The sequence below is a fragment of the Streptosporangium sp. NPDC048886 genome (assembly GCF_055586905.1).
On record NZ_JBVJHH010000002.1, the window covers coordinates 115,344 to 171,996 of the forward strand.

General features: G+C 71.2%; 50 protein-coding genes and 1 pseudogene (2 of these 51 only partly in view). 28 read left to right on the top strand and 23 right to left on the bottom strand.

Features of this window, described 5'->3' with window-relative positions:
* The 3 genes in view from ACZ6R6_RS02805 to ACZ6R6_RS02815 are tightly spaced (at most 25 nt apart) and all read left to right on the top strand, a layout consistent with a single transcriptional unit that may run on beyond the window.
* Window positions 1-1,742: the 3' portion of a substrate-binding domain-containing protein gene (locus ACZ6R6_RS02805; RefSeq protein WP_470089646.1), read on the top strand. Its footprint begins 76 nt before the window's first position; 1,742 of the gene's 1,818 nt are visible here — the last part of the coding sequence; its start codon lies beyond the left edge, outside the window; the stop codon is at window positions 1,740-1,742.
* The gene (locus ACZ6R6_RS02810) at window positions 1,742-2,473 is read left to right on the top strand and encodes a hypothetical protein (protein WP_470089647.1); all 732 of its coding nucleotides are present in this window, start codon (window positions 1,742-1,744) and stop codon (window positions 2,471-2,473) included. The genes ACZ6R6_RS02805 and ACZ6R6_RS02810 overlap by 1 nt, the downstream gene beginning before the upstream one ends.
* 25 nt (window positions 2,474-2,498) lie before the next feature.
* Window positions 2,499-3,245: a PspA/IM30 family protein gene (locus ACZ6R6_RS02815; RefSeq protein ID WP_470089649.1), complete on the top strand. Its 747-nt coding sequence runs from the start codon at window positions 2,499-2,501 to the stop codon at window positions 3,243-3,245.
* 190 nt (window positions 3,246-3,435) lie between these two features.
* On the opposite strand, the gene ACZ6R6_RS02820 is transcribed toward ACZ6R6_RS02815, so the two are convergent.
* The 3 genes from ACZ6R6_RS02820 to ACZ6R6_RS02830 form a co-directional block, all read right to left on the bottom strand.
* A complete protein-coding gene (locus ACZ6R6_RS02820) occupies window positions 3,436-4,347 on the bottom strand; it encodes a tetratricopeptide repeat protein (protein ID WP_470089651.1) in 912 nt (303 codons plus the stop codon).
* Window positions 4,348-4,375: 28 nt separating this feature from the next.
* A complete protein-coding gene (locus tag ACZ6R6_RS02825; RefSeq protein ID WP_470089652.1) occupies window positions 4,376-4,507 on the bottom strand; it encodes a hypothetical protein in 132 nt (43 codons plus the stop codon).
* Between the two features lie 134 nt (window positions 4,508-4,641).
* Window positions 4,642-5,166, bottom strand: a complete 525-nt coding sequence (locus ACZ6R6_RS02830; RefSeq protein WP_470089654.1) for a cysteine dioxygenase family protein — start codon at window positions 5,164-5,166, stop codon at window positions 4,642-4,644.
* 74 nt (window positions 5,167-5,240) lie between these two features.
* On the opposite strand from ACZ6R6_RS02830, the gene ACZ6R6_RS02835 reads away from it, so the two are divergent.
* From ACZ6R6_RS02835 to ACZ6R6_RS02860, 6 genes are all read left to right on the top strand, one after another.
* Window positions 5,241-6,107 (top strand): LysR family transcriptional regulator, encoded by an 867-nt coding sequence (locus ACZ6R6_RS02835; RefSeq protein ID WP_470089656.1) that lies wholly within the window; start codon window positions 5,241-5,243, stop codon window positions 6,105-6,107.
* Window positions 6,108-6,303: 196 nt separating this feature from the next.
* The gene (locus tag ACZ6R6_RS02840) at window positions 6,304-6,975 is read left to right on the top strand and encodes an ABC transporter ATP-binding protein (protein ID WP_470089657.1); all 672 of its coding nucleotides are present in this window, start codon (window positions 6,304-6,306) and stop codon (window positions 6,973-6,975) included.
* Entirely contained in the window at window positions 6,972-8,462 is a 1,491-nt protein-coding gene (locus ACZ6R6_RS02845) for a DUF6297 family protein (protein WP_470089659.1), read from the top strand. The genes ACZ6R6_RS02840 and ACZ6R6_RS02845 overlap by 4 nt, the downstream gene beginning before the upstream one ends.
* Before the next feature lie 57 nt (window positions 8,463-8,519).
* Window positions 8,520-9,164 carry a LysE family translocator gene (locus ACZ6R6_RS02850; RefSeq protein WP_470089660.1) on the top strand — a complete coding sequence of 215 codons (645 nt, stop codon included), beginning with the start codon at window positions 8,520-8,522 and terminating at the stop codon, window positions 9,162-9,164.
* Window positions 9,165-9,618: 454 nt separating this feature from the next.
* Window positions 9,619-10,863 carry a LuxE/PaaK family acyltransferase gene (locus ACZ6R6_RS02855; RefSeq protein ID WP_470089662.1) on the top strand — a complete coding sequence of 415 codons (1,245 nt, stop codon included), beginning with the start codon at window positions 9,619-9,621 and terminating at the stop codon, window positions 10,861-10,863.
* Window positions 10,833-12,410: an acyl-CoA reductase gene (locus ACZ6R6_RS02860; protein WP_470089663.1), complete on the top strand. Its 1,578-nt coding sequence runs from the start codon at window positions 10,833-10,835 to the stop codon at window positions 12,408-12,410. Before ACZ6R6_RS02855 ends, ACZ6R6_RS02860 begins: the two co-directional genes overlap by 31 nt.
* Here the strand turns inward: ACZ6R6_RS02860 and ACZ6R6_RS02865 are convergent.
* Together ACZ6R6_RS02865 and ACZ6R6_RS02870 are read right to left on the bottom strand one after the other, a co-directional pair.
* Window positions 12,400-13,380: an alpha/beta fold hydrolase gene (locus ACZ6R6_RS02865; RefSeq protein ID WP_470089665.1), complete on the bottom strand. Its 981-nt coding sequence runs from the start codon at window positions 13,378-13,380 to the stop codon at window positions 12,400-12,402. The two genes, ACZ6R6_RS02860 and ACZ6R6_RS02865, sit on opposite strands and share 11 nt — an antisense overlap.
* A complete protein-coding gene (locus ACZ6R6_RS02870) occupies window positions 13,377-14,297 on the bottom strand; it encodes a Rieske 2Fe-2S domain-containing protein (RefSeq protein WP_470089666.1) in 921 nt (306 codons plus the stop codon). Before ACZ6R6_RS02870 ends, ACZ6R6_RS02865 begins: the two co-directional genes overlap by 4 nt.
* A gap of 134 nt (window positions 14,298-14,431) precedes the next feature.
* On the opposite strand from ACZ6R6_RS02870, the gene ACZ6R6_RS02875 reads away from it, so the two are divergent.
* Genes ACZ6R6_RS02875 through ACZ6R6_RS02905 form a run of 7 tightly spaced genes read left to right on the top strand, consistent with a single transcriptional unit; the run spans window position 14,432 to window position 21,218 of the window.
* Window positions 14,432-14,845 (top strand): hypothetical protein, encoded by a 414-nt coding sequence (locus tag ACZ6R6_RS02875; RefSeq protein WP_470089667.1) that lies wholly within the window; start codon window positions 14,432-14,434, stop codon window positions 14,843-14,845.
* A gap of 22 nt (window positions 14,846-14,867) precedes the next feature.
* Window positions 14,868-15,779, top strand: coding sequence for a TOMM precursor leader peptide-binding protein (locus ACZ6R6_RS02880; protein ID WP_470089669.1), 912 nt, complete (start codon window positions 14,868-14,870; stop codon window positions 15,777-15,779).
* Between the two features lie 22 nt (window positions 15,780-15,801).
* On the top strand, window positions 15,802-17,070 hold the full coding sequence (locus tag ACZ6R6_RS02885) for a YcaO-like family protein (protein WP_470089670.1): 1,269 nt from the start codon (window positions 15,802-15,804) through the stop codon (window positions 17,068-17,070).
* Between the two features lie 32 nt (window positions 17,071-17,102).
* Window positions 17,103-17,897 carry a SagB/ThcOx family dehydrogenase gene (locus ACZ6R6_RS02890; protein ID WP_470089671.1) on the top strand — a complete coding sequence of 265 codons (795 nt, stop codon included), beginning with the start codon at window positions 17,103-17,105 and terminating at the stop codon, window positions 17,895-17,897.
* Window positions 17,894-19,270, top strand: a complete 1,377-nt coding sequence (locus tag ACZ6R6_RS02895; RefSeq protein ID WP_470089673.1) for a JmjC domain-containing protein — start codon at window positions 17,894-17,896, stop codon at window positions 19,268-19,270. The genes ACZ6R6_RS02890 and ACZ6R6_RS02895 overlap by 4 nt, the downstream gene beginning before the upstream one ends.
* On the top strand, window positions 19,270-20,034 hold the full coding sequence (locus ACZ6R6_RS02900; RefSeq protein WP_470089674.1) for an SDR family NAD(P)-dependent oxidoreductase: 765 nt from the start codon (window positions 19,270-19,272) through the stop codon (window positions 20,032-20,034). The genes ACZ6R6_RS02895 and ACZ6R6_RS02900 overlap by 1 nt, the downstream gene beginning before the upstream one ends.
* A gap of 5 nt (window positions 20,035-20,039) precedes the next feature.
* Window positions 20,040-21,218, top strand: a complete 1,179-nt coding sequence (locus ACZ6R6_RS02905) for a cytochrome P450 (protein WP_470089676.1) — start codon at window positions 20,040-20,042, stop codon at window positions 21,216-21,218.
* On the opposite strand, the gene ACZ6R6_RS02910 is transcribed toward ACZ6R6_RS02905, so the two are convergent.
* The gene (locus ACZ6R6_RS02910) at window positions 21,188-22,441 is read right to left on the bottom strand and encodes a flavin monoamine oxidase family protein (protein WP_470089678.1); all 1,254 of its coding nucleotides are present in this window, start codon (window positions 22,439-22,441) and stop codon (window positions 21,188-21,190) included. The genes ACZ6R6_RS02905 and ACZ6R6_RS02910 overlap by 31 nt on opposite strands.
* A 31-nt stretch (window positions 22,442-22,472) precedes the next feature.
* Here ACZ6R6_RS02910 and ACZ6R6_RS02915 point away from each other — a divergent pair, with 31 nt between their 5' ends.
* Entirely contained in the window at window positions 22,473-23,462 is a 990-nt protein-coding gene (locus tag ACZ6R6_RS02915) for a hypothetical protein (RefSeq protein ID WP_470089679.1), read from the top strand.
* A 117-nt stretch (window positions 23,463-23,579) separates the two neighbouring features.
* On the opposite strand, the gene ACZ6R6_RS02920 is transcribed toward ACZ6R6_RS02915, so the two are convergent.
* From ACZ6R6_RS02920 to ACZ6R6_RS02930, 3 genes are all read right to left on the bottom strand, one after another.
* Entirely contained in the window at window positions 23,580-24,191 is a 612-nt protein-coding gene (locus ACZ6R6_RS02920; protein ID WP_470089681.1) for a TetR/AcrR family transcriptional regulator, read from the bottom strand.
* Window positions 24,192-24,507: 316 nt separating this feature from the next.
* Window positions 24,508-24,750, bottom strand: coding sequence for a hypothetical protein (locus ACZ6R6_RS02925; RefSeq protein ID WP_470089682.1), 243 nt, complete (start codon window positions 24,748-24,750; stop codon window positions 24,508-24,510).
* Entirely contained in the window at window positions 24,743-25,135 is a 393-nt protein-coding gene (locus ACZ6R6_RS02930) for a DUF1622 domain-containing protein (RefSeq protein WP_470089684.1), read from the bottom strand. Before ACZ6R6_RS02930 ends, ACZ6R6_RS02925 begins: the two co-directional genes overlap by 8 nt.
* A gap of 193 nt (window positions 25,136-25,328) precedes the next feature.
* Between ACZ6R6_RS02930 and ACZ6R6_RS02935 the strand changes: the two are divergent.
* A pseudogene (locus ACZ6R6_RS02935) lies at window positions 25,329-26,130 on the top strand (IS5 family transposase).
* Between the two features lie 32 nt (window positions 26,131-26,162).
* On the opposite strand, the gene ACZ6R6_RS02940 reads toward ACZ6R6_RS02935, so the two are convergent.
* Complete coding sequence (locus tag ACZ6R6_RS02940) at window positions 26,163-27,992, bottom strand: serine/threonine-protein kinase (protein WP_470089685.1); 1,830 nt, start codon at window positions 27,990-27,992, stop codon at window positions 26,163-26,165.
* A 222-nt stretch (window positions 27,993-28,214) separates the two neighbouring features.
* Window positions 28,215-28,481 (bottom strand): hypothetical protein, encoded by a 267-nt coding sequence (locus tag ACZ6R6_RS02945; protein ID WP_470089687.1) that lies wholly within the window; start codon window positions 28,479-28,481, stop codon window positions 28,215-28,217.
* A 37-nt stretch (window positions 28,482-28,518) separates the two neighbouring features.
* Here ACZ6R6_RS02945 and ACZ6R6_RS02950 point away from each other — a divergent pair, with 37 nt between their 5' ends.
* A complete protein-coding gene (locus ACZ6R6_RS02950; RefSeq protein ID WP_470089688.1) occupies window positions 28,519-28,683 on the top strand; it encodes a hypothetical protein in 165 nt (54 codons plus the stop codon).
* A gap of 783 nt (window positions 28,684-29,466) precedes the next feature.
* Window positions 29,467-29,724 carry a hypothetical protein gene (locus ACZ6R6_RS02955; RefSeq protein ID WP_470089690.1) on the top strand — a complete coding sequence of 86 codons (258 nt, stop codon included), beginning with the start codon at window positions 29,467-29,469 and terminating at the stop codon, window positions 29,722-29,724.
* 53 nt (window positions 29,725-29,777) lie between these two features.
* On the opposite strand, the gene ACZ6R6_RS02960 is transcribed toward ACZ6R6_RS02955, so the two are convergent.
* The 7 genes from ACZ6R6_RS02960 to ACZ6R6_RS02990 form a co-directional block, all read right to left on the bottom strand.
* Window positions 29,778-30,074 (bottom strand): hypothetical protein, encoded by a 297-nt coding sequence (locus tag ACZ6R6_RS02960; RefSeq protein WP_470089692.1) that lies wholly within the window; start codon window positions 30,072-30,074, stop codon window positions 29,778-29,780.
* An 848-nt stretch (window positions 30,075-30,922) separates the two neighbouring features.
* Window positions 30,923-39,292, bottom strand: a complete 8,370-nt coding sequence (locus tag ACZ6R6_RS02965; RefSeq protein ID WP_470089694.1) for a DNRLRE domain-containing protein — start codon at window positions 39,290-39,292, stop codon at window positions 30,923-30,925.
* Between the two features lie 628 nt (window positions 39,293-39,920).
* A complete protein-coding gene (locus ACZ6R6_RS02970) occupies window positions 39,921-41,525 on the bottom strand; it encodes an acyl-CoA synthetase (RefSeq protein WP_470089695.1) in 1,605 nt (534 codons plus the stop codon).
* Window positions 41,526-41,546: 21 nt separating this feature from the next.
* Entirely contained in the window at window positions 41,547-42,698 is a 1,152-nt protein-coding gene (locus tag ACZ6R6_RS02975; protein WP_470089697.1) for a thiolase domain-containing protein, read from the bottom strand.
* Between the two features lie 2 nt (window positions 42,699-42,700).
* A complete protein-coding gene (locus ACZ6R6_RS02980) occupies window positions 42,701-43,720 on the bottom strand; it encodes a thiolase domain-containing protein (protein WP_306858842.1) in 1,020 nt (339 codons plus the stop codon).
* Window positions 43,721-44,608, bottom strand: a complete 888-nt coding sequence (locus tag ACZ6R6_RS02985; RefSeq protein WP_470089698.1) for a Zn-ribbon domain-containing OB-fold protein — start codon at window positions 44,606-44,608, stop codon at window positions 43,721-43,723.
* Window positions 44,609-44,743: 135 nt separating this feature from the next.
* Window positions 44,744-46,294, bottom strand: coding sequence for an acyl-CoA synthetase (locus ACZ6R6_RS02990; RefSeq protein WP_470089700.1), 1,551 nt, complete (start codon window positions 46,292-46,294; stop codon window positions 44,744-44,746).
* 377 nt (window positions 46,295-46,671) lie between these two features.
* Between ACZ6R6_RS02990 and ACZ6R6_RS02995 the strand changes: the two genes are divergently transcribed.
* Complete coding sequence (locus tag ACZ6R6_RS02995; protein ID WP_470089701.1) at window positions 46,672-47,487, top strand: crotonase/enoyl-CoA hydratase family protein; 816 nt, start codon at window positions 46,672-46,674, stop codon at window positions 47,485-47,487.
* A gap of 274 nt (window positions 47,488-47,761) precedes the next feature.
* Entirely contained in the window at window positions 47,762-48,295 is a 534-nt protein-coding gene (locus tag ACZ6R6_RS03000; protein ID WP_470089703.1) for an RICIN domain-containing protein, read from the top strand.
* A 31-nt stretch (window positions 48,296-48,326) separates the two neighbouring features.
* Here ACZ6R6_RS03000 and ACZ6R6_RS03005 read toward each other — a convergent pair whose 3' ends face one another.
* Entirely contained in the window at window positions 48,327-49,340 is a 1,014-nt protein-coding gene (locus ACZ6R6_RS03005) for a LacI family DNA-binding transcriptional regulator (protein ID WP_470089704.1), read from the bottom strand.
* Window positions 49,341-49,447: 107 nt separating this feature from the next.
* Between ACZ6R6_RS03005 and ACZ6R6_RS03010 the strand changes: the two genes are divergently transcribed.
* Genes ACZ6R6_RS03010 through ACZ6R6_RS03025 form a run of 4 tightly spaced genes read left to right on the top strand, consistent with a single transcriptional unit; the run spans window position 49,448 to window position 52,861 of the window.
* A complete protein-coding gene (locus tag ACZ6R6_RS03010; protein ID WP_470089706.1) occupies window positions 49,448-50,329 on the top strand; it encodes an ABC transporter substrate-binding protein in 882 nt (293 codons plus the stop codon).
* Entirely contained in the window at window positions 50,326-51,384 is a 1,059-nt protein-coding gene (locus ACZ6R6_RS03015) for an amino acid ABC transporter permease (protein WP_470089707.1), read from the top strand. The genes ACZ6R6_RS03010 and ACZ6R6_RS03015 overlap by 4 nt, the downstream gene beginning before the upstream one ends.
* Window positions 51,384-52,127 (top strand): amino acid ABC transporter ATP-binding protein, encoded by a 744-nt coding sequence (locus ACZ6R6_RS03020; protein WP_470089709.1) that lies wholly within the window; start codon window positions 51,384-51,386, stop codon window positions 52,125-52,127. Before ACZ6R6_RS03015 ends, ACZ6R6_RS03020 begins: the two co-directional genes overlap by 1 nt.
* A complete protein-coding gene (locus tag ACZ6R6_RS03025; RefSeq protein WP_470089710.1) occupies window positions 52,124-52,861 on the top strand; it encodes a type 1 glutamine amidotransferase in 738 nt (245 codons plus the stop codon). Before ACZ6R6_RS03020 ends, ACZ6R6_RS03025 begins: the two co-directional genes overlap by 4 nt.
* Window positions 52,862-52,878: 17 nt before the next feature.
* Here ACZ6R6_RS03025 and ACZ6R6_RS03030 read toward each other — a convergent pair whose 3' ends face one another.
* Window positions 52,879-53,262, bottom strand: coding sequence for an ACT domain-containing protein (locus tag ACZ6R6_RS03030; RefSeq protein WP_470089712.1), 384 nt, complete (start codon window positions 53,260-53,262; stop codon window positions 52,879-52,881).
* A gap of 307 nt (window positions 53,263-53,569) precedes the next feature.
* Window positions 53,570-54,235, bottom strand: a complete 666-nt coding sequence (locus tag ACZ6R6_RS03035; RefSeq protein WP_470089714.1) for a DUF4386 family protein — start codon at window positions 54,233-54,235, stop codon at window positions 53,570-53,572.
* Window positions 54,236-54,309: 74 nt separating this feature from the next.
* On the opposite strand from ACZ6R6_RS03035, the gene ACZ6R6_RS03040 reads away from it, so the two are divergent.
* Window positions 54,310-54,957 (top strand): TetR/AcrR family transcriptional regulator, encoded by a 648-nt coding sequence (locus tag ACZ6R6_RS03040; protein WP_470089716.1) that lies wholly within the window; start codon window positions 54,310-54,312, stop codon window positions 54,955-54,957.
* A gap of 277 nt (window positions 54,958-55,234) precedes the next feature.
* On the opposite strand, the gene ACZ6R6_RS03045 is transcribed toward ACZ6R6_RS03040, so the two are convergent.
* A complete protein-coding gene (locus ACZ6R6_RS03045) occupies window positions 55,235-55,462 on the bottom strand; it encodes a zinc-binding dehydrogenase (protein WP_470089718.1) in 228 nt (75 codons plus the stop codon).
* 237 nt (window positions 55,463-55,699) lie between these two features.
* Here ACZ6R6_RS03045 and ACZ6R6_RS03050 point away from each other — a divergent pair, with 237 nt between their 5' ends.
* On the top strand, window positions 55,700-56,383 hold the full coding sequence (locus ACZ6R6_RS03050; protein WP_470089720.1) for a TetR/AcrR family transcriptional regulator: 684 nt from the start codon (window positions 55,700-55,702) through the stop codon (window positions 56,381-56,383).
* 65 nt (window positions 56,384-56,448) lie between these two features.
* Here ACZ6R6_RS03050 and ACZ6R6_RS03055 read toward each other — a convergent pair whose 3' ends face one another.
* Window positions 56,449-56,653, bottom strand: partial view of an NAD(P)H-dependent flavin oxidoreductase gene (locus ACZ6R6_RS03055; RefSeq protein WP_470089721.1) — the 3' end only. Its footprint extends 908 nt past the window's final position; the window shows 205 of its 1,113 coding nt (coding positions 909-1,113); the start codon falls outside the window, past its right edge — the gene reads right to left on this strand; the stop codon is at window positions 56,449-56,451.

Below are 56,653 nucleotides of genomic sequence, written 5' to 3' on the forward strand. Positions count from 1 at the left end.
TAGTCGGGCTGCGGCTGTACGTCGGCGGCGGCGGGCCGGCCGGGCAGCAGGAGAACGGCCAGTCCAGACGCTGCGGCGACGGCGGGGTCACCCTCACCGTGGCCGCGTCGTCGGAGAAGGCCGAGCTGCTGCGGGAGATCGCGGCCGGCTACAACGGCCGGAAGGTCGGCGAGCGCTGCGCCGACGTCGTCGTCGAGACCAAGGCCAGCGGCGGCGCGATGCAGGCGCTGGCCCGCGGCTGGGACGAGCGCCAGGACGGCCCGCGGCCCGACGTCTGGTCCCCGGCGAGCAGCGGCTGGGTCACCCTGCTCCAGCAGCGCGCCGCCGGCAACGACACCGGCGCCCTGGTCACCGCGGACAACCCGTCGATCGCCAAGACGCCGCTGGTCATCGCGATGCCCAAGCCGATGGCCGAGGCACTGGGCTGGCCGGGCAAGAAGCTCGGCTGGTCCGACCTGCTCGACCTGTCGGCCGGTTCCTGGGCCAAGTACGGCCATCCGGAGTGGGGCCGCTTCCGCCTGGGGAAGACCAACCCCAACTTCTCCACCAGCGGCCTGAACGCCACCGTCGGCGCCTACTTCGCGGCCACCGGCCTGTCGGGCGACCTGTCGGAGAAGAACGTCGCCGACGCCAAGGCCCGGACCTTCGTCCGGGACGTGGAGCGCTCGATCGTGCACTACGGCGACACGACGCTGACGTTCCTGTCGAACCTGCAGCGGGCCGACGACGCCGGGGCGGGCCTGAGCTACATCTCCGCCGTGGCCGTGGAGGAGAAGTCGGTCTGGGACTACAACCAGGGCAACCCCACGGGCGACCCCGAGACGCTGGGCAAGCACGGCAGGCCCAGGGTGCCGCTGGTGGCGATCTACCCCAAGGAGGGCACCCTCTACTCCGACAACCCCTACGCCGTGCTGACCGCGCCGTGGGTGGACGACGTCAAGCGCCGGGTGGCCGCCGACTTCCTGGCCTACCTGCAGGCTCCGGAGCAGCAGGGACGGTTCGCCGAGTCCGCCTTCCGGTCGCATGAGGGGAAGGCGGGCAAGCTGATCACCGAGGCGAACGGCCTGCTGGCCGCCGAACCGGAGACGACGCTCAGCCCGCCCGCCCCGAACGTGCTGGACAAGGTGCTCTCCAGCTGGGCCGACCTGCGCAAGCCCGCGAACGTGCTCATGGTGATCGACGTCTCCGGCTCGATGGGCGCCACCGTGCCGGGCACCGGCAAGAGCAAGCTGGAGCTGGCCAAGCAGGCGGCGATCAACGCCCTGCCCCAGTTCGGCCCGCACGACAAGGTCGGGCTGTGGATGTTCTCCACCAGGCGGGACGGCGCCAAGGACCATCTGGAGCTGGCCCCGCTGGCCACGGTGGACGCCGCCCAGCGCAAGAACCTGCGGGCCCGGCTCGACGGCCTGACCCCCGACGGCGGGACCGGCCTCTACGACACCGCGCTGGCCGCCTACGGGCACGTGCGCGACCGGCACAGCGGCGACGCGATCAACGCGGTGGTCTTCCTGACCGACGGCAAGAACGAGGACGTCGAGAGCATCTCGCTGAAGAACCTGCTGCCCGGCCTGCGCGCCGAGGCGGCCGAGGAGTCGGTGCGGATGTTCACGATCGCCTACGGCCAGGACGCCGACCTCGGCGTGCTGAGAACGATCTCCGAGACGACCAACGCGGCCGCGTACGACTCTCGCGAGCCCGGAAGTATCGACCAGGTGTTCACCGCGGTGGTATCCAACTTCTGATGTCCCGTTTCATCGACGAATTACGCGATCCGTGGGGCCTGCTGCTCGGCGCCACCGCCGGCGGCGCCGCGTGGGCCGTCAGCGTGCACCCGGCCGCCGCCGGGGCCGTCGGGGTGGCCGTCTGGCTGGCCAAGGCGGCCGCCGCCGCCCTCCAGGGCCGCGGCGGCCGCGCCGCGCCGGCCGTCACCGCCGGCAGCCAGGAGGCCTACTGGCTGGGGCGGGCCGGCTCGGCCGCGCACGGCTTCGGCGAGCTGAGCGCCTCCATGGGGAACGGGCCGCTGGCCGAGCGGATCGCGCTGATGCGGCCCCAGGTCGACGACTCCACGGCCACGCTGGAACGTCTGGCCGAGCAGGCCTCGCTCACCGGGACCGCGCTCGCCAGGTTCGACCTCGACCGGCTCCGGCAGGAGCACGCGCGGCTCACCCGTGCCCGGAAGGGGGCCAAGCAGGGGCTGGTCCACGACATCGACCGCGCGCTCACCTCGCTGGCCGCCCAGCGGGCCGTGGTCGAGCGGCTCTCCGAGACCCGTGCCCAGGTGCTCGCCCGGATGGAGTCGAGCACGATCAGCATCGAGGGGCTCCTGGCCCGGGTGGTGGAGCTGTCGGCGATGTCGGCGGCCGGAGCCCTGGAGCCGGCCCGGGTGCTCGACGAACTCGCCGACAGCCTCGAAGGGGTCCGCCAGGGCCTGCACGAAACCGAACAGATCACCCGTGACGCGCTGGATCGCTGAGCCGCCGGATCTCTAAGGAGCCCCCATGTTCAAGGTCATCCGCCGGGCCTGGCGCTATCTGGTCTTCGCCGTGTCCGGCCGGCTGGACGAGCTGACCGACCCCCGGGTCCAGATCGAGCAGGCGATCCAGGAGGCCAAGGAGCAGCACCAGCGGCTGACCCAGCAGGCGGCCGCGGTCATCGGCAACGAGCGCGAGCTGGAGATGAGGCTCGCCCGCTCGCTGGAGGAGACCGAGAAGCTCCAGGCCAACGCCCGCCAGGCCATCCTGCTGGCCGAGCGGGAGAGGGCCGCGGGCGACGAGCGCAAGGCGCTGTCCTACGAGGACTCGGCCCGCGCCTTCGCCTCCCGGCTGGTGGCGGCCGAGACCGCGCTGCGGGACGCGCAGCTCATGCGCGGACGCGCCGAACAGGCCTCGGCACAGGCCCGCGCGGCGGTCGAGAACAACGCCATGGCTCTGCAGAAGAAGATCGCCGAGCGGATGCGCCTGCTCTCCCAGCTCGACCAGGCCAAGATGCAGGAGCAGCTCAACAGGGCCATGGGCGACCTGTCCGGCCTCGCCCCCGCCGGGGACACCCCGACCATGGACCAGGTCCGCGAGAAGATCGAGAAGCGTTACGCCCGCGCCCTCGGCGAGGCCGAGCTGACCTCCAACTCCGTCGAAGCCCGGATGATCGAGGTCGAACGCGCCGCCCTCGACGTCGAGGGCGCCGCCCGCCTGGAGGCCATCAAGGAGAGCCTCGGCCTGGACCGCAAGCCCGAGGTCGAAGGCTGACCCGGGGGCGAAGGCCGACCCGGGAGCGCCGGCTGATCCGAGGTCGAAGGCTGATCCGGGGCCGCCGGCACCGCACCGGGGCCGCGCGGAAGGCCCCGGACGCCGGCCCGTCCCCGCGGCCCCTCAGCCGGACCCCGCCCTGCCCGGGCGGTGCGCGGGGTCCCGGACGCCGACCCGTCCCCGCGGCCTCTTACCCGGATCTCGCCTGCACGGACGCGGACAGGCGCTCCACCTCCGGGTGGCCGGGGCCGAGGACGCGACGTTTGACGCGCAGGGCGTCCCGATAGCGGCGCCCCGCCTCCTCCGGACGGCCCTGGAGGTCGTCCAGGTGCGCCAGGTTCACCTGGCACACCGCCACCTCGTAGTGGTCGGCTCCCAGACGCTCGCCGAAGATGTCGACGGCCCGGTGGAGCGCTTCCTCCGCCTCGGCGTGCCTGCCCTGAACCGTCAGGACCGCGCCGAGCACGGCCAGGTCCGCCGCGACGTGCTCGTGGCGGGGGCCGAGCGCTCCCTGCCGGATCTCGATCGCGGCCCGCGCGTGGCGCTCTCCGGCGGGGCCGTCGTCGCCCCGGGCGTGCGCGAGCCCCGCGAGGTTGTGCAGGGCGTCGGCGCGCGCCAGGTCGTCGGCTCCGGGCCGCTCCAGGCGGCTCAGCGCTCCCCGGTAGCACGCCTCGGCCTCGCCGTACCGGCCGGTCTCCTTGCACAGCACGCCCAGGGCCAGCCGTACGGCCGCGCCCCGCTCGTGGTCGGCCCCGTCCACCAGTTCGAACGCCTGGCGCAGGTGCTCCTCGGCCGTGGCGTACCGGGCCCGCCTGCGCTCGACGTCGCCCATCCGGATCAGCGCGTCGGCGAGCGGTCCGTCGCGCCCGGGGCCGGGGGGCGCCACGGCCAGCGACTCCACCGCCCGCCGGGCGCACTCATGTGCCTCCGTGTGGCGCGTGAGCCCGTGCCAGAGCGACGCCAGATCCACCAGGATCGTCGCGTGCCCGGCGAGATCCGTGCTGTCCGCCGCCTCGGTCGCCCGCCGCGCCCACCGCTCGCCCTCGGCGTACCACCCGCGCCTGCGGCAGTAGACACCCCGTACGAGGCACCGCCGGATCATCCTGATCCGGCGGCGCCGGACGGACCGGTCAATCACCGTCGACGGACGGCTCGCAGTGGTTGGCGATGCGGATCGCCTCCGCGGTGCCGGACAGCAGCACCGAGAAGGCGGGCACGGCCAGGGCGAGGGCCAGCGCGTACAGGCGTGTGATCTTCCGCATGACTCGCTCCTTTTCCGGAGGGACCGGGACGTCCTCATCGTGACGCCGGGAGCTTGTCGGTCACTTGGAGGTGGCTGGCGCGCCTGTCTCCGGGGAGCCGGTGGGACTCAGCGTCTCCGGAGAGCCGGCAAGGCTCAGCGGACGGGCAGGTCGTAGATCCGGCGGACGCTGCTGGGGGCGGCCCTGAGGTCGGCGCCGTAGATGTGGAGGGAGATCGCCGTGCCGTCGCCGGTGTTGCGGACCTTGTGGATGTCTCCGGGCGGGGCGAAGCCGCTGACCTCCCCCACCTGGTTGGCCGTCCGGCCGATCTCGGTCAGGTGGTCGCCGTCGAGACGGTAGAGCGTCTCGTGTTCGACCCCTTGCAGGACCCCGAACGCGCACCACGCGATGTGGTCGTGGATCACCGTCTCCTGACCGGGCCGCCAGACCACGGCCAGGATCGAGAAGGCGGCCTCGGTGTGGAGGGTGTGACCGACGTAGTGATCCGGATCCCCCAGCCGTTCCCGCTCGGTGAGGATCTCGGGAGAGGGCAGCCGTTCACGCAGCAGGTCGGCCACGGCGAAGGCCGTCGTCCGGGGGGCGGTGGAGCCGTCTGCCAGCTCCCGGACCCCCGCGACCAGTTCCGCCAGGCCGGGACGGGCGAGTGTCATCGTTCCCATGCCTCAAGGGTGCGCCGGACCACTCATAACGTCTAATGCCTATCTTTCCGCTTATTCATAGATAATGTTGATACATGCTCGATGTCGTACGGCTCCGCGTGCTCGCCGCCGTGGCCAGACACGGATCGGTCACCGCCGCGGCCAGGGAACTGCACTACTCCCAGCCCTCGGTCAGCCACCACCTGGCCAAGCTCGAGAGCGAGACGGGGGCCAAGCTGATCCAGCGGGTCGGCCGGGGCATCCGGCTCACCGAGGCGGGCCGCCTGTTGGCGGAGCGGGCCATCGAGATCGTCGGCCGCATCGACTCCGCCTCGGCCGAGCTCTCGGCGCACGTGGGCCTGCGCGCGGGCCGGGCCAGGCTGGCCGCCTTCCCCTCGGCCCTGGGCACGTTCGTGCCGGAGGCCGCCGCCCTGCTCGCCGGGGACCACCCCGGCCTGGAACTGCGCCTGACCGAGACCGAGCCGCCCGAGGCCCTGCGCATGCTCCGCGCGGGCTACGTGGACGTGGCGGTCATCTTCCGCTACGACGACACCGCCCCGGAGGACGACGGCATCCGGCTGGTCCACCTGCTGGACGACCCCAGCTATCTGGTCACCGCCGACCGGACCGGCGACCTGGCCTCCCACCGCGACAGCCGCTGGATCGGGGGCTGCGACCGGTGCCGGAGCCATCTGCTCGACCTGTGCGCCAAGGCGGGCTTCGAGCCGGAGATCGCCTTCACCACCGACGACATCGTCGCCGTCCAGGCCCTGGTGGCGGCCGGGATCGGGGTGACGGTGCTGCCGGCCCTCGCGCTGCGGGCGCACCGCCACCCGAAGGTCAGCGTGATCGAGCTCCCCGGCTCGACCCGGCACGTCTACGCCGCCACCTACGGCGAGCCCCCCGTCCCCCCGGCGACCACCGCCCTGCTGTCCGCCCTCGCCTCCGCGACCCGCCCGTAACCGGCCCGTCCGCCGACTCACCCGTGGGGTGGGCCGTCCGCGACCGCTCCCCGGCGTGCCCGTACACGACCGCCCGCCCATGACCGGCCGGCCCGCCACGGCCGATCCGTCCCCGCGATCCCGCCGCGGCCGATTCACCCGCGTTCATCCACGGTGGACCCGCGCGGGCCCGGAGGGCGCCGACTACGCTCGAACAGTGTCTCCATCGATCATCACAGTCCGCGACGTCGGGGTGGAACTCGGCGGCAACCCCGTTCTCCGGTCCGTCGGCCTGACGGCCGCGCCCGGCGAGATCGTCGCCGTGATCGGCGCGAACGGCACGGGGAAGTCGACGCTGCTGCGCTGCCTGGCCGGACTGCAGCCCCCCGGCTCGGGCGAGCTCGACGTCCTGGGCGGCCCGCCGAGGGACGACTCCGCCTTCTGGCGTGACGTCGTCCTGGTGGGCGACGAGCCCGCCTGGTATCCGGGGCTGACCGCCCGTGAGCACCTGGAGCTGGTGCGCGCCGTCCACATGCCGCCCCGGCTGGAGGTCGACGCGGCGCTGGAGCTGTTCGATCTGGAGCGGCGGGCGGACGCCTCACCGCTGACCCTCTCCACCGGCCAGCGGCAGCGGCTCTCGCTGGCGGGCGCCCTGCTCCGGCCGAGCCGGCTGCTCCTGCTCGACGAGCCCGAACGCGGGCTCGACTCCGCCTTCCGGCAGCGCCTGGCGGCGATCCTGGTGGACTACGCGGCCTCCGGCGGCACGGTGGTCATGGCCACCCACGATCTCGGGCTCGCCGTCGCCACCGGCGCCCGCCAGGCCGTACTGGCAGACGGGCACCTGGACAACGGACGCACGGCGGACGGACGCGCGGCGGGCGGGGCATGAGCGGCGTCCCGGCGATCCGCGCGTCCATCCGGTCGCGCCGCCGCACCTCCGCGGGCTGGCTGGACCGCTACGCCGCCCTCTTCGGCCTGGCGATGGCGGCCGCCGTACTGGCCCACCCCGTCTCCTCCGCGCTGGCGGCCATGGCCCGGCAGCCCGATCCGTCCCGGATGGGGGCCGGAGTCGCCCTCGTCGCGCTGGCCTACACGGGCCTGCTCGCCGTCGCCCGTGTGGTGGGCCCGGTCGCGCTGACGGGCCCCGACGCCGCCTGGCTGCTGCTGTCCCCGCTGGACCGCCGGGAAGTGCTGGGACGGACCGCGAGGCTGCTCCTGCTGGTCTCGGTACCGGTCGGGGCCGCGCTGGGGATGGGCCTGCTCGCCGTCCTGGGCGCGCCGGACCAGCCGGCGGTACGGCTGGCCGCCGCCATGGTCCTGGGGGTGTCGGCGGCGGCCGGCGGGATGGCGCTGACCGTGCTCTCGCAGTCGTCGCAGACCTGGAACTCGTGGCTGAACGTGACCCTCGTCGCGATCACCGTCCTGGCGGCGGCCGCGGCGCTGTCGGCCTCGGGACCCGCGCGCCGGTCCCTGCCCGCCGTCGCGGCCGCGCCCGCGACGCTGGGCGCGGTCCTCGCGGGGGCGGCCGCCGTGGCGGCCGCCCTGCTCCTACGGCTGGCCTGGTCGTCCCTGGCCCGCATCCCGGCCCGGAGCCTGCTGGCCGCCTCCACCCGCGCCGGTCATGTGGCCGACGCGACAGTCGGCATGGATCCCGGCGCCCTGACCTGGATCGCCGAGGACAACCACTGGCGCGGACGGGCCCTGCGCTCGCGGCCGTGGCCGGCGCTACCCGCCCCGCTGGCCCTGGCCTGGCAGGACTGGCGCCGCCTCGGACGGCGCCCGGGACGGCCGGCCGTCCTGCTCGCAGCCGCCGCGCTGCCCTCGGTGGTGGCCCAGGCCACCGGGGGCATCAGCGCGATCACGGCGGGCACCGTGCTCGCCGGTGCGCTGGCCGCCTCGGTGGCGGGCACCTCGGGCGCACGCCGCGACGCGGACAACCCGGGCCTGGCGCGCCTGCTCGGCGTCGGCGCCCGTGCCGCCCTCACCGCCCGGGCGCTGCTGCCGGCACTGCTGAGCGCCGGCTGGCTCACCCTGGCCCTGACCGGCCTGACCCTGGCCGGGATGCTCCCGGCAGGTCCGTGGTGGCTGTTCGGGCCGCTGGCCGCTCCGGCCCTCGCCGCCGCGGGCCTGCGGATGGCGCGGCGGCGCCCGGTCGACCACGCGATGCCGGTCATCGAGACGCCCGCCGGGACGGTGCCCACCGGCCCGCTGCTGTGGGGGGTGACCGGCGCGGACCTCGCGGCGCTGGGCTGCCTCCCGCTGGCGCTGGCGCTGACCGGCGGACCGGCCACGCTCGGCGGTTTCCTGGCCGCCCAGGCACTGGCGGGAGCCGCCGTCCTGTGGTGCTACCTGCTCCGCGCGGCGAAGAGCCCCTGAGAGCACCCCGCGGAAAACCTGAGGCGGTCAGAGACCGGGCCATCCTACGATCCTGATATGCCAGATTTGACGACACTCGCCCTGTTCGCCGCTGCGACGCTCGCCCTGCTGCTCGTGCCGGGGCCCGCGGTGCTCTACATCGTGACCCGCAGCGTCGCCCAGGGCCGTGGCGCGGGCATCGTGTCGGTGCTCGGCATCCACCTCGGCTCCGTGGTCCACGTGGCCGCCGCCGCCCTCGGGATCAGCGCCCTGCTGGCCGCCTCGGCGACCGCGTTCGCCATGGTCAAGTATCTGGGCGCGGCCTACCTGATCTGGCTGGGCGTCCGCAAGCTGATGTCCCGCCAGGACGACGCCGAGGCCGCCGGGCCGCCGGTCGCGGACCGGGCCCGGATGTTCTGGGAGGGCTTCGTGGTCAACGTGCTCAACCCGAAGACCGCCATCTTCTTCCTGGCCTTCCTGCCGCACTTCACCGACCCCGCCCGGGGGCCGATCGCCCCGCAGATCCTGCTGCTGGGCGCGGTCTGGATCGCGCTCGGCCTGGCCAGTGACGGCGCCTTCGCCCTGCTCGCCTCCGCCATGGCGGGCCGACTGCGCCGCTCCGCCCGCGCCCGTCGCCGCCTGGACGTCACCAGCGGCGTGGTCTACCTCGGCCTGGGCGCCGTGGCCGCGTTCACCGGCGAGAGCGCCGCCGCCAAGGCGTAGATCCGGCCCTCCCCCCGTCGCCGGGAGGCCCGGCGGCCCCCGCCGGAGACCGGCCGTCATTCGTCTGCGGCCTCCCACGCCGTCGGCGTCGGGGAAGGCCGGGCAAGACGAGAAAGCAAGAAAGGCGGGAAACACAGCACGCCTTTTACCGATATATCGCCATAAGTAATTTTTTATGGAATGCATTCCCCGACTACCCCGCGGCGCATCCGGCGGCGAGGTGCGGCACCAGAGCCGCAGGCACCGCCGCCGGGAGTGGTCGTGTCGGCGGCACCGGCGGCGGGCGGACCTGCGCCGCGTCACCTCGGGCCCGTTCCCCTCACCCGCATCCGCGGGTTTATCAGATGCAATCAGGCGTTAAATGCCGATATTCAAGGTGCCTGGCCGGGAATGTCGTACGCATTATTCGCTCCGGGCTCTGTTCAGGCCGCCGAACAGGAGCGACTATCGGACCGTGCCCGGTCCGAATCCACGGCTGACGGCCGTCCCCGATGTGCAGGCGCTGCTCGTCTGCACCAGACTCTGGTCCACGGGAGCCCCGGTCGACGAGGGGGCGGTGGCCCGCCTCAGGGAGGCCGTCCTCGTCGGCAACCACCGTCGCTACGCCGCCGCCATCCCCGCCTACGCCGCGCTGGTCGACGAGTCGCCCGCCGCCCCGGCGGTCACCGTGGCCGACATCCGCGGCAGGTTCCTGGTCACCGACGAACTCTTCAAGAGCTACGACCCGGCCTGGCTGGAGGATGCGCCGGCCGAGCTGACCCGCTGGCTGGGGTCGATCTTCACCGAGCGGCTCACCGACCTGGATCTCGCCACCGGCGACATCAACCAGTGGCGTGCGGCCCTGAAGCGGCACGGGGTGTACGTCACCTTCTCCAGCGGCACCGGCGGGCGGCCGTCCCTCGTGCCGAGGGACCGCCCGACCCTTGCCGCCCTCCGCGCCTGTTCCGGCGTGCGGCTGCCCTGGACGCTCCGCGCGGGGACCTACGACTTCCTCCAGCTCGTCACCCCCGGGCTGGGCCTCGGCATCCAGTCGGGGGCCGCCGGCCTGGCCGCCGGCGCCGTGCGCGTCCACCACCTGCGGGCCGCTCCGTTCGACCCCCGCTCCCTCACGGGCGGCCCCGGCCCGCCCGGCGCCCCCGACCACGACGCGGCGGCCGACTTCCTGGCACGGTCCGAGCGGCCCGTGCTGGTGTTCGGGACGCCCGCGGAGGTCTCCGATCTCATCGATCACCTCGCGTCGGCGGCCCGGCGCGTACGGCTGCTCCCGGGCAGTCAGGTGGTCACCGGCGGCGGCTGGAAGGGCCGCACCGCGATCCGGCGGGAGGAGCTGGTCGAGAGGGTCCGCGACCGTCTCGGCGTGCCGGCCGGCCGGTGCGTCGACACCTACTCCACCTCGGAGCTGAACACGGTCTTCCTGACCTGCGTCAACGATCGCTACCACATCCCTCCGTGCGTCGAGCCGGTCGTCGTGGACGACCTCCTGGCCCCCGTCGACGGCGACGACGTGGTGGGCAGGCTGGCCGTGCTGGATCCGTTCGCCCTCTCCTATCCGGGGTCCGTCGTGACCGGCGACGCCGTACGGCTCCGCCGCGACCCGTGCGGATGCGGCCTGGCGGGACCGACCCTGGCCGCCCCCATCGTGCGGGCCGCCGGGGCCGGAGAGCGCGGGTGCGCCACCGTGGAAGGGGCGGCGGGGTGATGCTCGACGCCCGCACGGTGGCCGGGACGCAGGTCGTCCGGCTCCCGGCCGTGGTGCGGGGGGAAGTGGTGATGCCGCCCTGGCCCCGGGTGGCCGACGTCGGCCGGGCCGTCGCCGAGCGGGGGTCGCGCCGTGTCCAGGGCCCGACCGCCGACGGCTGCCACCTGATCGGGCGGGCGGTGGTGGACCGCGACACCCTCCAGCTCACCGGTGAGACGCAGGTGCTCGTGCTCCCCGCCCCGGACGCCTCCTCGCTGCCCGAACCGGACCCCGCGGGCGCGCTGCTGGAGCTGGCCCGCACGCCCCTGGCGGAGGTCCTCGCCTTCGTGGACGCGATCGGGGCGGCGCTGCGGTCGGGCTCTTCGGAGGCGGCCGAGGCGGGGGCGTTGCTGGCGGCGACCTCGCTGGTCGCCGACCGCGCGCACCGCGCCTTCCTCGCCCAGCTGCCCTCGCTCTTCGACGGCGCCGCCGTCGGCCGCATGATCGAGCGCGACCTCGGGACGGCCGCGCTCGACACCTGGCGGAAGATCGACGAGAGGACCGTCTCCGGAGTGACCGCCCGTTTCGCGGACCACATCTGCGAGGCGCCGTCCGCGCTGCGCGCCTTCCCCACCAGGCAGCTCCACCTGACCGCGGGCAACGCCCCCGTGGTGCCGGTGGTCTCCCTGCTGTGGGCGTGGGCGACCAGGGGGGCCTGCGTCGTCAAACCCGCCGCCGAGGCCGCCGCGCTCGTCGTCGCGCTGGGCACGGCGCTGCGGGACACCGACCCCGCCCACCCGCTGGCCAGGCACACCACTCTCGCCTACTGGCGGGGCGGCGACCAGCGGATGGAGGCGACCCTGCTCGCCGACGGAGCCTTCGACCGGCGGGTCGTCTGGGGAGGCGCCGAGACCGTCCGCAGCGTGACGGCCCGCGGCGGGACCACCGACACCCTGGTCATGGGGCCGCGCTTCTCACTGAGCATGATCGGCGCCGATCTGCTGCGGGCGGATCCGGAGGCCGCGGCCCGCCGCGCCGCGGTCGACTCGCTGATCGCCAACCAGGCCGCCTGCACCTCCTCACTGCTGCACGTCGTGGAGTGCGACGCCGCCACGGCCGACGACTACGCGCGCACGCTCGCCCGGGTGCTGGCCGAGTGGGACAGGGCACTGCCGCACCGGCCCTCGCCACAGGCCCAGGGGCACCTCGCCCGGCTGCGCAGGGGGCTGCTCGGCACCGGGCGCTGGCACGTCAACGGCGACTGGCCCGAGGTGTCGTCGGCGGTCGTGCGCGTCGACGGCGCCTTCGACCTCGCCCACCACCCCGGCTCCCGGCTCGTCCTGGTGCGCGCGGTCGACGACCTGCGCCGGGCGCTCCCGTTGCTGGGGCCGGCCGTATCGACGGTCGGGGTGGCTCCGGAGGGGACCCGGCTCGCCCTGCGGGACGCCATCGCCGCCCGCGGGGTGGACAACGTCGTCCCGCTCGGCGCCGCCGAACACGGATACGCCGGGCGCCCGCACGACGGCATGCGGGTGCTCAACCGGCTGGTCCGGTGGGTCAACGGCTGACTTCCGCCGGGACGGGGTCCGGCGGCCCGCCGTACTCCGCCCCGGCGAGGTGCGCGCCGACGATCCGCAGGGCGGCGCGTGGTTCCTCGAGGAGGGCGAGGTGCCCCGTGCCGGGGAGCACCCGCAGGGCGCCGCCGGGGGCCGCCGCCGCGATCGTCTCGGCGCAGGCCCGGTGCGCCGGGAGCTCGCCGTCGCCCACCAGCACCAGGAGGGGGGCGGCCACCGCGGACAGGCGCGCCACCGGCTGCCGCGGCTCCAGGAGAGGGCGGATGCCGGCGCCGCCGAGCTCGTCCCAGGCGTGCCGGCCGATGACGTCGGCGAGCGCGGAGTGCGCCGCGGGACGTGCCGCGATCCCGCCGAAGATCGGTTGGCACGACATCCAGAACGCGGCCGTCCGCGCCCTCGAACCGGCGCTCCGGTGGAGCAGGGCGAGATCGAGGTAGTGGCGCTCGACCGCCCGCTCCTGCGGGCCACCGGCGTAGGACGGCGCGGCGAGCGTCCAGGAGGCGAACGCGCGCGGGTGGCGCAGCGCCATCTCCAGGGCGACGACGGTGCCGAAGGACAGCGCGACGACGTGCCGGACCCCCGCCTCCAGCGCGCGACCCGCCAGCAGGTCGGCCAGCGCGGCGCGGTCCTCCCCGTCGCGCAGCGGCCTCGACCGCCCGTGCCAGGGGAGGTCGACCGCCACGTGCCCGCGGCCCGGCAGGTGCCTCCAGAGCGGTGGCCAGATGGCGGTGCTCATCGTGTATCCGTGCAGCCACAGCACGCCGCCGCCCCGGCCCGCGTCCTCGCCCCGGCCCGCACTCTCACCCGAGCCCGCACCGTCACCCCGGCCCGCACCGTCGCCCCGGCCCGCACCGTCGCCTCGGCCGCTCCCGATGACGGTCAGGCCGTCCCAGTCGCCGGTGACGGCCGGCCCGGTCTGACCGGCCGGATCGCCGCCGGGCGGGCCGGGAGGGGCGCCGTTCACCGGCCGGCGCCGAACTGCCGGCAGTAGGCCCGGTAGGCGCGCACGAGGTCGTCGCCTTCGGTGTATCGGGGGACGACCGAGGTGTCGAGGTGCTCCCAGATCGCCACGTCCTGCTCGAAAGCCGTGCGGCTGCCGCTGACGAGCGAGGCCACCTCGCGGACGGTCAGGGGCCCGCCGGCCCTCGTGCCGGGCACCGCGACCGTCACCCGGACCATCGAGGTCCCGTCGCACGCGGGGGTGGCCGCGGTGATGACGACGTTGGGCTCCTCCGGCGGCCCCAGCTCCGTGGCCACCAGGTTGGGGCTGAACACCAGGGCCCGGAACCGCGCCCTGGCCGGGTCTCCCTCCGGCTCGCCCGCCTGCCAGCGGTTGGGGCGCGCCATGTCGAGGTCTCCTTCGACGCGGAGCGGCCCGCCCTCGGCCGGGCGGACGCTCAGCCGGGGACGCCTGTCGAGGCCGTGGACCGGGGCGAAATGATCGGCGTCGAAGACGTTCTCGATGACGTATTCCGCCGGGACCCTCACCCGTAACGAGAATCCCGACACGATCCGGTGGCTCCGCTGCAGGCCGTCCAGGAATCCTTCGAGTCCGGTGTCGCACGACGGATCGGGCAGGACGAAAAGGCCGCCGGCCCGGACCGCCGAACGGTGACGGCCGACCTGGAAACGACCTCCCCCGTCGCCCCCTAATTGCACCCTGTGTCCATGGAAAGGGCAAATAATTGCATTTCCATCGACCTTTCCGCCATATCCGAGATGAGCACCTCTATGCGGACATATGGCGTCATAAACTCCCACGTCACCGCCCTCTCGGACGGCGATCAACGGACGGCCCGCGAGGTCGAGAGGCGTGACGCCGTCACCGAGATCGGCGCCGAAAGCCAGCTGCGTCCACCCTGAGGAGATCGACAATTCCATCCCCTTTCCGTTGATCGGAACCCCGGGAGCTCTCGCCTTGAAAATCAATTTTACGGATGATTACCGGCCATTGCTTGTCATGCTTCAAAAGCTTATGGTACAGGCACGGCGCCCAATCGAAAGAGGCGATCAGAATGACCGAGAACAATCCGTTCAAAGACCTCTCCGGAGTCCCTGAAAGGTCACCGGACGACCTCCAGCGCGCGGAGAACCTCAAGAAGAAGGAGCAGCTGCGGACCGTCGGCGACCTGGGTCTGGCCAACCCCGGCGACCTGGAGCGGCTGCCCCAGATCCGCGACCTGACGGTCAACGACCTCAACGACCTCGCCGCCGAGTTCAGCGGCATCCCCACCGGCAACCGCCGCGTCACGTCGCTGACCCTCGACGACCTGCAGGACCTGGAGGGCGTGTTCTTCGACTTCAAGCGGTCCGTCGGCGGCGAGCTCATCCGGAACGGAGGCGCGGTGAGCAGCGTCGACGTCTCGTGCTGCTGCTGCACCCCCTGCTGCTGCTGCGCGGCGGCCGACATGGCCCACACGGCCTCCTAGCACCTTGGCGACCCAGGAGCCGTTGAGCGCGCGCGAACTCCAGGTGGCCCACCTGGGCCCGGACGAGGCCGTCGCCAAACGTGGGCTGACGGAGGTGCGGCTGGCCGCCCCCGGCATAGGCGCCCTGCTCAGCCAGGTCGTCGCCCTCGCGGACGGATCACGTTCGCTGGACGGGCTCGTCGACGCCTTCCCGCCGCAGGAGCGGGAGGACGCCCGGCAGGTGGCCGTCACCCTGCAGTCACGGGGCCTGCTCCGCGAGGACGCGGGAGACGACCCCTCGGCCCGGTTCTGGGCGAGTGTGGCGCGGCTGTCCCCCGACGGACCGGGCCGGATCGCCAAGTCGGCGGTGCTCGTGACCGGCACCGGCCGGGTCGCCGACACCCTCGGCCGCTCCCTGGCGGCGTGCGGTGTGGGCCGGGTCGAGACGCGGCCCACACCGGCGGCCGGCGAGGACGGCTGGGATCTCTGGTGCGCCGCGGCCGACGGCCCGGCGGACCCCGCCCTCGCCGAGGTGGCGCGGCGCGCGCTGGACGCGCGCGCCGTCCTGCTGCCCGTCTGGATCGACGACCTCGTCATCCGGGTCGGCCCGCTCACCCATCCCTTCGACACCGCGTGCCTGCGCTGCTATCTCCTGCGGGCCGACTCCGACGACGTGTGGCGCGAGGCCCACGCGCTGCTGCGCGCCCAGCCCTCGCCCGGCGCCGGGTTCCTCCCCTCGATACCCGCGGTGGCCGGGGAGATCGCGGCCACCGAGGCCGTCAAGCACCTCGCCGGGCTGCCCGTGACCACGTGCGGCCGCGTCATCGAGGTCAGCCTGGTGCCGTTCCACTCGGCCGTCCGCCGGGTGCTGCGCGTCCCTCGCTGCCCCGACTGCAGCGGGACCGCCCGGCAGGGCGCACCCGTGATCACTCACGGTTCCCAGCTGGCGGAGTGAACCCGCCCGATAGGAGAGGTGGATGGACCTGCTCGACGCATGGACCGATCTCGTGGACCCCCGCACGGGCATCGTCCGTGAGATCACCGAGCTCCGGATCGACGACGACGAGCCCCGCTTCGTCCACTACCTGTCCGAAGCCTGTTCCGCGGAGGCCCTGGGCTTCCTGAAGAACTTCGGCAACAACGGCGGGGCGGCGACGGATCGGCGCAGGGCGCTGGCCAAGGCGGTCGGCGAGGCGGTCGAGCGCTACTGCTCGGCCTGCTTCTCCTACGACGACCTCCTGATCACCTCCTACGCCGAGCTCGACCGGCCCGCCACCCCGCCGGACTCCTACGCCCTCTACCGCCCGGAGCAGCACGGCGCGCCGGGCTTCCCCTGGAAGCCGTTCACCTCCGGCACCCGGGTGGCCTGGACGCCGGGGCGCTCCCTGGTCACCGGGGAGGAGGTCCTCGTCCCCGCGGCCTTCGTCTACGTCCCCTACCACTACCGGGCCGACGCGGCGATCGCCCAGCCCATCTCCACGGGGCTGGCCTGCGGCTCCTCTCCGGAGGAGGCCACCCTGTCGGCCCTGTGCGAGGTCGTCGAGCGCGACGCGTTCACGCTCATGTGGCAGGGACGGCTGAGCCGCCCCCGGATCAGGCACGACAGCCTGCCCGACTCCCTCACCGACCTCGTGCGGCGCTTCCAGGCCGTCGGGCTGGCGGTGCACATCGTCGACATCGGCACCGACATCGGCTGCCCGTCCGTCATGACGGTCGCCGAGGGCTTCACCCGCACCTCGCCCGCGCTCGCCTTCGCCGCCGCCTCCCACCCGGACGCCGAGGTCGCCTGCCGTAAGAGCCTGGAGGAGCTGGCGCACACGCGGAAGTTCTCCGTCCAGGTGATGAACTACCTGCCGCCGCTCCCCGTCGAGGTGGCGGCCGGTCATCCCGCGGTCGACGGGCAGCGGGCCCATCTGCGCTACTACTGCCCGCAGGAGTCGAAGGAGTACGCCCGCTTCGCCTGGAGCTCCCCCGAGGAGGTCGATCTCGACCTCTCCCCCGGCCGCGACCGCTCCCTCGGCGCGCTCGTCGCGGCCGTGGCGGCGGCCGGCGAGGACGTGATCGCGTGCGACCTCACGACGCCCGACCTCGCGGAGCTGGGGCTGTCGGTCGTGCGGGTGGTCGTCGCGGGCCTGCATCCGCTGCACATGGGGCACTCCAACCGGGCGACCGGCGGCCGGCGGCTGGCGGCGCTCCCCGGCTGGTCCCCCGGCGACGACAACCCCCATCCCCACCCGTTTCCCTGACGAGGGAAATCCCCCGACGAGGAAGGGCAGCCATGCATCCGGTCGACGCGTTCCTGCTGGAGGACAGCGAGGATGCCGTCTGGGAGAGCTACCACGAGAATTCCAAGACGACCCGGGCCACACCGCACCTCTACTTCGACCGGCATCCCTCCGACGGCACGGTCGTCGCGATGATGAACCGGCTGCGCGAGGCCAAGCCGTACCACGACCGTCCCCGGATCGCCCTGCCGTACGACCTCCCGCCGTCCGGCATCGGCCTCGACGAGGCGCTGACCGGCCGCGAGTCGGCCCGGGGGTTCGGTCCCGGGCCGGTCGGGCTGCCGGACGTGGCGAAGATCCTGCGCTGCGCCTACGGCGTGACGCGGCCCAACGCGGACGGCCGGTATCCACGTCCCTTCCGCGCCGCCCCGTCCGGCGGCGCCCTCTACCCCCTGGAGCTCTATCTCTGGGCCCGCGAGGTGTCGGGCCTGGTGCCCGGCCTCTACCACTACGACCCGGCGGCGCACGAGCTCCACGAGCTGGGCGAGTTCGAGGCCGGCGGCTGCTTCGTCCAGTCCGACCTCGTCGCCGCGGCGCCGGCCGTGGTGCTGGTGTCGGCGGTGTTCTACCGCTCCGCCTTCAAATACGGCGAGCGCGGCTACCGCTTCGTGCTCATCGAGGCCGGGCACGTCGTGCAGAACGCGGTGCTCGCCGCGTCCGGGCGCGGGCTGGCCGCGGTGCCCGTCGGCGGTTACTTCGACCGCGAGCTCGACGGCCGGCTCGGCTTCGACGGGCTGCACGAGTCGGTCGTCTACTGCCTTCTCCTCGGCCCGCGAGAACCGGAATGACCGGCCCGTGGCCGTTGCGCGTCACCGCTGACGGGCCGGCCCGGGAGGGCGCCTCCGCGCTGGCCTCGCTCGTGCACCCGCTCGACCCCGAGGTGTTCCGCACCGCCTACTGGCAGCGCAGGCCGCTGCACGTCCAGGGGCCCGCCGGCCGCTTCGACGACCTGTTCACCATGGCGGACCTGCGCGAGGCGATGGGCCGCCAGGACGAGCTGGGCCTGCTCATCCGCGTCAGCGGCGACCGGGAGGGCGACGGAGGGGCCGCCGGGGCGCACGTCGCGGTGGCGGCCGCCGACGTGGCCGGCCATCTCAGACGCGGCGCCTCGGTCTGCGTGGAGCCCGTCGAGCGGGCCGCCCCCCGCGTCGCCGACCTGGCCGCCCGGCTCAAGCGCGAGCTCGGCCACCACGGCGACATGGGTGTCAAGTGCTACCTCTCACCGCACGGCTACGGCTTCAACACCCACTTCGACGCCCATGTCGTGACGACGCTCCAGCTCGAGGGGCACAAGCGGTGGCGCCTGTCGCGGGCGCCGGGTGTCCCCTTCCCCCGCGGCAACGCCTTCGCCGACGAGAGCGGCGGCGTGCGCTACATCGGGCGCGCCCCCAGCTCGGTCCGTCCGTGGGAGCGCCCGGAGATCGAGGAGGAGGCGTTCGCCGAGGTCCTGCTCGGCCCGGGCGACGTCCTGTGCCTGCCCGCGGGGACCTGGCACAGCGCGAAGGCGGTGGGACACTCCCTCGCCGTCAACATCGCCTTCGCGCCCGTGGACGTCCTCGGGCTCCTCACCGACGCCGTCCGGGGCCGCCTGGAGGAGCGGGAGGCGTGGCGCTCGGGGCTGCCGGCGGCCGGTGGGGCGGCCGGCTTCCTGCTGGACCGGCGGGAGGAGCTGATCGACGAGCTCAGAGCGCTCCCGCTGGACGACCACCTGATCGCGACGGCGGCCTCCGCCGCCCCGGTCAGCGCCGCCGCCCGGATGGCCGCGCAGGCTCCGGCCGCCGGCGGTTCCGGCGAGCGCAGGCTGCAGTGCGTGCTGACCGTGGCCGACGCCGGGGCCGCGGCGGAGTGGTACGGCCGGGTGCTCGGCTGCCGGGTCCTGGCCGCGATCCCGGAGTTCGGCTGGATCGAGCTGACCTCCCCGGTGCCCGGGGTGAGCATCGGCCTGTCGGAGATCCCCACCGCCGGGGTCAGCGGCGGGGCGGTGCTGGACTTCCGGGTCGACGACCTGGAGCACACGCGCGGGCTGCTCGACCGTGACGGAAGGACCCCACCGGCCCGGATGCGCGCCGTCACGGGCGTCGCGCGCTTCCTGGAGGCCCACGACATCGACGGCAACCGGCTGATGTTCTACCAGCCGGACGACGACCAGGAGAGGAACTGATGGGCAGGCTGGACGACAGCGTCGTCATCGTCACCGGCGGGGCCAACGGCATAGGGCGGTGGTACTGCACCGCCCTCGTCCAGGAGGGCGCCCGGGTCGTCGTGTGCGACGTCGACGCCGAGGGAGCGGCCGGTTTCGCCGGCTGGCTCAACGAGCGGACCGGCTCGGAACGCGCGCACCCCCTCGGCGTCGACGTGACCTCACCGGAGCAGACCGCCGGCATGGCCGCCACCGTGCTGGCCCGTTTCGGGGCCGTCGACGTGCTGGTCAACAACGCCGGCAGCTACCCCCACGTGGCGTTCGAGGACATCGACCACGACGCCTGGCGGCGGGTGCTCACCCTGAACCTCGACAGCGTCTTCCTCTGCTGCCGGGCGGTGCTGCCGGTGATGCGGAAGCAGGGCCGCGGCGCGATCGTCAACGTGGCGACGAACCTCGTGTGGTCGGGACTGTCCAACATGGCCCACTACATCGCGGCCAAGTCCGGGGTGATCGGCCTGACCAAGGCGCTCGCCCGCGAATACGGCGAGCACGGGATCCGGGTGAACGCCCTGGCCCCCGGGGCCGTGGTCCCCGACCTCCCCGACCGGCCGCTCAGCCCCGCGGGCCGGGAGGCGGTGGACGAGATCCTGCAGTACCAGTCCGTGAAACGGCACCAGCACCCCCGCGACCTCGTCGGCACCATGCTGTTCCTCTGCTCTCCGGAGTCGGAGTTCATGAGCGGCCAGGTGCTCACGGTCGACGGCGGCCTGACCATGCACTGACGCCGATGACAGCGCCCGCCTACGACCCCCGCGACCCCGGGATCCTCGCCGACCCCTACCCCGCCTACCGTGCCCTGCGGGAGCACGACCCGGTGCATCCGGTGCCGGGGGCCCGGCTGTGGTTCCTCACCCGGCACCGAGACTGCCTCACCGTGCTGTGCGATCCCCGCTTCTCCGCACGGCAGGGGCAGCGGCTACGGCAGCGCCGCACGGCGCTGCCCACCTCCATGCTGAACACCGACCCGCCCGACCACACGAGGCTGCGGCGGGCCGCGGCGCCGGCGTTCCGGCCGGGGGCGCTGCGCGAGCACGAGCGCTGGCTCGCCCCGCTGGTCGGCGCCTGGGCGCTGCGGGTGCGCGAGGCGGCGCGCGCGGGCCGGGAGACCGACCTCGCCGCCGACTTCGCCCGCCCGCTGGCGGTCCGGGTGCTCGCCGGCTTCCTGGGCCTGCCGGAGGACGACCTCGCGGACTTCGGTGGCTGGGCCGACGCCGTCGCGGGCAACCTCGACCCCTTCGCCGATCCGGCGCGGGACGGGGAGGCCGCGATGTCGGCGATGTGCGACCGATTCGCCGACCACCTGTTCGCCCGGAGCGCCGCCCCTCGCCCGGACGCGTTCACCGTCCTCGCGCGGGGACACCTCGAAGGGCTGCTCGCCCCGGCGGAGGCGATGGCCACGGCGGGCCTCCTCGTCGTCGGCGGGGTGGAGCCGCTGGGCGACATGGTCACCAACGCCGTCGCCGCCATGCTGGCCGAGCCCGGGCGCTGGCGCGACCTGACGGACGCCGGTCGATCGCCGGCGCGACGGGCCACGGAAGAGCTGCTGAGAATCGACCCGCCCATCCAGTTCACCGCCCGCACCGCCGGGGAGGACGTCGTCGTCGGCGGCCGGTCGATCCGGCGGGGCGACGGCGTCGTGCCGCTGCTCGGGGCGGCCAACCGCGACGGTGCGAGATTCGCCGACCCCGACCGGCTCGACCTGGGCCGCCGCGTCAACCCGCACCTCTCCTTCGGGGCGGGTCCGCATTCCTGCCTCGGCGCGCCCCTCGTCAGGCTGTTCGCACGGCTGCTGATCACGGCGGTCCGTGGCTGCCCGGCCGAGCCGTGGCCGGGCGGCGCGGGCCCGGCCCGCCGTACGGGCGCGGTCCCCCGCGGCTACGCTTCGCTGCCGCTGCGCTGGTCATGAGGCCCGCCGGACAGGCCGAGCGCCACCTCGCCCGCCGCTCTCTCCCCGCTGGCCAGCGCCCCCTGGACGAGACCGCGCAGGTCAGGCCGGGCCGAGGCCTCCCCGGCGAAGAAGACGGTCCGGCCGAGCCGCTCGGCCCACACGGCCGAGGCGGCCCCGGCGCCGGCCACCGGCACGCTGTAGGCGCCGCGCGACCACCGATCGCGCCCCCAGTCCGTGACGAGCACGTCGTCCACCTCCCCCAGGCGGGGGCCGAGCGACCTGAGGAGGTCGGCCTCCCAGCCCGGCCGCCGGGCCAGCCGCGCCGAGGGTCCCTTGACGTGGCCGGCCGTGACGCGCGAACCGGCCCGGCTGGTCCAGAGCCCGCCGGGTGGGTCGGCCAGCAGGAGCCACGCGGAGCGGGGCGCCGGCCGGGCGGTGACCAGGACGACCGCGACGGCGTCGCAGGAGGCGAGAACGGCGGCGGCGTCGGCCTTGCGCCGGGGCAGCGGCGGATCGAAGGCGAGGTCCCCGCCGGCGACCACCGGCGGGGGCGGGGTGAGCACGGCCGCACGCGCGCGGACCACCGCGGAGGCGGTCGCGGCCTCCACCCCGCCCGGGCCCCAGCGCAACCGCTCGACCGGGGAGTCCGTGCGGATCTCCAGCCCCTCGGCCAGCGCGTGGACCACCCGGTCGAACCCCCCGGCGACCATTCGCTCACCGCCCCGCCCGCGGCCGTGGTAGGTCGCCGCGGTCTCCGCCAGGTCGAGCAGCGCCGGGTCCTCCCCCACCACCTGCTCCATCCAGCAGCGCGCCAGCGCGCGGGCGGGCGGGGCGAGGCCGGACAGCCCCCGGCCCACCGTGCCGGACAGCGGCCGCGAGGCGTACAGCCCCGCCTCCACCGCCCACGGCAGCGGCCGGATCCGGGCGGCGAGCGCGGCGGCCCCGCGGTGCACGCCCCCGGCCACGACCACGAGCTCGGTGCCCGTCTCCATGGGCGCGGTGCCGATCCGCGCCTCGCGGAGGAGATCGTCGAAGTCGTCGCAGCCGGCCGGGTGCACGACCTGGGCTCCCAGCTCGACCGCCTCCGCCGGGTCCGGCCGGAAGGTGCGGACCCGGCCGCCGATCGCGTGCCGGGCCTCCAGCACCACGACGTCGAAGCCCCGCGCGGACAGCCGGCGGGCACAGGCCAGTCCGGCGACCCCGGCCCCGACGATCACGACGTCGGCTGTCTCGGCTGTCACAAGCGCTCCCCCCTGCCCCGAGGAGACAACCGTGGCCTCCATGGACCTCACCGCGACGGCGCGGCTGGCCGCCGCGTTCGGCGACCTCGCCGTACGGCTCGGCGTCCGCGACGATGCCGGCGCCACCGCCGCCGAGCTGCTCCGGATCACCGGGGAGCCGCGCCGGCACTCCATTCTCACCGGCTCCGCCGTACCGGTTGAGGTTTCCCTGAAACTCGGCGAGCAGGGCGCCCCCACCCTGCGCTGCGTCATCGACATGGTCGAGCATCGCGCCGAGGATTGGGAGCATTCGCTGACACATGCCCGTTCCGTCACCGGATGCTCCACCGAGGAGCAGACCGCCTGCCTGCTGGAGCTGTTCCGGACCCACCTGGCCGGCGCCCCGGCGGACCTGCCGGCCCCGCTGATGCTCGGCCTGGGCTACGGCACCGGGGGCCGCAGGCGCGGAACGGTCTACTTCAGGACCGGCTGGCTCGGCCCGGACGAGCTCGCCGCCAGGTTCCCGCTGCCGATGAAGTCCCTCAGGCAGGCCGAGCACCTGCACGGCTGCCGGCTCCCCGGAGCCGTCGAGGTGATGGGCTACGACCTGGCGGGCGGTGAGCTCACGGCCTGGAAGACCTACAAGTGGCTCCCCGCGGACCCGGACCGCGCCTTCGGCGACCGCGCCGGGACGCATCCGGACCTGCTGCCCGCCAGGCGGCTGCACGACCTGTTCGTCACCGCGTCACGGCCGAGACCCGCCGACCGGTCGATGTTCCTGCAGCTCTCGCACGACGGGACCGGGACCCGGCAGAAGGTCTTCTTCTTCTGCGCGGCCTGGGGCTGGGACGGCCCGGAAGGAATGGCGGAGCTGCTCGGCTCCCTGCAGCGGGCCTTCGGCCACGACCTCGGTCCGCTGCTGCGCCTGCGCGAGGCGATGGCGGCCCGCGGGGCCAGGGTTCGGCTGGGTCTGATCGCGGTCGGCGGGGACCCGCTGCGTCCCTCCCTCACGTTCTACTTCTGGCCGACCGGGGAGGAGTAGGCCGGACGGCGGGACCGGCGCGACGGCCGGCCGTCAGTCCGCCGCTCCACCCCGCGCGCCGGCCGGCCACCGGGCGGAGGCTCCACCCCGCGCGCCGGCCGGGCCGGGGCCGGCGGCTCAGGCTTCCCGGGCCGCCGGGGCCGTGCCCATGTCGTCGCCGACGATCCGCAGCGCGTCGACCAGGTCACGGCCTGACGGGGCCTGCTCCGGGTCGACCAGCCACTGCACCAGCACCCCGCTCAGCATCGCCTGGTAGAGCGAGCCGACGATCCGCGCGTCCTTGTCGCCGCCCGCCTCCCCCGCCGGGGCGCCGACGTTGCGGAACATCTCGGCCAGTCCGAGGCGGGCGGCGTTCATCGAGGCGACGAGCTGCTCGCGGATCTCCGGCAGGCGGTCGATCTGGGCGATGAGCTCGAACTGGGTGACCCAGACCGGACGGTGGGTGGCGAAGGAGGCGATCACCCGATCCCAGGTGGCCGCGAAGCGCTCGGCGGGCGTGGCACCGGGGTCGGCGTCAGCGGTCAGAGCCCGTTCGATCTCGTCGCCCCACTCTTGCATCGCCTGGAAGAGCGCCGTGTTCATCAGCGCCTCCTTGGACCTGAAGTGGTAGCCGATGGCCGCCAGGCTGACGCCGGAGGCCGCCGCGATGTCGCGTGCGGTCGTGCGTGTGTAGCCCTTCTCGTACAGGCAGCGCTTGGCTCCGGCCAGCAGATCCTCACGGTTTCCCATGCCCGTGAGCCTATCCAAGCCCGAGACGATCGTCTTGGGCGCTTGTGTCAGACAGAGCCGCCGGACGGCCGCGTGGGGTGCCCGCGTGGGGTGAGGGCCGGGGCCGCGCCACCGGACGGCGCGGCGGGGCCGTGTCACCGGGGCCGGGCCGCCGCCCTACCCGGCGGAGGAGCCGGCGGGCGGGGAGTCACCGTACGGGCGTCACCGGGCGGAGAGCGGAGAGCGACGGATCGAAGGGCGGATCGGCGGGCGGAGGGATGGCGGGCGGAAGGGTGGCCGGCGGAAGGGTGGCCGGCGGAAGGGTGGCGGGCGGACCCTATCGGGCGGAGAGGGAGAACCCGGCGACGACGACCTTGCGGATCGCGATCGTGAGCGCCGCCACGGCGATGGCCGTCCACGTCTGTGCGGAGGAGAGGCGGAGCAGCCCCGCCGCGACGAGGAAGTCCAGCAGCACCGCCATCGCGCCCCGGGGGCCGCCGCCGGACAGCAGGGCGGCGACCGCCGCGACCAGGCCCATGGCGGCGACCAGGGTGGCGGCCGCACGGACGAACTCAGCCACCTCCGGCACCGGGGACCGGACGCGGGCGGGCCTCGCCCACCGCGCGTCCCTCCCGCTCGATCTCCCTGCTCAGGAAGAAGTTCAGCGCGGTCCTGATGGCCGCGATCGCCGCCAGCTGCCCGATCTGCGCGAAGCTCGGCGAGATGGCCGTGCGCAGGATGTCGCCGGCGAGCTGGAACTCCAGACCGAGCGCGAGGAACCGCCCCAGGAACAGCCGCACGGCGATGAACCCGTCATCGTCGTGCCGCCGTACGGCGACCAGGAGGAAGCGCACGAAGGCCACGGCCGCACCGGCGAAGATGACGATCGCGCCGGCCGCCTCGACGAGACGGACGAGCAGGTCGACGACCTCCCGGAGCGTCTCCTCGGGCAGAAGGTCAAGCATGTGCTGCTGGTACCCGGTGATCGCGGGCCTAAGCCGGACCGCCGACGGGACCGCCGGCTCACGGCCTGGCATCGCGGCACGTCCTGACGCTGGGCGAGGACGGCGCCCGCCGCGCGGTGGCCGCCGAGGCCCGCGAAGCCTCCGCCGCCCTTTTAGACCGTGACTCATCTGGAGATTGATCGTTAGTCCGTTCGTGGATGCGTTCCTTCGACGGCTTGTGCCTGATGAGTTGTGGGAGTTGTTCCAGCGGGTGGTTCCGCCGGCGCCGACGCGGCCGCAGGGTGGCGGGCGGCGGCGGGTCGGCGATCGGACGATCCTGGCGGCGATCGGTTACGTTGCCACCACCGGGTGTGCGTGGCGTCAGTTGCCGCCGGTCTTCGGCGCCTCCTGGCAGACGGTGCACCGCCGCTTCACCGAGTGGAGTGCTGCGCGGGTGTGGGCCAAGCTGTACCGGATCCTGCTGGATGAGCTCGGCGCCCGCGGTGAGCTGGACTGGTCGCGGTGCGCGATCGACCCGGTCGGCGTGCGGGCCGCCAAAGGGGGAACCTGACGGGCCCGAATCGGCTTGATCGCGGTAAGAAAGGGTCGAAGGTCCATCTCATCACCGAGCGGACCGGTCTACCCCTCACCGTCGCGATCAGCACCGCCGACGTCCACGACAGCCTGGCGCTGGAACCGCTGGTGCGCAGCCTCCCGCCGATCCGTTCCCGCCGCGGTCCCCGACGCCGGCGACCGGGCAGGATCCACGGAGACAAGGGCTACGACTATCCCCACCTGCGGACCTTCCTGCGCGGCCGGGGCATCGTCGCCCGCGTCGCCCGCCGAGGGATCGAATCCAGCCAGCGCCTTGGACGCCACCGCCGGGTGGTGGAGCGCACCGTCTCCCGGCCGGCTGCCGCCGCTTACACCGGCGCTACGAGCGCCGGGCCGACCACTTCGCATCCTTCGTCACCATCGCCGCCGCCCTCATTTGCTACCGCCGACCCACCAAATGAGTCACCGTCTTAGAGCGCGTCCGCCTGATCGGTCATTCGCTGAGCTTCTCGCGCGTGGCCAGATCCCACACTCGCACCGTCGTGTCGTAACCGCTGGAGACGGCGACGGGACGGCCGTCCAGCTGCCCCACCGCCACCGAGGCGACCCCACCGACATGGCCGGCGGAAAGCTCACCGACCTGCCGGCCTTCGGCGAGATCCCATACACGCACCGTGTCGTCGGGGCTGCCGGAGACAGCGACGGGACGGCCGTCGAGCTGCGTCACCGCCACCGAGGCGACCTTGTCGGTGTGGCCGGTGAGCGGTCCGCCGATCTGCTCGCGGGTGGTGAGGTCCCACACCCGCACGGTCCTGTCCCAGCCGCCGGAGACGGCGATGGGCCGGGCGTTCAGTTGTCCCACCGCCACCGAGGTGACCCCCTCGGTATGGCCGGTGAGCGGTCCGCCGATCTGCTTGCGCGTGGTGAGGTCCCACACCCGCACCGTGTCGTCGTCACTGCCGGAGACGGCGACGGGACGGCCGTCGAGCTGCGTCACCGCCACCGAGGCGACCGGGCCGGAGTGGCCGGTCAATGCCATGCCGGAGCGGCCGGTCACCGCCGTACCGGAGGGAGCGAAGGCGATCGACCGCACACCGAACCCGACAGCGGCGATCACCGCAGCGACTACCAGCACGCGGTACAGGATCCGGCGGCGTGGCGGCGCGGCAGATTCCGGTGGTGCCGCAGCCGCCGCATTCGATCCCCAGTAGGGCGTTGTCGCCTCGGGGCCGGGGTCAGGGCCGGTCGTGGAGGCGGCACCGTCCGGCGGCGTGCCCTCCTTCGGCGTGAGTCGCGAACGCGACGGAGCCGACGGCGGATCCGCGCTGGGTGCGTCTACCCGGGGAGCGTCCAGCGCGTGCTCGTGAGGTGCCTTCCCCCCGGCTGTGACGTCGTTGGCGACCGGAGCCGTGTCACGCGTGCCGTCTGCGCCCGGTGGCATGCCATCCGGTTCCCGCGCAGGTCGGCCTGCTTTCGACGGATCGGAACGCTCACCGCCGGGCGGATGGGAAGCGGGCGCGCGGCCGGTCAGCACGGCCAGCACGTCACCGGCCGCGGGCCGTACATCGGGGTCTTTGGCCAGGCAGGCCGCCAGCAGCGACCGCAGGTGGTCCGGCACGCCGTGCAGATCCGGCTCACGGCCCAGGATGGCGCCCATCACCTCCGCGGGATGCCGCCCGGCGAAGGCCGGATGCCCGGTCGCGCCGTAGACCATGGTGGCGGCCCAGGAGAACAGGTCGGAGGCCGGGCTGGCCGGCTGCCCGGCGAACTGCTCGGGCGCCATGTAGCCGGGCGTGCCCACGAGCGCCGAGTGCGTGGTGGCGGTGCCGTCCAGGATGCGGGCGATGCCGAAGTCGATGACCACCAGCCCTTCCGGCCCCATGATGACGTTGCCCGGCTTGAAGTCGCGGTGAACGATGCCGACCCGGTGGATGGCCTCCAGCGCCGTCGCGGTGGCGATCGCCAGCCGTTCCAGCCCGCCGCCGGTCCGGGGCCCGCCGGCGGCCACCAACTCGTGCAGGGACGGGCCGGGAACGTATTCGCTGACCAGATAGGGCCGCTCGCCGTCGATGCCCGCGTCCAGGACCTGGGCGGTGCAGAACGCCGCCACCCGGCGGGCGGACCGAGCCTCCCGCCGAAACCGTTCACGGATCGCGGCATCGGCGGCCACCCGGGCGTGCAGCACCTTGACCGCCACGTTGCTCCCGGAGGAGTCCTGTCCGAGGTAGACCCTGCCCTGGCCGCCCTCGCCCAGCACGCCGGTCAGCCGATAGCCGCCGATCCGCTCGGGGTCGCCCGCATCCAGCCGACCGAGATCGGGCACCGTACGCCTCTTTCTTCCGCAGCTGGTCATACCAGTACTTGATCGGAAAAATCCCGATGATGACCTTAGCCGAGGCGAGAACTGCGGGACGGGCCTAACCCCGGCACGTCCTCCCGGCCGATGGCGCGGCTGAAGTCGCGGACGCGGATGGTCTCGTTGTCCCGGTGCCAGACGAGCGTGAGGGCGGAGTCGGGCAGGCCGGCGACCGGGACGAAGACGACGTCACGGCGGCCGTGGTAGCGCGGCCGGCTCGCAGAACAGCATCGTGCCCCGGTTGGCGGCGATCATCGTCAGGCCCTCCTGCGGGGTGCCGACCACCGGTCCGCGCGAGATGAGTCGTCCGCCGGGGGTGGTGAGGGGCGCCCCGGATTCCCGCCAGTAGCGCGGCGTGGGTTCGGCGACGCCGATGAGCCGGCAGCCGGCGAGATCCTCGGCCGAGATCGCCTCCCGGCCCGCGAACGGGTGATCCGCATCTTGGCCCCCACTCACCCGCCCCCTTCTCGGCGAGCTATGTTCTCGGCGAGCCATGACCAACGCCGAGCTGGAGCAATTAATAAAAGCGATGGAGATTCTTTCTCCAGAGATAGAAGAGCGCATCAGAGGTGACGCCACAACCGTCGTCGTCACGGACATCTCATCCATGGAAAGCAACTTCCAAATCGAAGGAATCCGCATGACCATGCATAAATGACTGGTGGATGAATTCAGCCTGAGCCATCCAGAGCCTTGGGCCCTGTACGACAAGAACGAGAATCGCTACAAATTCTTTTGGCCCGACCGGGATGTGCGCGAATAAATCGCCCGGTCGACAAGAGGAGCATGCCTATCAGAACGACGAAGGGCCGGAGCCGCATCGCGATGGGCATGGAGGCTCATCTCTGTTCCTTATTCCGCTGCTCGTCAGCCATCACCGACAGAGAGGCCCGCCCGGCCTTGCCACTGAGTTTGAAAGGCTGGCGCTACAGCGGCCGGGATGGCCTGTGGCGATCGGCCACCCCGGAGGTATGAGGTATGCCGAGGGCGGCGGGCTGACCACCGTGGAACCTGCCCAGCGCGAGCGGCTGCGCTTCGAGGCCGCGGAACTGTTCGCGCAGGGAGTATCTATGCCGGAGGTGACGCGGCAGTTTCGGGTGACGCGGATGTCGCCGACCGCTGGTATCCCACCGGGCAGGCCGGGGGGATTGAGGCGCCGGCGCCCAAGGGGCCGGGCGGGGAGAATGATCAAGAATTCATTCACGCCATTGCGCAGTTGGCGAAAAATCCGGGAACGCAGATAATAAAAGGTACGTTCAGAGGGCAGTCCGCAATCCACTACGCAGTAGAAGATGCGGGTCTTCATGCATCATTCTCCGCCGCCGGCCCGAATGTCGGAGAGCATCTCGGCAGGTGGAGACCCGGAGAGGATCAGCTAACTCACCTGCTGCGGAACGGGAAGCTTCAGCACCAAATCACCAGCATCCGGCGAGAGATTTCCATGAAGATTGAATTAACAGACGATCAGGCGCTCGTCCTGTCCGACTGGATGAACCGCGTGATGCATCGAGAAGACTTCTCAACGCTTGTCGATGACCGCGCCGTCTGGTCTGCTCTGTTCAGGATCAACGGAGCACTGGAAACGCAATTGTCGTCGATCTTCGATTCCTCCTACACCGAACAGTTGGACGCGGCACGCCATCGACTGATCGGCGAGCTTGGGGAATTTGGCGAACGATTCATCACGGAGGCCCCATGAATGGTGATTCGCAACGAGTCTGCGATCCGTGGCGCCAGGATGAAAAGGCTTGATCATCCGTTCAGTTCGGATTTTGCGACGGAAATTGCCCAACCAATAAGTTGGTCATCCAACCGCCGCCCCAGGGTATCGGCACGATATTCGCCGTCAGGATCCTTGCGTACATGCATCATCTCTCCCCTGCCCCCGAGAGTTAGGTCCCAAAACTCCACCACCCACTCCTCGCTCCCCTCCTGTCCATCGCTCAGCACGACAGCCTCAATCAAAGAGTCGTCGTAGTTGCATAATCCCATTAATCTGTCAATTTTCCTTGTGTAAAAATAATTACGAGTTTTGGCATGACGGCCCACCGGGGCAATTGGCGGGCCGTCATACGGCTGGACGCCTAAACCCTAATCCCTGAACGAGCGTAGTTCTCAGTTTCCGCTGCCGCCAGTTTGTCTAAATTGAACTCCACCTCATGGAACATGGTATTCGATGATGTTGTCTCCAGCTCTGTTCGCGTACCTTTGAACTGCCACTCTTGGATCTTTCGGAATCCTTTTGACCATATCCTGTCCGAGATCGCTCCAAGTCTATGGGTTTTGCTTACCCTCCGGTTTTGGCCAATGGGTGACGGCATTAGGACACGACAGCCGCCTCCTGCTCACCCTGCTTTACCTATGAAAACCGGCTAGGTCTGATCAGATCTTCAAGATTCTGGGGCCCCGTCCCCCCATGCCCACGAACAAATTCCCCATATATCAGGTTCCTGAAATCGCTTTGTGCTTTCGTCGACTCCAATAACGGTGGCCACAATATATCCAGTGTAGCCAGATCCGCGTATTATGAGAAATTCATCGAGGTTAACGTCGACACCAAGTTCTTTGGATGGGAGATTGGATATCTGTGCAGGATGTGGATTTTCGATAATAACGCCCTGCATGACTACCGGAAGGTTTATCGCGCGCACCTCATTAAATGCGATATCTATGCGTGTAGTACCTGATGTTTCTCTGCCGCTACGCAGTAGAAGTTTTGAGTGACTCGGCAGATATGTCCACCAACGAAAGAGTCTATCGGGGTAGTTAACAACAGGATTCATTTCCCTCTCCGGCTTCTATGGGATCCAGCATAGCATTTCTCGGCGGTTGGCGTTAAATCTTGTTTCGAAGCTCAACGCCAACCGCCGAGCGTGTGGCACTCAAGGAGTGTTAGCCTAGTTGAATGGATTCTTGATCTTCTTGCCGTTCATTAGGAAGGTAACGGAACCCAGTCGCCCGTATTTGTTGAGAGTGAAGAGCTCCCAGTTGGTGACGTTTCCGTATCTTGGTCCCCACTCGCCCGCCCCCTTCATCGCTTCCTCGATAGCCTGCTTTGCTGTCCACCCCTTGGGTACAAATCCATCTAGAGTAAAGGTGAACTTAGCTCCGCTCTTGACGGAGTTCTCGAATACTTGCTCGAATTCAGCAGGGGTTACATCCATGAAATGCTTGAGCCCTTGAGCCTTGGCCATCTCCTTTAGGCCACCTGTAGCTGCATTATTTAGGCCAAGCAGATAGTGCTCGACTGCATTGGTTGCAATGCGCTTGACGGTTCCCTTCGTGAGAGACCCAATCGCCCCTTTCGAAAGGTGGCCTCCTCCATCACCGACTGGTGAGTACCCGTTGGCTACGAGCGCATTCGTGTGATCGGCGACTAACGTCACGAACCACCCGCCGCATACACGCTCCCCGATTTGCCGGCAAGCGTTGATGGCCGCGTTCAGTTCTTCCTGAACCTGCTCCATGCCGGTGGGGTTTCTGGCTCCGATGATGTCGGCGTAGTACTTATTGAAGCTGCTTCTGAAGCCGCCGAGGTCAACTCCATCGGGAACCGTAACGGTGCCGGTCTTGCCGGCGCCGCGATCGCCTACTTTTGTGTATGTCCCTCCATATCCACTCTTGTCGTAGGCGGAAAGCCCGGCTTCCTTGCGGGCGATGGCGTTGTTCTTCTCGACGCAGTCGTTGGAGTTGTTGGGTGAGCACCCATACGGGTCGTGGCCGTCGTTTTCGATGCCGGTGATGGGGTTGCCGCCGGTGAAGGCGTAGCGGTTGGAGGTCCAGGGGTCGGTGCCGAGGCTCAGGTCGGCCAGGGCGCCGTTGTAGGAGTCGAGGGTGAGGAAGCGGTTGAGGCCCGGGTTGTAGTCGCGGAACCCCATGTCGTACATGCCGGTGGAGTTGTCCCAGCGCTTGGCGTTGAAGCGGTAGGGGTTGTACTCCTCCTTGGCGGTGGGATCGACAGGGTCGGGCTTGTCGACGCCGGTGAAGAGTTTGTCGTCGTTGCCGCCGTAGGCGGTGTAGCCGTAGGTTGCGCGGGCGTCGCCGGTCTCGCTGGTGATGGTCTCGACGTCGGTGTGGGCGTTGTAGCCGTAGTAGGAGGACTCCTCGCCGCCGTCGGTCTTGACCTTCACCTGTGACAGCCGCTCACCCCAGGGGCTGTACTGGAAGGACTTGGTGAGTTTGCCGGCGACCTCCTCGTCCAGCACCTCGCCGGACAGGCCGAGGTAGGAGTAGGCGGTGGTCTTCGCGCTCGCGGTGCCGGTCTTCTCGGTCTTGGAGGTGGTGCGGTCCAGCGGGTCGTAGGTGTAGGTGGTGACGGTGCTGCCGGCGCCGCCGAGCTTTTCGTGCCGGGTGACGTGGTCGAAGCCGTCGTAGGTGTACTTCTCCTGGGTCTTGCCGCCGCCGGTGATGGTGCGCAGCCGGCCGTAGGGGTCGTAGGTGTAGGTGGAGGTCGCCCCGGCGGTGGTGGAGGTCATCAGCCGGTTGCGGTCGAAGGTGAAGGTGGTCTGCTTGCCCTGGACCGTCTGGTCGTAGACATTGCTGTTGGCGTCGTGCAGGTAGGTGTCGGTCTCCGCGGCGCCACCGCCGATAGGGGTCTTGACGGACTTGGCGATCCGGTCGCGCGGGTCGTAGGTGTAGGCGTAGTCGTGTTCGAGGTAGGCGCCGGGGTTGTCGGCGTTCTGGATCTTGGCCAGGTCGCGGCTGCGGTGCAGGTTGCCCTGGTAGCCGATGGTGTGCTCGGAGACCACCGTGCCGTTGGGCTTCTTCTCGATCGAGTGGCGCAGCAGGCTGTCGAGGAAGTAGTCGTAGTCGACGGTGTTGCCGTTGGCCTTGGTCTCCTTCAGCCGTTCGGCCTTGGGCGTGTAGGTGTAGGAGGTGACCTTCGGACCGGTGTCGGTGGCCGACTTGGCGTTGGTGACCTTCTCGACGAGGTCGCGGACGTCGTAGCGGTAGGTGGCCAGTGTCTTGTCGTGGGTGCGCTCGGTGACGGCGCTGTTCTCGTTGTAGGTGTAGCCGGTGGTGTTCTTCACCACGCTGTCGAGCTTCTCGACGATCTGCTCGACCTGGTTGAGGCCGGTGTAGCCGATGTCCCAGGTATCGATCTTCGCGGTGGGCGAGTAGTCGCGGAGCTTCGTCAGGTTGGCGTTGGGGTCGTAGAAGTACTCGAAGTCCTTCTTCTCGGTGTCGGTGGTGCCGGTGGTGTCGCGCACCAGCTTGACCGCGTCGGCGGCGACGGTGCCGTTGGCCTCGTCGGTCAGCGTGACGGAGTGGGCGTTGCCTTCGGTGAAGGCGAACTCGCCCAGGCTGACCCACTCACCCGCCTTGGCGGTCTGGTCGATGGTGGCGGTCGTCTCGCCGCCGTCGTACTTGACGGTGTATTTCGCGTTGGTCGCGGTCGCCCCGGTGGGGTACTTGACGTGAACCTTGTATTTGCCCGCCGACGGGGTGGTGAGGTTCCAGGTGAAGGCCGAGGAGCCGGTGCCGGCGGGGGCGGTGGCGTAGTCGTAGCCGGTGAAGCCGGTGCCGACGGTGGCCGTGGCGGCGAGCCCGCTCCCCCCACTGCTGCCGACGACGGTCCAGGAGCCGGTGGCGGTGACCTGGCCGGTGTCGGAGTTGTCGCCGAGCACCACGTCCAGGCCGAGCGGCACGCCGTCGTCGGAGTGGGTGTGGAGCTTGCCGTCGGGGAAGTAGGTCCACTTCAGGGCCCGCTGGGAGGAGCCGCCCGCGGAGGTGACGGTGCGGTTGGTCTGCAGACCCAGCTTGTTGTAGTCGTAGGTGGTCTTGATGTCCCACGGGTCGGTGGTGGTCCTGGACCAGCCGTTGTCCCAGTAGGTCATCGTGGTGATGTTGCGGATGGTCTGCCCGTGCGAGGGCGGCGCGGAGATCTCCTTGAGCTGCGAGACGGCGTCGTAGGCGTACTTGACGCTGTCGGGGGTGTTGTACTTCGGGTCGTCCTTGTCGAAGGGGTAGATCTCCTCGGCCGGACGGTTGAGCTTGTCGTACTTGGTCTCGGCGATGAAGTCGGCCGCATCGTCGGTGGTCTCCACGCCGCGCGGGGTGACGACCTTGGTGCGATTGCCGACCTGGTCGTAGACGAACTGGGTGACGGTGTACTTGACCACTCCGTCGGTGGCCGAGTGCGGGACCTTGGTCTCCACGGCCGCGCCGCGCTTGTCCAGCGTGATGAGGGTCGTGTTGCCCTCTTGATCGGTGGCGGCCTCGACCAGCCCGTCCAGGTCGTAGTCGGTCACCGTCTGGTGGCCGGCGGCGTCCTTCACGTGGGTGACCCGGTGGTTGCGGTCGTAGGTGGAGATGGTGGTGTAGTCGGCGGTGTCGGTGGTGGCGTTCTTACGCGGGTCGACCACCTTGGTGACGTTGCCGACGTTGTCGTAGGTGTAGGTGATCTTTTGCTGGGCGGCGTTGAGCACGTCGGTCAGCTGGTAGATCGGGTCGTACACATACGTGGTGGTGAAATCACCGGCCTCGGCGGTGAGGTTGCCCTTGGGCTCGGTCTGCGTCTTCAGGTTGCCGGCCAGGTCGTAGGTGAAGGACGCCTTGCGCTCCGGACCGGTGTCGGTGTCCTTGGGCAGCAGCGACTCCAGCAGCTGGTCGGCCTTGTCGTAGAGCGCCGTCGACACCGCTCCGTTGGGCGCGGTCGCCTTGGTGATGTTGTCGTTGGGGTCGTAGACGGGGGCGGGGGTGACGATGAACTCGCCCGCGTCCTGGTCCTTGGGGACCTTGCTCTCCAGCGGCCGGGTGAAGATGTCGTAGGTCTGGGTGGTCTTCTTGCCCAGCGCGTCGGTCACCGACAACACGTTGCCGCGCACGTCATACGAGGTCATCGTGACGTTGTCGTACGCGTCGGTGATCTTCTCCGGGTAGCCGGTCGGGTGGTAGTCGCCGTAGGCGGCCGGGTTGCCGTTGGCGTCGGTCATCTTGATGAGCTGGCCGGAGCCGTCGTAGTCGTAGGACGTCGTGTAGTCGCCCACTGTGGGGGAGGCGACGCCCAGCGGGTCGGTGACGGTCTTGAGGTTGCCCTTGGCGTCATAGCCGAAGGCCCACTTGCGGCCCTCGGGCGAGGTCTTCTCGGTCAGGTCGGCGACGTAGCCGTTCAGGAAGGTCTGGTAACCCAGCACTGTGGGAGCGGTGCCGTTGTGGTTGGCCTCGGCGTCCTTCAGCTCCAGCGGGTAGCCGGTCTTCTGGTCGAAGACCCAGGTGGCGAACGCGCCGTTGGCCTCGGTCAGCTTGGTGACGTTGTGGTCGGGGTCCCAGGTCAGCGCCGTGGTCTCGTTCTTGGCGTTGGTGATCGACTCGGGCCGGCCGTAGGCGTCCAGCACGTATTTGGTGGCGTGCTGCAGCGGGTCGGTGACCGTGGCGTGGATGACGCCGCCCTGTGGGCCGTCCGGGTCGACGTAGTCGAACCGCGTCACCCCGTTCAGCCGGTCGGTGAACGTTTCGATCTTCCACTTGTCCTTGGGGTCGACCGGCGCCTCGTAGTACTTCAGCGCGGTGGTGTTGCCCCGCGGGTCCTTGACCGCGACCAACTTGACGTTCTTGTTGCCCTGGGTGGCGTCGTAGGTGAAGCGGAAGGTCTTGGCCTCGGGGTCACCGGCGCCGTCGACCATCTTGGCCATCAGGCCCTTGTCGCTGTAGGTGAAGGTGACCTTCCGCCCGGCGACGTCGGTGATGGACTCGACGTTGTCGATGATGTGCGGGTTGGTCAGCTTGGTGTCGGCGACCTCGGTGCCGGCGTCGTTGACGTAGGTGTAGTCCTGGCCCTTCTTGAAATAGTCCAGGGTCAGGGTGCGCCGCCCGGCGGCGTCGGTGATGTGCTGCAGGAACTTGGTCGGCTTGTTGTTGGACCTGCGCCGCTCGTAGGCGAACGACATGGTGTTGCCGTTCTTGTCGACGATCGCCGACTGGAAGCCCTCCTCGTCGTAGAAGAACTGGGTGCGGTCGGGCTTGGTGAACACCCAGGTGCGCTGCGCGGCCAGCTCCCGATCCGCGAAGGAGGCGGGGTCGACCTTCTGCAGATACAGGTGGATCCCGCGCGGATGGGTGTAGTCGCAGGTGGCGTAGGTGCAGTCACGCACGTCGGCGCCGTGGGTGTCCAGCGTCCACACGTGCGTGGTGCCGTCGCCGTCGGTCAACCGCACCTGGGAGGGCCAGTTCTGGCCGGGCGGGTGGAAGTAGACCTGCGAGCCGAGCCGCTGCAACGTCGAGGTCTGCAACGACCACCCGTAGCCCATCGCCGAGGCGCTGGTGTCGAGGCTGTTGTAGGTCATCCGCACGAAGGTGGAGACACCGCGCGAGGGGTTGGAGAAGGCGTTGTAGTTCCACACCACGTTGCCCGCGTACGGGTTGACCAACGCGGTGGACCCGGCGCCGGTGTTCTTACCGGTGTAGGCGTAGAACTTCTCCGCCCCCAGCAGGTCAGAGGTCGGCGAGTCCACGCGGATCTGCTGCGGCAGCTGCGGCAACTGGTGGGAGGCGGACTTCCAGTTGTTGGTGACGGTGTCCTGGACGTCCCACACCAGGTCCACGGCTTCGGCCTTGTTGCCACCTTCGCCGGTGACGGCCGGGGCCTTGACGGTGGCGTAGACCACGGTGGACTTCCCCGGTGCCAGGTCGACCGGCAGCTGGGTTCTGACCTGGTTGGCGGGAGCGGAGATCTCGGTGCCGTCGGGCAGCTTCCAGTGATAGGACAGCGCGGTCGAGGCGGCCGGCCAGGTCTGGGCGGTGGTGTTGGTGAGGGCGACGGTGACCTGGCGGGTGGCGCCGGTGTCCAGCCGCTCGGGAGTGCCGGGGGCGTAGAAGGTGGCCGAGCCGTCGGTCTTTTCGGCGTAGGTCACCCGCAGCCGGGGCCGCAGCAGCGGCTCGTCGGTCTCGGAGGCCAGGAACTGCACTGATTGCCTGGCGGTGCCGGCCTCGCCTGCGACCTTGACCAGCAGGCCGTGGTCGGCGGTCAGGTCGGTGATCCAGGCCTTGGCGGCGTCGGTGACGTTCCACTGCTGCCAGCGAGGCTGCGCGGTGACGGCCGAGGCGCCGCTGAGCGCGGTGGCGGTGAAATCACCGCCGGGTGCGGTCCAGGTGGTGGTGGCGTCGGCCTTGGTCCAGGTGGCGGCTCCGTCGAAGCCCTTGGTGAGCCGGTGGGCGTTGAAGGTGGCGCCCGAGCCGGTGGCGGTGGCCGCCCACAGCGACAGGGTGGCCTCGCTGATCTGGGCGTCGGCCGGGATCTGGGTGGCGAAGCCGTCGAAGTCCACCACTGCGCGGGTGTTGCCCAGCGTGGTGGCGGTGTTGCCGACCTGCAGCCGCTTCTGGCCGTCGACGGTGTCGTGGCCGGCGGATGGCTCGCCGGAGGCCAACGTGGTGTCGGCGCCGGCGACGATCACCTTGGTCACCTGACCCGGCCGGGGGAGGATGACCCGCATCTCCTGGGACGCCGAGGCCTTGCCGTTCTTCAGCACCGCCTCCACCCAGTAGGTGGCCTCGTGGGTGTAGGCCGGATCGGCGGCCGCCTCGGGGTCGGCGCCGCTGCTGGTGTCGGCATAAGCGGTCACGTCGGCCGGCAGCGTGGTCACCAGCTGCGGGTCCGTGCCGGCCGAGCCCTCACTGAGCTGGCAGCCCGACGGGCAGTACCGATACAGCCGATACTCGGCCAGATCATCGGCGGCGTCGTCCGGGGTGGGATCGGCGTACGGCGTCCACGACAGCGACGCGCCCACCGACGTGGCCACCGCCGGCTGCTTCAGCTGCACCGACGGGGTGCCGAAGGTGAGCGTCAGCCGGGGATGCGTGGCGTTCTCGCCCAGCATCGCGTCGCCGCCGTAGACGTCCTCGCTCGCCTCGTACACCGGACCACCGAGCTTCGCGGTGGAGGTCTCGTCGGCGGCCTTGAGCAGGAAGCCCCAGGCGGGGTCGGCGGTGGCGGCCCAGGCGTTGGCCACCGTGGTGACGTCGAAGGAGTGCCAGCGCGACAGTTCCCCGGCGTTCTTGGTCACCGTGGCCGCCACCGTGGGCGAGAAGGCCGGCTGGGTGTTCCAGGTAGCGGTGAAGGAGTCCCATTCGGAGGTGATCTCGTGGGCCTCCACCGTCACCGGCCCGGCCGTCCCCAGTGCCTGGTCGAAGTAGGTCTCCAGCTTCGCCTGGTCGATCCGGGCGCCCAGCGGCAGCACGTCCCAGCTGGGCCAGTTGAAGTACAGCAGCGCCCGGTTGACACCGGTGGCGGTCTTACCGGCCGGCAGCTTCCAGGAGGAGTCGAAGTTCGCCCGCGGCGAGGCCGAATCGACGTAGGTGTTGCTCGGGTTGTCGGCACCCAGGTTGATCGTCGGGTCGATCACCACCGGCCACTTGCGATCCGGCGCGGCCAGCCAGGCCGCGTCCGGCTTCAGCGTGATCGTCGTTTCGGCGCCCTGCTGAGCGACGGTCTGCGTCACCGCCGTGCTGTAACGCTTGCCGTACGGCGAGGCCACATCATCGGTGGCGTCGATCATGAAGGGTTTCGGGATGGTGAACGCAGTCCCCGAACCGTCGTCGGCGTCGAAGACGACCGACCCATCGGGATTCTGCCGCGCCGCGACCCCGCCGGTCTTGACGGTGAAGGCGAACTTCGCGTCGGCCGCCGGCGGCTTGGACAGCACGAGGTACTCCTTCACCCCTTCGGGGGTGACCTTGTAGACCACGTCCGCGCCGTCCCACACGCCCCGGTAGGTGACGGTGGAGCCCTTCACCTCCGGGATGATCTTCTTGGAGTCACCGGCCACGCCGAGCGTCAGCTGCCGTTCCCCGGCCTTGATCCTCGCGAGCTTGCCGGTGGCGTCACCGAACCGGGAGGAGAAACCGGCGGCGTCGTTGCCGTGCGTGAACCCGTCATCGGAGGTCGCGCCGATCGTCGTGTCGATCGGCTGCCACTTACCGCCGCCGTCCCGGTAGTGGCGCGGCACGGCCGACAGCTCCACCTGCCGCCGGCCGTCTTCGAGTTCGTACACCGTGCCGTTGGCGAAGCGCTTGCCGGTCAGCTCCTTGACCCGCTTGCCCGGCGGCCCCGGCTTACCCGGCGCGGTCGCGCCGGTCCGGCCGGGCAGCGCGGCCGCACCGGCGCCGGCACGCATCCGCCCGCGCGGGGTCTCGGCGAACAGGCCGCCGATCCCGGAGGCCAGCTGCGACAGCAGCTCCGGCCCGGCCGCGACGGCAGAGGTCTGTGCCAGCGCCGGGCCGGCCGGGGCCATCGACGCCAGCAGGGTGACGCCGATCGCGGTGGCGATCACACGCCGTCGCCGTAACCGTTTACGGCTCCGGTAGGACTCGGGCCCGGATATCCGGGGCTGGACGGAGGGATCGGGGGGTAACAGGCGCACGCAGGCAGGAGGCAGAGAAAGAGATAAAGCGCCCTGATCGTAAGAATCCGGTTGACCCGAGTAAATGATCACTGTAAGCAATGACATATGTCGGATGTAACATCCGGTGAAACTTCACCGATGTATTCGTCCCATCATCGACACACTGACCAGCGGCTCAGCCCTTGAGGTGCGCGAACATCGAGAAGCCCTGCGATGAAGAAAAGATGAGCCCGTGCGGTCCAGGCTCATGGAACGCACCAAGCATCCCGTGTGACGTTAATCACAATCGATGCGCGTTCCGACGGATGATCAATCGTCTCTCCCAGTCAATGGGGATCGAGCACCCTACTCCCCGGGAAATGTGGGGTCGGCCGACATGTCGGGACGGACGGGTCCATGATCTCCGTTCACAGCGGGCCATGGCGGTCCTCTCGCTGCGGAGATCGCCGCACCCGCCCGGGACCGCCGCACCGGGGACCGGCCAGGAGGCGTCCCTGCCGGATCCGGCGCCGCGGACCCGGCCGTCCGGCAACGCGCCGGGAGCACGGAGTCCCGGTCAGGACTGCGCGTCCTGGGCGGCCTGGGCGGCCTGGGCGGTCTCCCTGGCCCAGCGGTAGTCGGCCTTGCCCGCCGGGGAGCGGACCATCTCCTCGACGAAGGCGAAGACGCGGGGCACCTTGTAGCCGGAGAGCCGCTGCCGGCAGTGGGCGTCCAGCTCCGCGGCCGACGGCGCCGTCCCCGGGCGGAGCTCGATCACGGCGGCGACCCGACTGCCCCAGCGCTCGTCGGGGACGCCGGTGACGACGGCGTCGAAGACCTCCGGATGCCCCTTGAGCACCGCCTCGACCTCCTCGGGGAAGACCTTCTCCCCGCCGGTGTTGATGCAGACCGAGCCACGGCCGAAGATCGTGATGGTGCCGTCCTCCTCGACCCGGGCGATGTCGCCGGTGAGCAGCCAGCGCACGCCCGCCCTGTCGGTCACGAAGGTCCGGCTGGTCTTGGCCCCGTCCTTGTAGTAGCCGGAGGCGATCCGGCCGCTCTTGGCGACCGTGCCCAGCTCGCCCCCACCGGGTTTGACCGGCTCCAGCACCTCGTTGAGCACGGCCAGGTTGGAGGTGGCGTTGGACTGGAAGCGCTGCCCCGACTCGGGCGCGGAGCCGGGGACCGCCGAGGCGGTGTAGCCGGACTCGCTGGAGCCGAAGCTGTCGATGATCATCCTGCCGGGGAGCAGCTCCTGGAGGCGGTCGCGGACGGAGCCGGTCAGGATGGCGCCGGTGGAGCTGAGCACGAACAGCGACGACAGGTCGTAGGCGCCGGTGGCGATCTCGTCGGCCAGCGGGCGGGCCATCGCGTCGCCGGTGATGTTGACCGTGAGGACCTTCTCCCGCTCGATCGCCCGCAGCACCGCGGCCGGGTCGAACTTGCGGACGTAGACCATGGTGCCGCCCAGCCACCAGGTGATGAAGGTGGCCATCTGGGCCGCGCCGTGCATCAGCGGGGCCGCCGCCATCATGGTCATCGGCTCGGAGGTCCTGGCCGCCTCGACGACCTCCTGCGGTGTGGCACGCGGATCCCCGTAGGGGTTTCCGCCGCCGAAGGCGAAGAACAGGTCCTCGGCCCGCCACATCACGCCCTTGGGCATCCCGGTCGTGCCGCCGGTGTAGATGATGTAGAGGTCGTCGCCCGACCGCTCGGGGAACCCCCGCGTCGCCGGCGCGCCCGCCAGCGCCTCCCGGTACGGCACCGCCGCCTCGATCCGGGAGGGGCCGCCCACGGCGATCAGGTGCCTGAGCTCGGGAGCCCGCGGGGCCACGGCCGCCACCCGGTCGTCGAACTCCACGTCGAACAGCAGCGCCACGATGTCGGAGTCCTGGTAGAGGTAGAGCAGCTCCGCCTCGACGTAGCGGTAGTTCACGTTGACCGGCACGGCCCGGATCTTCAGCGTGGCCAGCAGCCCCACGACGTATTCGACGCCGTTGCAGAGGTGGATCCCGACGTGCTGCCCGGCCCGCACGCCCCGGCCCGTCAGGTGGTGGGCGAGCCGGTTGGCCTCGGCGTCCAGTTCGGCGTAGGTCAGGCGGCTGTCACCGCAGACGACGGCGGTGCGCTCCCCGATCGCGTCCGCGAGCCCCTCGAACAGATCTGCGTGGTTGAACTCCATCGGGCCCCTCCTGGGGGGAGATCAGGGTCTGTCGCTGCCGACCATCCACATCGCGAAGAACTGGGCGCCCCCGCCGTAGGCGTGCCCCAGGGCCCGCCTGGCCCCGTCGACCTGGTGCTCCCCCGCCATCCCCCTGACCTGGAGCGCCGCCTCGGCGAACCGGATCAGCCCGGACGCGCCGATCGGGTTGCTCGACAGCACCCCGCCGGAGGCGTTCCACGGGATGTCGCCCTCCAGCGCCGTGGCCCCGGACTCGGTGAGCTTCCACCCCTCCCCCTCCGCGGCGAAGCCGAGGTTCTCCAGCCACATCGGCTCATACCAGGAGAAGGGGACATACACCTCGGCCACGTCGATCTCCCGGCGCGGATCGGTGATCCCGGCCTGCCGGTACACGTCGGCCGCGCAGTCCTTGCCACCCTGCGGGTTCACGGTGTCCCGCCCGGCGCGGAAGATCGGCTCGGAGCGCATCGCCGTGCCCAGGACCCAGGCGGGGGCGGCGCCGGTGATCTTGTCCTCGGCGGACAGGACCATCGCGCACGCGCCGTCGGAGGACGGGCAGGTGTCCAGGTAGCGGATCGGCTCCCAGAGCATCGGGGTCGACTCGACCATTCTCAGGTCGATGCCGGGGATCTTCAGGTGGGCGTAGGGGTTCTTCAGGGCGTTGCGCCGGTCCTTGACCGCCACCAGGTGACCGATGTGCTCCGGAGCGCCGGACCTGCGGATGTATTCGCGGATGTGGGGGGCGAAGTAACCGCCCGCGCCGACCACCAGTGAGGCGCTGAAGGGCAGGTGCGTCGACAGCGCCCAGGTCGCGTTGGACTCCGACTGCTTCTCGAAAGCCACCACCAGCACCCGGCCGTGCACGCCGCCCTGGATCAGCGAGGCGCCCACCAGCGCGGTGGAGCCGCCGACCGAACCGGCGGTGTGCACGCGCATCATCGGCTTCCCGGCGGCGCCGAGCGCGTCGGCCAGGTATGCCTCCGGCATCATCACCCCCTCGAACAGGTCGGGCGCCTTGCCGATGACGACGGCGTCGATGTCCTTCCAGGTCAGCTCCGCGTCCTCCAGCGCGCGCAGCGCCGCCTCGCGGACCAGCCCGGCGATGGAGACGTCCCGCCGCTTGGTCGTGTAGTGGGTCTGGCCGATCCCGATCACCGCGCAGCGGTTACCCATGGTCAGGCCTCCATCACGGTGACGAGGTTGTGCTGCAGGCAGGGACCGCCGGCGGCGTGCCCGACGGTGCGGGCCGCGCCGCCGTCGAGGATGCGCTGGGCGGCCTCGCCGATCCGGATGAGCCCGGTGGCCATGACCGGGTTCGCCGCCAGGGGTCCGCCACTGGGGTTGACGAGCGTGTCCTCACCGAGCTCCAGCGCCTGGCGGAGGATGAGCTCCTCATGGCTGAACTGGGTGTGGATCTCGGCCACGTCGACGTGACCCTTGCCGACCCCCGCCGCTCGTGCGGCTTCGGCGGCGGAGGCCGACCGGGCGAGATCTCTCATGCCCAGGTAATGCGGTTCTATGCGGTGGGCGATGCCGGTTATCCAGGCCGGGTTCTCGCACAGCTCCCTGGCCAGGTCCCCGGCGGCGAGCACCACCGCGGCGGCGCCGTCGGTGACCGGGGCGATGTCGTACGGCCGCAGCGGCTCCACCTCGAAGTCCTCGCCCGCGGGGTCGGGCAGGTCGAGGGCGTGGGGGTTGGCCCGGCCGTCGGCGCGGCTGCGCCGTACGATCTCGTCCAGCCGGGCGCGGTCGGCCTTGACGGCCGAAGCCTGGAGCGCGGCGTAGGAGACCTGGTCGAGGCCGAGCGGGGCCAGGTAGTAGGGGTCGAGCTGGAGCGTCATGATCTCCCGCAGGTCGCCCTGGGAGGACTTGCCGAAGCCGTAGACCAGCGCCGAGTCGACGTCGCCGTGCTGGAGCCTGACCCACGCCTCGTACAGCGCCCAGGCGGCGTCCATCTCCACGTGGCTCTCGGAGATCGGCGGCCAGGCGCCGAGCGCGTCGAGCGCGGAGACGAAGGAGAACGGCGCGCCCGCCAGATAGTCGCACGACCCCGAGCAGGTGAAGCCGTACTTCCGCAGCCCCGTCTTCCGCCGGACCTCCTCCAGCGAGGGGAGGATCAGCTCGGGCTCGCTCTGTCCCTCGTCGGTCGCGCTGTGCCGGGTCTGCGCGAACGCGACGACCGCTACCTCACGCATCTACAGCTCCGCGTCCGGCTCGCCGGTGGGGGCGAACCACTTGATGTTGGCCATGGACTGCGTCCGCTCCTCCTCGGGGACCCATACGGCCCGCACCCGCATGCCCTGCCGTACCTCGTGCGCGGGGACCCCGCCGACCAGGGCGATCATCGGGACGTCCGAGCCGTCGAGCAGGACGTAGGCCGAGACGAACGGCACCTCGGGGGCGCGCGGGTCGGGCAGGTTGTTGATCGCGAAGGTGGTGATCGTGCCGGTGTCCGGCACCTCGACCTCCTCGGTGATCGCGATGCCGCACTCGGGGCAGGAGAGCCGGTAGGGCACGTAGACCTTGTGGCAGGAGCCGCACCGGCAGCCGACGAAGACGCCTCCGGCGACCCCCTCCAGGAAGCGGGCGAGCGCCAGGCCGGGCCGCATGACGTACTCGGTCCGGACCGGTGACACGATCTTGGTGACCTCGGGGACGAAGCTCTCGATGTCGGTGATGTGCCCGGTGCGCCCGGCCCGCCAGCGGGGCCGGACCCGCAGGCCGGGGCGGAGGGCCTTGACGTCGCCGGCGTCCACCGCGTGGACGAGCGAGGTGTCGGCCCCGTCCAGCCGGATCAGGGCCCAGGCGAAGGGACGGTCCAGCGGGTGGCCCGCGCGCGGGCTGTGCACCCACGCCCAGCTCTCCACCGTCCCGGCCGGGCCGACCTCGACGTAGTCGCCGGTGACGGCGTCACCGGTCTCGGGGTCGTACTCCAGCGGGGGCACCAGCGTCCGGCCGTCCACCGTGCGGACCCCGACGATGCGCCCGTCCCGCAGCTCGGTGAGGAAGCGCCCGATCACCGGCCCCGTCGTGCGGGTGTAGCCGCCGGGGAACTCCAGTACGTGCCGCGCCTCCAGGCTCATCGGCGCTCCCCTTCCTCCGCCGGACGCCGGGCGCGGTCGCCGCCGGGCGTCCGCGCCGGGCGCCGGTCGCCGCCGGGCCTCTCCGCCGGGTGCCGGAGTGTGCCGGACGCGGAAGCGTCCGGCCCGGCGGATCGCTCAGATCGCACGGTCTCGCCCCTCCCAGTACGGGTCGCGCAGCTTGCGTTTGAGGAGCTTGCCGTTGGGCTCGCGTGGCATCTCCTCGATGAAGTCGACGGATCTGGGCCACTTCATCTTCGACAGGCGGCCCTTGAGCGATCCGAGGATCTCGGCGGCCAGCTCGGGCGAGGGGGCGGCGCCGGGCGCGGGCTCGATCACCGCCTTGATCTGCTCGCCCCACTCATCGTCGGGGATGCCGAACACCGCCACGTCGGCGACCTTCGGGTGGACCATCAGCTCGTTCTCGATCTCGGCCGGGTAGATGTTGGCTCCACCCGAGATGATCATGTCGGCCTTGCGGTCGCAGAGGAAGAGGAACCCCTCCTCGTCGAGGTAGCCGATGTCGCCGACGGTGAAGTGGTCCTTCAGCCGGCCGGCCTCGGTCTTGGCCTGGTCGCCCTTGTACTCGAAGCGGACGCCCATCATCTTCATGTAGATCGTGCCCGGGGTCCCCGCCGGGACCGGCTCCAGGTTCTCGTCCACGATGAGCAGCTCGCTGATCGGCCAGGCGGTGCCGACGGTGCCGGGGTGCTTCTTCCAGCCCTCGGGGGTGGCGATCGTGCCGCCGCCCTCGGTCGCGGCGTAGTACTCGTAGATGCAGTCGCCCCACCACTCGAACATCGCCCACTTGACCGGGACCGGGCAGGGCGCCGCGGCGTGGATCATCCACCGGAGCGACGACAGGTCGTATCTGCCCCTGACCTCCTCGGGGAGCGCGAGCAGGCGTTTGAAGTGGGTGGGGACCATGTGCGAGTTGCTGACGCGGTACCGCTCGCAGAGCCGGAGCGTCTCCTCGGCGTCCCACCGGTCCATGTAGACGAGCGTGTGGCCCATGTGCAGGGCCGTACCGCCGAACTGGGTGACCGCGGTGTGGTAGTTCGGCGAGGTGACCAGGTGGGCGTTCTCCTTGCCCGTGGTGATGCCGAACAGGCCGAGCAGGAACGTCATCATCTCGGCCGCGTCGTCGGGGTCCAGGCCGCTGAGCGGCCGGCGCACGCCCTTGGGCTGGCCGGTGGTCCCCGAGGTGTAGTGCATGGTGGCGCCCGCCGTACGGCCGGCGGGGGCGGCGGCGGACCGGCCGTCGGTCAGATCCGAGGCGGGTCGGACCCCCTCCACCTGCCCGAACGCGAAAACGCGGGCGCGGTCGATGCCCGACTCCGCGACGCCGCGCAGGCCCTCCTCCGCGTAGCGCTCGTCGACGAAGAACGCCCGCGCCTCGCTGTCGGCGACGATGTAGCCGATCTCGGGGCCGGTGAGGTGCCAGTTGACGGGCGTGTAGTACCACCCGGCCTGCAGCGCGGCCAGATAGAGCACCAGCCCGTCGGCGCCGTTCGGGACCAGGCCGCACAGGCCGTCGCCGGGCTTGAGTCCCAGCTCCCGGAGGCCGTGCACGAGGCGGTTGGCACGGGCGAGCAGGTCACCGGCGCGGTGTTCGGTGCCGTCCGGATCCACGGCGGCGATCCAGTCCGGATCCGCCTGCGCCAGCCTCCAGAAACCGAGCGTGCCCATCGGAAATCCTCTCTCGCCGAAAGGCCCGGACCGCCGAAGTGAATCACGTTCTCGATATTGCGAAAAACTCTGGCGGTGCGGGGAGGATAGAACAAGAATCTGTTCTTATACGCAGGGGCAGACTAACCCGCCCGAGACATACCGAGCAAGCGCTTGATCTAGGCTGCGGGTCCGGCGCGCCCCCACCCCTCCGCACCGCCGGACACTTCGGGTCTCCTACCGAACACCTTGGGTCAACAGGGGCCGGCGGACAAGGCCGCGGCCGGTGCCGGTCACCACCGGAGGGGGCGGCCGGTGGAGCCGGCGGCCTGGCGGAGCGGGCGCGCCGGATCTAGGATCACCTAACAAGCGCTTGCTAAGCAACGGAGGCCGACCCCGTGGAACTTCTGCCGATCAGCACCCCGCACTGCCGCGTCGAGCGCGCCGGCCATGTCGTCGTCGTGACCCTGGACCGGCCCGAGGCGAAGAACGCGCTCTCCTCGGACATGCTGGTCGGCCTGGCCGACGCGTGGGCCTACGTGTCGGACGAGCCGGAGGTCCGCGTCGCCGTGCTGACCGGCGCGGGCGGGACCTTCTGCGCGGGCGCCGACCTGAAGGCCATGGGCACCCCGTCGAGCGACCCCCGGGTCCGGCAGCGGGCCTCGGAGATCCCCGACTTCCACTGGAAGGGCCTGCTGCGCGACTGCGCCGCGCTGCCGGCCAAGCCGATCGTCTGCGCGGTCGAGGGCTACGCCGTGGCCGGGGGGACCGAGCTGCTCGTCGGCACCGACCTGCGGGTGGTCGCCGAGTCCGCCACTCTCGGCCTGTTCGAGGCCCGCCGCGCGCTGTTCCCGATGGGCGGCTCCGCGGTGCGGCTCCCGCGCCAGATCCCCTACGCCTTCGCCATGGACATCCTCCTGACGGGCCGGTCCGTCACCGCCCGGGAGGCGCTGAGCATGGGCCTGGTCAACCGGGTCGTCCCGGACGGCCAGGCCCTGGCCACCGCCCTGGAGATCGCCGGCCAGATCAGCGAGTGCGGGCCGCTCGCCGTCCAGGCCATCCTGCGCACCTACCGCGAGACCCTCGGCCTGCCCGAGGCCGAGGCCCTGAAGGTCTCCGACGGCATCGGCTGGCCGGTGATCGGCTCCGAGGACGCCAAGGAGGGCTCCCGGGCCTTCCGGGAGAAGCGCCCGGCCGTCTACCGCGGCAGGTGAGCGCGGCCGACGCGGCGGGCGGACCAGGCCCGAACGGCAGGTGAGCCCGGCCCTCACGGCCGGCGGGTCCGGCCCTCGCAGCGGGCGTGCCAGGCCCGCACGGCGGGCGGGTCCGATCGACGCGACAGGCGTCCTCGGTCACCGCGACGGGCGGCACCGGACGCGACCCGCCGGGTCACGACACGACCTCGATTACGGAGCGTGATTAGCCGACACGGCAGGTGACTCGTGCTACGAAGAACGAGTTGATCTTCGACGCGCCCCAGGAGGCCCGATGACACTCGTCCGCGCTGGTCAGGCCATTGCCCTTGCCGCCTGTCTGCTCGCCGCCCCACTCGTCGGCCCGCCGGCGGCCTCCGCCGCCGACGGGCCGCAGGAGCCCGAGACCAGGTTCACCGCGACCCTGGTCGCCCGGCACAGCGGCAAGTGCCTGGACGTCTACGGCGGCGGCACCCAGGACGGGGCCGACGTCATCCACTGGAGCTGCCACGGGGGCGCCAACCAGGAGTGGCGCCTGGTGGCGACCGACAGCGGCTACTACACCATCCGGGCCGGGCACAGCGGCAAGTGCCTGGACGTCTACGGCGGCGGCACCCAGGACGGGGCCGACGTCATCCAGTGGACCTGCGGGAACGGGGCCAACCAGCAGTGGGAGCTCGTCCAGAAGGACAACGGCTACTTCACCGTCGTCGCCCGCCACAGCGGCAAGTGCCTGGACGTCTACCGCGGCGGCACCCGGGACGGGGCCGACGTGACCCAGTGGACCTGCTGGGGCGGGGCGGCCAACCAGGAGTGGAAGCTCGGCTGAGCCGGCGGCCGGAGCGCGACGCCGGCGGCGCTCACGTCCCGCCGCCGGCGTCGCCGGCCCCGGGGCGACCGGTCGACTCCCTGAGCACCAGGCGGGTGGGGACCCGGAGCCTGCCCGGCTCCTCGCCGCCCAGGAGGTCGACGAGCGCGGCGGCGGCCACGGCCCCGCGGCGCTCCGCTTCAAGGCTGAGCACGCTCAGCGGGACCTCCCAGTGCTTGTCCTCGGCGGTCTCGCACATGATCGTGACCAGCAGGTCGCCGGGAATGGAGAGGCCGAGCCTGCGGGCGGCGCCCAGCAGCGCCTCGCCGTACGTCTCGTTGAGCCCGTGCACCGCGTCGGGACGGTCCGGGCGGGACAGCAGCCGCTCGGCGGCCGTGGCGGGACTCTCGCCGGGCTGGAGCGCCTCGATGATCACTGAGTTGCCGTTCGCCTCCGACCAGGCCCGATACGCCTTCTCGGTGTCGAGGGTGTAGGAGTCGGGCTCGGTGCCGGTGAGCAGCGCGATGCGTGAGGCCCCCGCGTCGCGCAGACGGCCGAGCAGGACGTGCAGGGTCTCGTCTGAGTCGCTCTCGATACCGGGCACGTCCGCGCAGTCCGGGTCGAGGGGCTTGCCGTCGGTCACCACCGGCTTGCCCCGCCGGCGGCACTCGGTCACGATCGGGTCGCCGTGCGCGGGGTCCACGATGATCACACCGTCCAGGGGGACCTTGCCCCACAGGGCCGTGGGCAGGACCACCACCGCGTGGTCGCGCTCGACCGCGAGCATGGTCGCCCCGGAGATGAACGCGGCGTAGTAGGGCCGGTAGGTGTGCTCCCAGTGCCGTGAACTGACGTGCTCGACCAGGATGCCGATCACGCCGACCCGGCCGGAGGCGAGCCCGGCCGCGATCGGGTCGGGCTGGTAGCCGAGCCTTTCCGCCGCCGCCCGCACCACGTCGCGAGTGCGCTCCGAGACCCGGCCCTTGCCGCTCAGCGCGTGGGAGACCGTCGTGATCGACAGCCCGGTCGCCCGGGCGACGTCGCGAATGCCGATGCGGGTGGCCATCTAGGCATAGTGCCATGGATGAGAAAACGTTTTGGCAACATTCCTTGACTCTGCCAAAACGCTTTTGCAACAGTTCCGCCAGGTCCCCAACCAGGAAAGACGCGCCAATGGTCACTAACCGTCCCCGCATCGTCGTCGCAGGTCTGCTGGCGCTGCTGTCCATCGCCGGGTGCGGCACGCCGTCCACCTCGGCCAACACGACCGAGGCGAGCGGCAGCTCCTACGGCGACTGCAAGGTCACCGGCAAACGCGGTGAGTTCACGCTCAAGCCCGTCGTCGCGGACACCCTGAGCGTGCAGGGCGACCTGCCCTCTCCCGGCTGGTGGAACGGCGACACCGTCGCCGCCATCAAGGACGGCTACGAGTACTGCATGGCCGCCACCATCGCCTACCGGGCGGGACTGTCCAAGCTGGCGATCGAGAACACGCCCTTCGACGCCCTCGTCTCGGGCCGCACCCAGAACTTCGACATGGCCCTCGCCGAGATCTCCATCACCGACGAGCGCAAGAAGGTCGTCAACTTCTCCGCACCGTACTTCGCCTCCAACATCGGCGTGATGGTGAAGAAGGGGGCGTCCGTCACCGCTGGGAACATCCGCAAGCTCCGCCTCGGCGTCAAGCAGGGCACCGCGGGCGCGCTGTGGGTGGCCGACACCCTCAAGCCGGAGCAGCAGCCCAAGTTCTTCGCCAACGACCCGGAGATGAGCGCCGCGCTCCAGGCCGGCCAGATCGACGCGGCCTTCCAGGACGTGGCCATCATGCTCGGCTCGGCCGTCAAGTCGAACGGCCTGCTGGAGGTCGTCGGCCAGTACAGCACCGGTGAGTCCTACGGCGCCCTGTACCCGAAGGACTCGGCGAACGCCGAGACCATCAACAAGATCATCGAGCAGATGAAGTCCGACGGGACCCTCGACCAGCTCTCCGCGGCGTATCTGTCCAAGGCGTTCGGCGGTGACCCCGCCCGGGTTCCGCTGTGGCAGGCGTCATGACGGCGACGGCTCAGCCCGTCCCGACGCCGGGACGCGGCGCGGCCCTCGCCGGTCTCGCGGCGGCGACGGTCGCCACCGTGGCCACCTGGTCCGTCGCGGCCGTCCTCTTCGAGGCGGCGAGCCCCGGCGTCTGGCGCTGGGTGCTGGGCGCCGCCGCCCTGCTGGGCGCCGCGGCCGTGCTCCTCGTCTACCGCCCGGCGCTCGACGCCTGGCGCTGTTCGGGCCGGTGCGCCACCTCGGCGGACGTCGTGGAGCGGCGAGGGCTCGCCGCCCGGGTGCGGGAGTCCGCGTGGACCGCGGCCGGTACGGCGTTCGCCGTCCTGTGCGCCCTCGCCCTGCTCGTCTTCGTGCTCGCGAACGACGCCGCCGTGCAGCGGACGTTCTTCCAGGGCGAACTGATCGGCACGAGCACCCTCGACATCGTCCGGGCCTTCGGCACGAACCTGTTCATCGCCGTCGTGGCGCAGGTCCTCGTGCTGGTCTGGGGGCTGGCCCTGGCCCTCGCCCGGCTCGCCCCGGGCCGCGTGGGACGGCCCATCCGGGCTCTGGCGGTCGTCTACATCGACGTCATCCGGGCCGTGCCCGCGATCATCGTCATCTACCTGATCGGCTTCGGCCTGCCGATCGCGCAGATCCCGGTGCTGTCCGGCCTGAGCCAGACCTGGTACGCCGTTCTCGCGCTGACGGTCGTCTACGGCGCCTACGTCGCCGAGGTCTTCCGCTCGGGCATCGAGAGCGTGCACCCGAGCCAGGTGTCGGCCTCGCGCTCCCTCGGCTTCTCCCACCTGGCGACGATGCGCCACGTCGTGGTGCCGCAGGCGACCAAGCGCGTCATCCCGCCGCTGCTCAACGACTTCATCGGCCTGCAGAAGGACACCGCGCTGGTCAACGTGATCGGCACGATCGACGCGTTCAACCAGGCCAAGATCTTCTCCGCGAACCACTTCAACCTGTCGTCGGTCACGGTCGTCGCGGGCCTGTTCATCCTGATCACGATTCCGCAGGCGCGCCTCGTGGACCGGCTGATCGCACGCGACAAAGCCCGGGGGGCGTGATGACATTCCTTGAGATCACCGGGCTGCGCAAGAGCTACGGGGACCACGAGGTGCTGCGCGGCATCGACCTGTCGGTGGAGCAGCACGAGGTGATCTGCCTCATCGGGGCCTCGGGGAGCGGAAAGTCCACGCTCCTGCGCTGTGTCAACGCCCTGGAGACGATCGACGGCGGCCAGGTCAGGCTCGACGGCGAGGTCGTCTCCGGCCCCGGGGTGGACGTCAACCTGCTCCGCCGCGACGTCGGAATGGTGTTCCAGAGCTACAACCTGTTCCCGCACATGAGCGTGCTCGACAACGTCACGCTCGCGCCGGTCCGGCTCGGCGGCCTCTCCCGCGCGGAGGCCGAGAGGAAGGCGACGGCACTGCTGGAGCGTGTCGGCCTGGCGGACCGGGCCGGCGCCTTCCCCGACCGGCTCTCCGGCGGCCAGCAGCAGCGCGTGGCCATCGTGCGCACGCTCGCCATGGAGCCCCGGGTCCTCCTCCTGGACGAGATCACCGCCGCGCTGGACCCCGAACTCGTCGCCGAGGTGCTCGGCATCGTCCGGCAGCTCGCCGCCGAGGGCATGACCATGCTGCTCGCCACCCACGAGATGAGCTTCGCCCGGGAGGTGGCCGACCGGGTCTGCTTCCTCCACCAGGGCAGCCTCCTGGAGCAGGGCCCACCCGAGCAGATCTTCACCGAACCCGTAGAGGAGCGCACCCGAATGTTCCTGAAGTCGATCATCGCGGCAGGCCGTCTGTGATTCTCGCGATCCAGCATGAGGACGGCACAGGACCCGGCCTGATCGGCGAGCGCATCGCGGCGGCCGGCGTCACGCTGGACCTCCGGTCCCCCTTCCGGGGCGACAGCCTGCCCCCGTCCCTCGACGGATACGAGGGACTGCTCGTGCTCGGCGGCACCCCGGGCACCTACGACGTCGACCTCGCCCCCTGGCTGCCGCACGCCGGCGAGCTGCTGCGCGGAGCCGTACGCGACGAGGTGCCCACCCTCGGGGTCTGCCTCGGCGGCCAGTTGCTCGCCGCCGCCTGTGGCGGCGAGGTCGCGGTCGCCGCGCGTCCCCAGGTCGGGCTGTACGGCCTGCACGCCCATCCGGCCGCCGCCGACGACCCGCTCTTCGCCGGTCTCCCCACGGACGCGCAGGCCGTCCAGTGGCACTGGGACGAGATCACGTCGCTGCCCCCGGGAGCCGTGCCCCTCCTGTGGGACGGGGACTTCCCCTTCCAGGCGTTCCGGCTGGGCCCGGCGGCGTGGGGCGTGCAGTTCCACCCCGAGGTGCTGCTCGATTCCGCCCGGGCGTGGGCGAAGGACGAGTCGGGCAGGCTCGCGCGGCTGGGGGTGGACGTGGCCGCGATGCTCGATCGGGTCGAGGCCGCCGAACCGTCCCTCCGGACGCTCTGGGGTGGCGTGGCCGACCGCTGGATCGACCTCGTCCGATCTCACCCGACCGTGCCGGGGGCGTCCGTCAGCGGGCCGTGACGTGACGCGGTCGTCCGTCAGGCGGGCTGGTCCCAGATGCTGGGGGTGTCCGTCTCCTGACGCATGACCGCGGACCATTCGAGCGCCGAGCGCGCGTTCTCCAGATCGTCGGTGGCTATCACGATCCTCACGCCCCCGAAAGTGGTGTAGGCGAGGTCGATGTTGACGTTCGCGTCGGCGAGCTGCCTGGTCAGCTCGCCGAGCGTCCCGGGCCGATCCTCAAGGTCCACCACCAGCACCGGTCGCTCGTCCGCGATCCCCATCCCGGCGCCTTCGAGCACCTCCCGGCACCTGGCGGCGACCGCGTCGTCGACGAGCACGTGGACGATGCCCTTGCCCTCCCCGGTGAAAGCCGCGAGGCCCTTGATGTTCACGCCGGACTCGCCGGTGACCTCCCCCAAGCGGGCCAGCTCACCCAGCTGATCGCTAAGAATGACAGCTATATCCGTAGGCATCGCCCCTCAATCTTCTCATTAAGCAATAAATCCGACAATCCACCCCCTCTGATGCGGTGACCACATACCTTCACCAGGTCGGGGAGTTTTCTCGGGCACCGGCATGGCGGGTGCCGACGCGGGCGCGCCCGGCGCGGGTGGCACCGGTCCTGGCTTCACCCGGGCGGAGCGCGCCGTCACCTGCTTCTCCGGGGACGCCTCGAACTTTTCCGGGGACGCCTCGAAGCGCCGTCGGCCCTTACTCCGCCGGCCGTCAAGCACTCGCGGCCGGAGCCGGAGCCTGAGCCGTTCCCGGCAGGAGCAGCCGGTCGGCGAGTATGGCCAGGCAGAGCGCCCAGCCGCTCCAGGCCACGTATCCGGCGAAGTTGACCAGATCCGCGCCGGGCAGCTTGAGCGGCACCAGCAGCCCGGCCAGGATTGCCAGCGCCGCGCCGGCGCCCAGCGCCCTGAACCAGTGCGGCGGCGCGGGTAGGGCCGCCAGGAGCAGGAGGGTCCAGGCGGCGGTGAACAGGTAGCCGAGAGTTTCGCCGACCCCGGTGCCGAGATAGCCGTGCAGGACGGCGAAGACGGTCTCGGCCGTCGCCCGGTCACTCGCGTGGGCCAGTGCGGGCACCGCGAACGGCCAGCGGATCAGGCCGATGATCTGGACCAGCCCGGCCAGCACCCCGGCCTGCGTCGCCAGCGCGGCGACCGGCCGGTCCGGCAGGCGGCGGCCGAGCAGCACCGCGGCCGGGATCAGCGAGCCGGCGCCAAGCGCCAGCAGCAGGAACCAGGCGGAGACGGCTGTCTGGTTGGCGGCGAACCTGGCCAGGACCGTCGCGGGCGGCTCGGCGAGCACGTCCGGATAGCCGAAGACGGCGCCCAGGCCGATGAAGGCCACGTTGGCCGCGATCACACCCAGGGCGAGGATCGATCTCATGGGACTCCTTAACTCTGAACGGTGTTTAATATTAAACATCGTTCAGAGTTTCTTGGGAAGAATAGAGTTTCCCCGTGAAGAGAGGACCTCAGCGCTCGGTCGATCCGCGAGCCGTCCTGGACGCGGCCCTGGAGCTGGTCGACGGCGGAGGGCTGACCATGCGGGCGCTGGCCGCGCGGGTGGGCCTGACTCCCGGCGCGCTCTACACCTACTTCCCCGACCGGGCCGCCATCATGAACGCGCTGACCGACCGGCTGCTCGCCGCTGCTGACTTGGGTGTGCTGGAGGACCGCGCCAGGCCGCCGCACCAGCGGATCGAAGACTTCGCACTGGCGTTGCGCGAAGTGCTGCTGTGCCACCCGGCGGCGGTGCCCGCGATCCTCGGCGCCGCCTACAGCGGACCGGTCGCGCTGCGGGTCGGTGAGAGCATGCTCGGCGTGCTGCCGGACCCGCGCGCCTGCTACGCCGTGATGGTCTACGTGCTGGGCGCCATCGCCCTGGAGGCGGCCGAGCTGGTGGGTGCGGGAGGCAAGGACGGCACGGGTGCGGAGGCGCGGGGCGCCCTCCCCTCCGAGGCCGAGCGGATCGCCGCGCGCCGGGCCGCCCTCGCCGTCGATCCCGACGTCTTCCCCCGCACCCACGCCGCGGCCGACGCCATCGCCGCCTACATCTCGACCGACCAGTTCCGCTGGGGCCTGCGCCGCCTCCTGGCAGGTTTGTAGCGGTCGCCGGCGCGACACTGCGCGAACAGGCGGTCATGTCGCTGACCGCCGCGGGCACCGCGGGCGGCAGGTCCGCCGAGGATGCCGCCCGAGTGATCGCCAAGGCCGTGACAGCCGGCAACCCTCGCACGCGCTACACCGTTGGTCGCGACCTTGCGACTCGATCCTCAGCGTCACCGGCAATGGGCAGGGTCGTCGGATCCCGGCAGCCGCCGTTTCCGACCAGGCGAACCAAACATCAGGCAGTACAACCGGGTGATCTGCTCGTCCCGCCGAATCAGACGGTCAGAACGATCTTGCCGAAGGTGGCGCGGGACTCCAGCAGAGTGTGCGCGGCCGCGGCTTCGTCCAGCGGGAAGGCGCCGTGCACCACCGGCTTCAGGCGGCCTTCCCGCAAGTCGGCGAAGACGGGTGCGAAGGTCTCGGCGGCGGTCTTCGACGGTGCGCTGGTGAGACTGAGGGTCGAAAAGGCCGACCCCGGCCGCTGCCACCGCCAATACGGCATGGCCCGGCTCGGCGGTCGGGTCCGGCCGGTCGACCAGCTCGAGGTTCTCCGGACCACCGAAGTCGGTGATCTCTACTGCACGCATGGTGTCCTTGTAGCGTTTTACCGCGCAGGAAAGGGGAGGTGGCTGCCGAACAACGAGGCTCAGACGTCCTCGGTGACCTCGATGCCGCGGCACCAGAGCAGGCTAATCCCGCTAAGCGGATGACCCCTTCCATTTGTGGTTAAGTGAGAGACATGCCTGTTCAGCCGTCTCGGAACCCGTCCTCGTCAGCCTCCGAGATCCCCGTCCGGGGGCAGCGGGCCGACGCCAGGCACAACCGCGCCCGGCTCCTCCAGGCCGCCCGCGAGGCGTACGCCCTCAACGGCACCGACGTACCCTCCAGCACCATCGCCCGCAGGGCCGGCGTCGGCGCCGCCACCCTCTACCGGCACTTCCCGACCCGGGGCTCGCTGATCGCCGCGGCGTTCTCCGAGCAGCTCGCCGAGTGCGTCGCAGCCTTGGACGAGGCCCTACGGGACGACGATCCCTGGCGCGGTCTCTGCTCCGTCCTCACCAAGGTGTGCAGGATGCAGGCCGAAGACCGCGGATTCAGCGCCGCGTTCCTCGAGGAGTCTCCCGACGATCCCGACCTCCACCGCGAGCGCGCCCGCGCCGAGGCAGGACTCGCCCAGCTGGTACAACGTGCGAAGAACACAGGGCAGTTGCGCAAGGACTTCGATCCCAGCGACGTCACCCTCCTGCTCCTGGCGAACAGCGGCGTCGTGCGGCAGTCCCCGGAGGCGTCCCTGGCCGCCTCTCGCCGCCTGCTCGCCTACTTCCTCCAGTCCTGCCGGGCCACGGACGGCGCGCCGTCCCTGCCCCGGCCCGCACCGCTCCGCCTCGACGACCTTTACGGGCCGCCACACCGAACCGACTGACCGGCGACTTCCGCCCGGGGCGCGCCCCCACGCCAGATGCTTGCCCGTCTGTGCGCTAGGTACAGCTAGCCCTCAGTCAGGCGGCCCAGGCGCTCGGTGGCCTCGATGTACTCCTCGACCATCGTGAAGACCACGTCCTTGGCCGACCTCACCTGGTTCATGGTCCCGATGATCTGCCCCGCGGGGAAGGTGGCCAGCTCGGCGGCGTCGGAGCGGCCGATCCGGCGCAGGGCGTCGGAGACCAGCATGAACTGCAGCGGCATCGGCAGG

Coding starts and splice junctions, on each gene's coding strand:
- ACZ6R6_RS02845 (WP_470089659.1), top strand. CDS start 6,972: ATGAGCGGCGTCCCGGCGATCCGCGCGTCCATCCGGTCGCGCCGCCGC.
- ACZ6R6_RS02970 (WP_470089695.1), bottom strand. CDS start 41,525: ATGGAGTTCAACCACGCAGATCTGTTCGAGGGGCTCGCGGACGCGATC.
- ACZ6R6_RS02990 (WP_470089700.1), bottom strand. CDS start 46,294: ATGGGCACGCTCGGTTTCTGGAGGCTGGCGCAGGCGGATCCGGACTGG.
- ACZ6R6_RS02985 (WP_470089698.1), bottom strand. CDS start 44,608: ATGAGCCTGGAGGCGCGGCACGTACTGGAGTTCCCCGGCGGCTACACC.
- ACZ6R6_RS02835 (WP_470089656.1), top strand. CDS start 5,241: ATGCTCGATGTCGTACGGCTCCGCGTGCTCGCCGCCGTGGCCAGACAC.
- ACZ6R6_RS02895 (WP_470089673.1), top strand. CDS start 17,894: ATGACCGGCCCGTGGCCGTTGCGCGTCACCGCTGACGGGCCGGCCCGG.
- ACZ6R6_RS02875 (WP_470089667.1), top strand. CDS start 14,432: ATGACCGAGAACAATCCGTTCAAAGACCTCTCCGGAGTCCCTGAAAGG.
- ACZ6R6_RS02830 (WP_470089654.1), bottom strand. CDS start 5,166: ATGGGAACGATGACACTCGCCCGTCCCGGCCTGGCGGAACTGGTCGCG.
- ACZ6R6_RS03015 (WP_470089707.1), top strand. CDS start 50,326: ATGACGGCGACGGCTCAGCCCGTCCCGACGCCGGGACGCGGCGCGGCC.
- ACZ6R6_RS03000 (WP_470089703.1), top strand. CDS start 47,762: ATGACACTCGTCCGCGCTGGTCAGGCCATTGCCCTTGCCGCCTGTCTG.
- ACZ6R6_RS02820 (WP_470089651.1), bottom strand. CDS start 4,347: ATGATCCGGCGGTGCCTCGTACGGGGTGTCTACTGCCGCAGGCGCGGG.
- ACZ6R6_RS02900 (WP_470089674.1), top strand. CDS start 19,270: ATGGGCAGGCTGGACGACAGCGTCGTCATCGTCACCGGCGGGGCCAAC.
- ACZ6R6_RS02815 (WP_470089649.1), top strand. CDS start 2,499: ATGTTCAAGGTCATCCGCCGGGCCTGGCGCTATCTGGTCTTCGCCGTG.
- ACZ6R6_RS03050 (WP_470089720.1), top strand. CDS start 55,700: ATGCCTGTTCAGCCGTCTCGGAACCCGTCCTCGTCAGCCTCCGAGATC.
- ACZ6R6_RS03010 (WP_470089706.1), top strand. CDS start 49,448: ATGGTCACTAACCGTCCCCGCATCGTCGTCGCAGGTCTGCTGGCGCTG.
- ACZ6R6_RS02980 (WP_306858842.1), bottom strand. CDS start 43,720: ATGCGTGAGGTAGCGGTCGTCGCGTTCGCGCAGACCCGGCACAGCGCG.
- ACZ6R6_RS03020 (WP_470089709.1), top strand. CDS start 51,384: ATGACATTCCTTGAGATCACCGGGCTGCGCAAGAGCTACGGGGACCAC.
- ACZ6R6_RS02810 (WP_470089647.1), top strand. CDS start 1,742: ATGTCCCGTTTCATCGACGAATTACGCGATCCGTGGGGCCTGCTGCTC.
- ACZ6R6_RS02850 (WP_470089660.1), top strand. CDS start 8,520: ATGCCAGATTTGACGACACTCGCCCTGTTCGCCGCTGCGACGCTCGCC.
- ACZ6R6_RS02920 (WP_470089681.1), bottom strand. CDS start 24,191: ATGGGAAACCGTGAGGATCTGCTGGCCGGAGCCAAGCGCTGCCTGTAC.
- ACZ6R6_RS02950 (WP_470089688.1), top strand. CDS start 28,519: ATGACCAACGCCGAGCTGGAGCAATTAATAAAAGCGATGGAGATTCTT.
- ACZ6R6_RS02890 (WP_470089671.1), top strand. CDS start 17,103: ATGCATCCGGTCGACGCGTTCCTGCTGGAGGACAGCGAGGATGCCGTC.
- ACZ6R6_RS03045 (WP_470089718.1), bottom strand. CDS start 55,462: ATGCCGTATTGGCGGTGGCAGCGGCCGGGGTCGGCCTTTTCGACCCTC.
- ACZ6R6_RS02975 (WP_470089697.1), bottom strand. CDS start 42,698: ATGGGTAACCGCTGCGCGGTGATCGGGATCGGCCAGACCCACTACACG.
- ACZ6R6_RS02955 (WP_470089690.1), top strand. CDS start 29,467: ATGAAGATTGAATTAACAGACGATCAGGCGCTCGTCCTGTCCGACTGG.
- ACZ6R6_RS03035 (WP_470089714.1), bottom strand. CDS start 54,235: ATGAGATCGATCCTCGCCCTGGGTGTGATCGCGGCCAACGTGGCCTTC.
- ACZ6R6_RS02885 (WP_470089670.1), top strand. CDS start 15,802: ATGGACCTGCTCGACGCATGGACCGATCTCGTGGACCCCCGCACGGGC.
- ACZ6R6_RS02870 (WP_470089666.1), bottom strand. CDS start 14,297: ATGGAATTGTCGATCTCCTCAGGGTGGACGCAGCTGGCTTTCGGCGCC.
- ACZ6R6_RS03005 (WP_470089704.1), bottom strand. CDS start 49,340: ATGGCCACCCGCATCGGCATTCGCGACGTCGCCCGGGCGACCGGGCTG.
- ACZ6R6_RS02905 (WP_470089676.1), top strand. CDS start 20,040: ATGACAGCGCCCGCCTACGACCCCCGCGACCCCGGGATCCTCGCCGAC.
- ACZ6R6_RS02930 (WP_470089684.1), bottom strand. CDS start 25,135: ATGCTTGACCTTCTGCCCGAGGAGACGCTCCGGGAGGTCGTCGACCTG.
- ACZ6R6_RS02825 (WP_470089652.1), bottom strand. CDS start 4,507: ATGCGGAAGATCACACGCCTGTACGCGCTGGCCCTCGCCCTGGCCGTG.